This is a genomic window from uncultured Chloroflexus sp. (assembly GCF_937951745.1).
Taxonomy (GTDB): domain Bacteria; phylum Chloroflexota; class Chloroflexia; order Chloroflexales; family Chloroflexaceae; genus Chloroflexus.
Genome location: NZ_CALFBQ010000010.1, coordinates 57,672 through 109,778, shown reverse-complemented (window position 1 = coordinate 109,778; position 52,107 = coordinate 57,672). Strand labels below are relative to the sequence as shown.

The 52,107-nt window shown below is 58.3% G+C and carries 42 protein-coding genes and 1 pseudogene; 21 read left to right on the top strand and 22 right to left on the bottom strand.

The window, feature by feature from the left end; all coding sequences use genetic code 11:
* On the top strand, positions 1-3,092 hold a 3,092-nt coding region (locus Q1A59_RS04100), incomplete at its 5' end, for an O-antigen ligase family protein (RefSeq protein WP_298407286.1).
* 90 nt (positions 3,093-3,182) lie between these two features.
* Here the strand turns inward: Q1A59_RS04100 and Q1A59_RS04095 are convergent.
* Positions 3,183-3,665: pseudogene (locus tag Q1A59_RS04095) on the bottom strand (winged helix-turn-helix domain-containing protein); the annotation flags it as partial.
* Between the two features lie 442 nt (positions 3,666-4,107).
* Here Q1A59_RS04095 and radA point away from each other — a divergent pair.
* The 9 genes from radA (at position 4,108) to murI (ending at position 13,360) form a co-directional block, all read left to right on the top strand.
* Positions 4,108-5,499 (top strand): DNA repair protein RadA, encoded by a 1,392-nt coding sequence (radA, locus tag Q1A59_RS04090; protein ID WP_298407283.1) that lies wholly within the window; start codon positions 4,108-4,110, stop codon positions 5,497-5,499.
* A 9-nt stretch (positions 5,500-5,508) separates the two neighbouring features.
* Entirely contained in the window at positions 5,509-6,600 is a 1,092-nt protein-coding gene (locus Q1A59_RS04085; RefSeq protein WP_299643985.1) for a PIN/TRAM domain-containing protein, read from the top strand.
* Positions 6,600-7,067 (top strand): D-aminoacyl-tRNA deacylase, encoded by a 468-nt coding sequence (dtd, locus tag Q1A59_RS04080; protein WP_299643982.1) that lies wholly within the window; start codon positions 6,600-6,602, stop codon positions 7,065-7,067. Before Q1A59_RS04085 ends, dtd begins: the two co-directional genes overlap by 1 nt.
* A gap of 46 nt (positions 7,068-7,113) precedes the next feature.
* Positions 7,114-7,524, top strand: a complete 411-nt coding sequence (locus tag Q1A59_RS04075; protein ID WP_298407274.1) for an anti-sigma regulatory factor — start codon at positions 7,114-7,116, stop codon at positions 7,522-7,524.
* 9 nt (positions 7,525-7,533) lie between these two features.
* Positions 7,534-8,112, top strand: a complete 579-nt coding sequence (locus tag Q1A59_RS04070) for a SpoIIE family protein phosphatase (protein ID WP_298407271.1) — start codon at positions 7,534-7,536, stop codon at positions 8,110-8,112.
* 21 nt (positions 8,113-8,133) lie between these two features.
* Positions 8,134-10,791: a GAF domain-containing protein gene (locus Q1A59_RS04065; RefSeq protein ID WP_299643978.1), complete on the top strand. Its 2,658-nt coding sequence runs from the start codon at positions 8,134-8,136 to the stop codon at positions 10,789-10,791.
* 142 nt (positions 10,792-10,933) lie between these two features.
* Complete coding sequence (locus tag Q1A59_RS04060; protein WP_298407265.1) at positions 10,934-11,686, top strand: gamma-glutamyl-gamma-aminobutyrate hydrolase family protein; 753 nt, start codon at positions 10,934-10,936, stop codon at positions 11,684-11,686.
* Between the two features lie 23 nt (positions 11,687-11,709).
* The gene (locus tag Q1A59_RS04055) at positions 11,710-12,450 is read left to right on the top strand and encodes a gamma-glutamyl-gamma-aminobutyrate hydrolase family protein (RefSeq protein WP_298407262.1); all 741 of its coding nucleotides are present in this window, start codon (positions 11,710-11,712) and stop codon (positions 12,448-12,450) included.
* A 139-nt stretch (positions 12,451-12,589) separates the two neighbouring features.
* The gene (gene murI / locus Q1A59_RS04050; RefSeq protein WP_298407259.1) at positions 12,590-13,360 is read left to right on the top strand and encodes a glutamate racemase; all 771 of its coding nucleotides are present in this window, start codon (positions 12,590-12,592) and stop codon (positions 13,358-13,360) included.
* 25 nt (positions 13,361-13,385) lie between these two features.
* On the opposite strand, the gene Q1A59_RS04045 is transcribed toward murI, so the two are convergent.
* The gene (locus Q1A59_RS04045) at positions 13,386-15,422 is read right to left on the bottom strand and encodes a VanW family protein (protein ID WP_299643975.1); all 2,037 of its coding nucleotides are present in this window, start codon (positions 15,420-15,422) and stop codon (positions 13,386-13,388) included.
* A 102-nt stretch (positions 15,423-15,524) separates the two neighbouring features.
* On the bottom strand, positions 15,525-18,092 hold the full coding sequence (locus Q1A59_RS04040) for a GAF domain-containing protein (protein WP_298407253.1): 2,568 nt from the start codon (positions 18,090-18,092) through the stop codon (positions 15,525-15,527).
* Positions 18,093-18,240: 148 nt separating this feature from the next.
* Here Q1A59_RS04040 and Q1A59_RS04035 point away from each other — a divergent pair, with 148 nt between their 5' ends.
* On the top strand, positions 18,241-18,801 hold the full coding sequence (locus Q1A59_RS04035) for a disulfide oxidoreductase (protein WP_299643973.1): 561 nt from the start codon (positions 18,241-18,243) through the stop codon (positions 18,799-18,801).
* 481 nt (positions 18,802-19,282) lie between these two features.
* The gene (glmS, locus tag Q1A59_RS04030; RefSeq protein WP_298405498.1) at positions 19,283-21,145 is read left to right on the top strand and encodes a glutamine--fructose-6-phosphate transaminase (isomerizing); all 1,863 of its coding nucleotides are present in this window, start codon (positions 19,283-19,285) and stop codon (positions 21,143-21,145) included.
* 34 nt (positions 21,146-21,179) lie between these two features.
* Here the strand turns inward: glmS and Q1A59_RS04025 are convergent, their stop codons facing one another.
* The 8 genes from Q1A59_RS04025 to Q1A59_RS03990 all read right to left on the bottom strand — a co-directional run bounded on the left by Q1A59_RS04025 (position 21,180) and on the right by Q1A59_RS03990 (position 29,645).
* Entirely contained in the window at positions 21,180-22,523 is a 1,344-nt protein-coding gene (locus Q1A59_RS04025; protein WP_299643970.1) for a DUF4129 domain-containing protein, read from the bottom strand.
* A 100-nt stretch (positions 22,524-22,623) separates the two neighbouring features.
* Positions 22,624-22,788 (bottom strand): 50S ribosomal protein L33, encoded by a 165-nt coding sequence (gene rpmG / locus Q1A59_RS04020; protein WP_066788233.1) that lies wholly within the window; start codon positions 22,786-22,788, stop codon positions 22,624-22,626.
* Between the two features lie 135 nt (positions 22,789-22,923).
* Complete coding sequence (locus tag Q1A59_RS04015; protein WP_298405506.1) at positions 22,924-24,096, bottom strand: ArsA family ATPase; 1,173 nt, start codon at positions 24,094-24,096, stop codon at positions 22,924-22,926.
* 71 nt (positions 24,097-24,167) lie between these two features.
* The gene (locus Q1A59_RS04010) at positions 24,168-24,551 is read right to left on the bottom strand and encodes a zinc ribbon domain-containing protein (protein ID WP_298405508.1); all 384 of its coding nucleotides are present in this window, start codon (positions 24,549-24,551) and stop codon (positions 24,168-24,170) included.
* Between the two features lie 270 nt (positions 24,552-24,821).
* Positions 24,822-26,126 carry a pyrimidine-nucleoside phosphorylase gene (locus tag Q1A59_RS04005; protein ID WP_366144858.1) on the bottom strand — a complete coding sequence of 435 codons (1,305 nt, stop codon included), beginning with the start codon at positions 26,124-26,126 and terminating at the stop codon, positions 24,822-24,824.
* A gap of 33 nt (positions 26,127-26,159) precedes the next feature.
* On the bottom strand, positions 26,160-27,788 hold the full coding sequence (locus Q1A59_RS04000; protein WP_298405513.1) for an NAD(P)H-hydrate dehydratase: 1,629 nt from the start codon (positions 27,786-27,788) through the stop codon (positions 26,160-26,162).
* Between the two features lie 35 nt (positions 27,789-27,823).
* Complete coding sequence (acpS, locus tag Q1A59_RS03995; RefSeq protein WP_298405590.1) at positions 27,824-28,237, bottom strand: holo-ACP synthase; 414 nt, start codon at positions 28,235-28,237, stop codon at positions 27,824-27,826.
* A 10-nt stretch (positions 28,238-28,247) separates the two neighbouring features.
* On the bottom strand, positions 28,248-29,645 hold the full coding sequence (locus tag Q1A59_RS03990) for a hypothetical protein (protein ID WP_298405516.1): 1,398 nt from the start codon (positions 29,643-29,645) through the stop codon (positions 28,248-28,250).
* Between the two features lie 195 nt (positions 29,646-29,840).
* On the opposite strand from Q1A59_RS03990, the gene lexA reads away from it, so the two are divergent.
* Positions 29,841-30,491, top strand: coding sequence for a transcriptional repressor LexA (gene lexA / locus Q1A59_RS03985; RefSeq protein ID WP_366144857.1), 651 nt, complete (start codon positions 29,841-29,843; stop codon positions 30,489-30,491).
* Between the two features lie 273 nt (positions 30,492-30,764).
* Here lexA and Q1A59_RS03980 read toward each other — a convergent pair whose 3' ends face one another.
* The 4 genes from Q1A59_RS03980 to Q1A59_RS03965 all read right to left on the bottom strand — a co-directional run bounded on the left by Q1A59_RS03980 (position 30,765) and on the right by Q1A59_RS03965 (position 35,539).
* A complete protein-coding gene (locus Q1A59_RS03980) occupies positions 30,765-31,847 on the bottom strand; it encodes an ABC transporter permease (RefSeq protein WP_298405521.1) in 1,083 nt (360 codons plus the stop codon).
* A gap of 106 nt (positions 31,848-31,953) precedes the next feature.
* Positions 31,954-32,916 (bottom strand): ABC transporter ATP-binding protein, encoded by a 963-nt coding sequence (locus tag Q1A59_RS03975; protein ID WP_298490375.1) that lies wholly within the window; start codon positions 32,914-32,916, stop codon positions 31,954-31,956.
* On the bottom strand, positions 32,913-35,255 hold the full coding sequence (locus tag Q1A59_RS03970) for a hypothetical protein (RefSeq protein WP_298405527.1): 2,343 nt from the start codon (positions 35,253-35,255) through the stop codon (positions 32,913-32,915). The genes Q1A59_RS03975 and Q1A59_RS03970 overlap by 4 nt, the downstream gene beginning before the upstream one ends.
* 149 nt (positions 35,256-35,404) lie before the next feature.
* Positions 35,405-35,539 carry a hypothetical protein gene (locus Q1A59_RS03965; RefSeq protein WP_298405530.1) on the bottom strand — a complete coding sequence of 45 codons (135 nt, stop codon included), beginning with the start codon at positions 35,537-35,539 and terminating at the stop codon, positions 35,405-35,407.
* Between the two features lie 156 nt (positions 35,540-35,695).
* On the opposite strand from Q1A59_RS03965, the gene Q1A59_RS03960 reads away from it, so the two are divergent.
* The 3 genes from Q1A59_RS03960 (at position 35,696) to murJ (ending at position 39,510) form a co-directional block, all read left to right on the top strand.
* Complete coding sequence (locus Q1A59_RS03960; protein ID WP_298405533.1) at positions 35,696-36,502, top strand: biotin--[acetyl-CoA-carboxylase] ligase; 807 nt, start codon at positions 35,696-35,698, stop codon at positions 36,500-36,502.
* Between the two features lie 317 nt (positions 36,503-36,819).
* Positions 36,820-37,941 carry an LCP family protein gene (locus Q1A59_RS03955; protein WP_298405536.1) on the top strand — a complete coding sequence of 374 codons (1,122 nt, stop codon included), beginning with the start codon at positions 36,820-36,822 and terminating at the stop codon, positions 37,939-37,941.
* A gap of 9 nt (positions 37,942-37,950) precedes the next feature.
* The gene (murJ, locus tag Q1A59_RS03950; RefSeq protein ID WP_299643959.1) at positions 37,951-39,510 is read left to right on the top strand and encodes a murein biosynthesis integral membrane protein MurJ; all 1,560 of its coding nucleotides are present in this window, start codon (positions 37,951-37,953) and stop codon (positions 39,508-39,510) included.
* A gap of 18 nt (positions 39,511-39,528) precedes the next feature.
* On the opposite strand, the gene Q1A59_RS03945 is transcribed toward murJ, so the two are convergent.
* Positions 39,529-40,494, bottom strand: coding sequence for a nucleoside hydrolase (locus tag Q1A59_RS03945; protein WP_298405542.1), 966 nt, complete (start codon positions 40,492-40,494; stop codon positions 39,529-39,531).
* A 129-nt stretch (positions 40,495-40,623) separates the two neighbouring features.
* Between Q1A59_RS03945 and Q1A59_RS03940 the strand changes: the two genes are divergently transcribed.
* Both Q1A59_RS03940 and pknB read left to right on the top strand, forming a co-directional pair.
* Positions 40,624-41,130: a ribonuclease H-like domain-containing protein gene (locus Q1A59_RS03940; RefSeq protein ID WP_298405545.1), complete on the top strand. Its 507-nt coding sequence runs from the start codon at positions 40,624-40,626 to the stop codon at positions 41,128-41,130.
* 40 nt (positions 41,131-41,170) lie between these two features.
* Positions 41,171-42,970: a Stk1 family PASTA domain-containing Ser/Thr kinase gene (pknB, locus tag Q1A59_RS03935; RefSeq protein ID WP_298405548.1), complete on the top strand. Its 1,800-nt coding sequence runs from the start codon at positions 41,171-41,173 to the stop codon at positions 42,968-42,970.
* Positions 42,971-43,082: 112 nt separating this feature from the next.
* On the opposite strand, the gene Q1A59_RS03930 is transcribed toward pknB, so the two are convergent.
* From Q1A59_RS03930 to rdgB, 5 genes are all read right to left on the bottom strand, one after another.
* Positions 43,083-43,280 (bottom strand): hypothetical protein, encoded by a 198-nt coding sequence (locus Q1A59_RS03930; protein ID WP_298405550.1) that lies wholly within the window; start codon positions 43,278-43,280, stop codon positions 43,083-43,085.
* A 131-nt stretch (positions 43,281-43,411) separates the two neighbouring features.
* Positions 43,412-44,119, bottom strand: a complete 708-nt coding sequence (locus Q1A59_RS03925) for an ABC transporter ATP-binding protein (protein WP_366144856.1) — start codon at positions 44,117-44,119, stop codon at positions 43,412-43,414.
* Positions 44,120-44,433: 314 nt separating this feature from the next.
* Entirely contained in the window at positions 44,434-45,354 is a 921-nt protein-coding gene (locus Q1A59_RS03920; RefSeq protein WP_298405556.1) for a branched-chain amino acid transaminase, read from the bottom strand.
* A gap of 31 nt (positions 45,355-45,385) precedes the next feature.
* Positions 45,386-46,219, bottom strand: coding sequence for an MBL fold metallo-hydrolase (locus Q1A59_RS03915; protein ID WP_299643954.1), 834 nt, complete (start codon positions 46,217-46,219; stop codon positions 45,386-45,388).
* 84 nt (positions 46,220-46,303) lie between these two features.
* Entirely contained in the window at positions 46,304-46,903 is a 600-nt protein-coding gene (rdgB, locus tag Q1A59_RS03910; protein ID WP_298405561.1) for an RdgB/HAM1 family non-canonical purine NTP pyrophosphatase, read from the bottom strand.
* A 283-nt stretch (positions 46,904-47,186) separates the two neighbouring features.
* Here rdgB and Q1A59_RS03905 point away from each other — a divergent pair, with 283 nt between their 5' ends.
* From Q1A59_RS03905 to Q1A59_RS03895, 3 genes are read left to right on the top strand one after another with little or no spacing between them, the layout of a single operon-like run.
* Positions 47,187-48,140 carry a decaprenyl-phosphate phosphoribosyltransferase gene (locus Q1A59_RS03905; protein ID WP_299643951.1) on the top strand — a complete coding sequence of 318 codons (954 nt, stop codon included), beginning with the start codon at positions 47,187-47,189 and terminating at the stop codon, positions 48,138-48,140.
* Between the two features lie 5 nt (positions 48,141-48,145).
* Positions 48,146-48,952: an isopentenyl phosphate kinase gene (locus Q1A59_RS03900; RefSeq protein WP_298405567.1), complete on the top strand. Its 807-nt coding sequence runs from the start codon at positions 48,146-48,148 to the stop codon at positions 48,950-48,952.
* Positions 48,949-49,908, top strand: a complete 960-nt coding sequence (locus tag Q1A59_RS03895) for a stage II sporulation protein M (protein ID WP_298405570.1) — start codon at positions 48,949-48,951, stop codon at positions 49,906-49,908. Before Q1A59_RS03900 ends, Q1A59_RS03895 begins: the two co-directional genes overlap by 4 nt.
* A gap of 37 nt (positions 49,909-49,945) precedes the next feature.
* On the opposite strand, the gene Q1A59_RS03890 is transcribed toward Q1A59_RS03895, so the two are convergent.
* Positions 49,946-51,928 carry a glycosyltransferase family 39 protein gene (locus Q1A59_RS03890; protein WP_299643946.1) on the bottom strand — a complete coding sequence of 661 codons (1,983 nt, stop codon included), beginning with the start codon at positions 51,926-51,928 and terminating at the stop codon, positions 49,946-49,948.
* Positions 51,929-52,107 lie beyond the last annotated feature (179 nt).

The window sequence follows — 52,107 nt, the reverse complement described above, 5'->3', positions numbered from 1 at the left end:
CCTCCCTTGACACCACCACGCCACCGGTCTATACTCTCAGCGTTATGCGCAATACGCTGATCCGCTTGCTATCGCTCGCCTTCCTCAATGCGCTGCTAATCGCCACGCTTGGCGTTGCGGTCTGGCTCGACAACGCCGCTTTCCGTGGCATAGCCGAGCGCTCGCCGATTAATCAGCCCTTCCCTTACAGTGATGGTCCGGCGCTTGGCGTCAATGTGTTCAATCTCCATCTCGAGCCTGACCCAGACGCGGTTGACCGTACCTTCGCGCTTGCCCGCGATCTCGGCGCGCGTTACGCTCGCATGCAAGTGCCATGGGATGACATCGAGATCCACGGCCGGGGTGATTTTCGCGACCGGCGAAATGTCGCAACGATTGGCGAGATTTCGAGTTGGGCAAAATATGACCGCATCGTCGCTGCGGCAGTAGCGCATGGAATTGAATTGATTATGCGGGTTGACCGACCACCGCTGTGGGCGTGCGAACGTGGCTGTACGACACCGGAATTTCAGGCCGGCTTGGCGATTGATGGCAATTCGATGGCGCCGCCCGATGATTTGGCCGATTATGGCCGTTTTCTCGCCGTATTAGCTGAACGCTATCGCGGTCAGGTGCGCTTTTTCCAGATTTGGAACGAACCGAACCTAAAGAATGAATGGGGATGGCAAGACCCGAAGCCGGCCGATTTTCTCGCCTTGCTGCGCGTGGGCTATGAAGCGGTGAAGCGGGCTAATCCCGATGCGGTGGTGCTCTTCCCCGGCTTGGCGCCGACCGATGGTCTTGATCCGCGTGCGCCGATGACCGAGCTGGAGTTTCTCGATGCGATGTACTCCCTCGGCGGTGCTGCCTATTTCGATATTATGTCGGCCCAGAACTACGGCCTCGGCCAGCCGCCCACCGAGCATCGCTACGTCTTTTTGCGCGGGCGCGATAATTGGCGTTGGGATCGGCCAATCGATACTCGCAACGATGTGAGTCGGGTGGTGCTGCTGCGCGAGGTGATGGAGCGCCACGGCGATCTGGCGACGCCGGTCTGGGTGACTGAGTTTGGCTACAATGCTGCACCGGATACCATCCCGCCTGAACGCCGATTCGTTTGGGGGCCGCCAGTCGATGAAGTGACCAAGGGGACGTATTTGGCAGCGCAGATCGAGCGCGCCCGCCACGAGTGGCCATGGATGGGCGTGATGAATGTGTGGATGCTGCGCTACGGTGGCTATGCCGAGCCACATCCTGATGATCCCACCCCGTACTTTGCGCTGGTCGGTCGCGATTGGCAGCCGTTGCCTTCGTATGACATTCTACGCGATTATGTCACATCTCCGCCAATTGCCCACGTCGGCGTGCATCGCTGGGATCACCCTGCCGTAATGAGCACGGCCGATGGTTGGCAAGTGCGGTTTGCCGGTACCGAGATCGTGTTGCGCGGCGGCACACCGGCGACTGCGTTGCTCGATGGCGCACCTGTGACGCTGAACGACAACGCGCTGCGCGGTCTGCCTGATGCCGTGCATACCCTCGACCTACACGGCGGTGTGCCACCATCTGAATTTGTGGTGGCGCGTCGTTTGCCATGGCGGACGCTCGGTGATTATGGGCCATTAGCGCTTGTGATTTTACTAGCAGCAGTCGGCGCCTTGACGATGCGTACCGCGCTGTCGTTGCTCGATTATCTGCTGCAACGTTGGTACCAATGGGATGCTCGTTCTCGCGAGTGGGTCATCTTCACTCTCCAAGGCATCACACTTGCTATCGCCTATCGCGCCTCGGCCCAACTGCCGCTGACACTGTTCGGGCTGTTGCCCTTTATCGGCCTTGCCATCGCCCGGCCTGATCTCGCTGTCCGTTTGGTTGCGATTACTGTGCCGCTCTATTTTTTACCCAAAGGCTTGTTCGATGCTCGCTTCGGCATTCGCGAGAGCGGCATTTACCTACCATTGCACGAGGTAGTGTTGCTGATTGCCGCCTGTGCAACTCTGATCCGTGACTGGCGATGGCTACCGCAATCGTTGCGCTTGCACGCCTCGACAGTGATCGCCCTCGCCCCCCCTGCATTGGTTTTGCTTGGCGGCATCTGGGGCGTATTGATCGCCGAAGCGCGTGGCCCGGCCTTGCGTGAGCTACGCTGGATGATCGTCGAGCCGCTGCTGTTCGCTGCTCTCCTGTGGTGGCACGAGCGGCAAGGTCGCCCCACGCTGATGCCAACGCTGATCGGTTGGTTGGTTGCTGGCGCTGTCTCGGCCATCGTGGCGTTAGCTCAAGCTGGCGGCTTCAACCTCGTGCCGCTGTTTGGCGTTAAGAGCGGGCATGGTGAAGATTTAGTCGTAACGGAAGGCGTCGTGCGAGTAACCGGCGTCTACGGCCATCCTAACAATCTAGGGCTAGCGATGGGGCGGGTCTGGCCGTTGGCAGCAGCGCTGGCTTGGGCCGCGTGGCAAGCACAACGCCGTAGCATCGCTCTTGCGTTTGCGGTGTGTGCAGGGTTGGCATTAGCAGCCTTAGGAGTCTCATTTTCGCGCGGAGCATACCTCGGCGCGCTAGCCGCCGCTGGCGTTTTGCTCTTCTTCACCGTCACTCCCCGCTATCGCCGACTACTACTCATCGGTGGCGGCGTGGCTGTGACGTTGATCGCCATCGCAATCACTGTGCTCGGCATCGAGCGGCTGAGCTTACTCACCGGGAGCAGTGCCATCAGAGTAGCGACGTGGCGCGCAGCGCTAGCGATGCTCGTCGATCACCCGCTCGGTATCGGCCTCGATCAGTTTCTGATTGTCTATCAGCGGTATATCGATCCGGCACTCCGCGACACCAATGAAATCTACACGGCCCATCCCCACAACGTGATCCTCGATCTGTGGCTACGCGGCGGGCCATTGTTGCTGCTCGGCTTGGGCTGGGTAACATGGCGCATCGTGCGCACGCCATCGGCGCAACCAACGTCTGCCGTGGCGATCGGCGCTGCTGCTACGATAGCCGGTGCGCTGATACATGGATTGGTCGACGCCTTCTACTTTTGGCCCGACATAGCCATCGCATTCTGGTTGTTGGCAGCATGTGCCGGCTACCGCCTGCCCAATGGCCAGCCCCAATAGTTGCTCGCCGCCTATTGGTAAAGCCACAGCGGGGATCATCTGGGCATTCGTTTCTTGGATGAGCGTCACTGCGGAACAGAGCATAAAGCCATATCCACGGATACTACAAATAATCCTCGGTAAGTCTAGTTCTCGTTCAATCTTCTGGCGTAGCCGGTGAATCCGCATTTTGAGTAATTCACGCGCCTCTGCCTGAGAGAAATCTTGTTCGTAGAGCGCGCCTGCTAACTCTTTGAATGAAGCCATCTGTTGCGGCGATTGAATAAGATGCTGCAATAACTTCATTTCACCTACACTCAATTTGATCAACCGTCCTTCGATAATGACTTGACGGTGATTTGTATCAACCAGTATTGATGGTGAAACCGGTGATACAAGCGTTGTTGGCTTCCGTATGCGCCGGCGGTTGATTACGAATGGCACTCGTCGATAACGCCTCCTCGCCTGATGAAGCGCATGCTGGACGCTTAATAATGCCCGTAACCGCGTGTTATTTTCAGCAGCGCCCGAATGAACAGTTAAAACATTAAAATTTGCACCGTATAAAACCACTAAAGAGTTTACATTCTGCATCAAAATATCAACCACTGTACCAGTATTGAACAAGAATAAAAAGTCAAAGCTTAATATCAACACATCAAAGACCGCCTGTTCGCGACAGTTATAGGCGGCGCTCATATCACCGACAGCGATAACTGCCCAATGATAGGCATTCAATGCTCTCATCAACACACTACGACGATATGGATTACCTTCTACAAGTAAAGCAATACCGGCTACCATGACTAAAACCTTCGCAATGAATCAAGAAAATGTACGGCGAGTATAGAAGGCTGCAATTCGGCTTTGCAACTGCCAGCACTTCCTAGACGCCATTAGTACTGTTTACCTACTCGTTTATAGATTATCAGATAGTGTTTATATTACCATATACCTACTATCAATTTTAGTTAACAATTATTCTTTCAAAGACTCCACAATTCATCGGCTACGGTGGCAGTGGTATAATGCAGCTATGGCAAAAACACGCACTCTTTTCGTCTGCCAACAATGTGGCGCCCAACAGAGCCGCTGGATGGGGAAATGTCCTGAGTGTGGTGCATGGGATAGTTTAGTCGAGCAACTCATTGCTCCTGCCCGCACCTCCAGCGCCAGCCGGCCTGCCGCGCTCAGCCCAAACCAGCCAGTCCGCTTGCGCGATGTGCCGCTGGCCGATTTCCAGCGGCTGCCGGTCTATGCCGAGGAATTTTCCCGCGTGCTTGGCGGCGGCCTCGTCCCCGGTTCCGTGGTACTGATCGGCGGCGATCCCGGCGTCGGCAAATCAACGTTGCTCGGCCAAGTGGCAGCTCATTTTGCCGCTAGCGTTGGCCCAGCCCTCTACGTCAGCGCCGAAGAGTCGGCCCAACAGATCCGTTTGCGCGCCGAACGGCTTGGCCTCACCGCTGATGATCTGTTTGTGCTCGCTGAAACATCGCTTGACCTGATTATCGAGCACATTCGCCACCTGCACCCGCGTTTGGTCATCGTCGATTCGATCCAGACGGTCTATCTGCCCGAATTAACCAGCGCCGCCGGCAGCGTCTCTCAAGTGCGCGAGGGTGCGCTCCGGCTAATGCAATTGGCCAAAGAAACGGCTATCCCGATCGTGCTGGTCGGTCACGTCACCAAAGAAGGCGCTATCGCTGGCCCCCGTGTGCTCGAACATATTGTCGATGTGGTGCTTTACCTCGAGGGTGACCGCTTTCACCAGTTTCGCCTGCTGCGCGGGGTGAAAAACCGCTTCGGCAGCACTAACGAAGTCGGCGTGTTTGAAATGGCTGGCGACGGGTTGCGTGAAGTGCGGAATCCGTCACAGGTCTTCCTTGCCGAACGCAACACCCACAGCCCCGGTTCGACCGTCGCCGTGACTCTCGAAGGCACCCGCCCACTGCTGGTTGAAGTGCAGGCCCTCACTTCGCATACCGGTAACGCCCAACCGCGCCGCACCACCAACGGGTTTGACCTCAACCGGTTGTTGATGCTGACCGCGGTGCTGTCGAAACGGGTTGGATTGCCCCTGTTTAATCAAGACTTGTACGTTAATATCGTAGGCGGGTTGCGCATCGGCGAGCCGGCCGTTGATCTGGCCGTCGCACTAGCTATTGCTTCATCCTACCGCAATCAGCGCATCGCGCCTGATGTGGTCTGCCTCGGCGAAATTGGCCTGTCGGGCGAATTGCGCAGCGTAAGCCAGCTCGACCGGCGCTTGAGCGAAGCGGCAAAGTTGGGATTTCGCCAAGCGGTGATCCCGGCCCATACGACCCCCGAAACGCCACCCAACTTGACCGTTACGCCGGTGCGTTCGCTGGCGGAAGCAGTTGAACTCCTCACCCGCAATGTGCGATCATCACCGTCTGACATCGAATAAGGGTGAGACATGAGACTAGGTCTCGATTTTATCGTGCGCCTCATCGGCTTTGGCTGGATGGCTTATCTCGGCTTATGGCTAGGTCGTTCCCTATCAGGGCCAAATCCGACGCCTGATCAAGTCCTTGCCACAGCGTTACTCATGCTCGCTGGCGGCGGCCTCGGTCTCATCCTTGCACCACGCTTGATTGTCGATCCGTTACACTCGCTCTTTCGGCAGGCACGGATCATCCCGCTCAGCGATGTGATGTTAGCGGCAATTGGGATCCTCATCGGTCTCGTTGCCGGCGTGCTGCTCACGGTGCCGCTAGCGATGCTGCCGGCGCCCTACGGCAATCTGCTCCCAATTATTGCGACGGCTATTTTGGTCTACTTTAGCGCATCGATCTTGTATCTGCGTAAACGCGATCTGATCGAATTGATTAACCTGTGGCGCCAACAACGCGCGCAACTTGCACAACCTTCTCCGCCAACCGGCGAGTCATCCCCCGCGCCTGCAAGCGGTCGCCGCTATTTGATCGATACGAGCGCCATTATCGATGGCCGGATCGCGGCTGTTGTCCGCACCGGTTTTATGGAAGGAACACTGCTTATCCCTTCCTTTGTGCTGGCTGAATTGCAAATGCTGGCCGATTCAAACGATGATTTGCGCCGCCAAAAGGGCCGGCGCGGCCTCGAACTACTCAATCAGATGCAACAGTCGTCACCGTTACCGATCGAGATTCTCAATCACGATCTACCGGATGTGTTGCGGGTTGATGATAAACTGATCGAACTAGCTCGCCAGCATCATTGCCCGATCATTACCAATGATTACAATCTCAATCGGGTCGCTGGGTTACAGGGCATTACCGTGCTCAGCATCAATCAGCTCAGCGATGCCCTGCGCCCGCCGGTGATGCAGGATCAGCGGTTGAACATTTTGATCCGCAACGAAGGGAATACCCGCCAACAAGGCGTGGGGTATCTCGATGACGGCACGCCAGTGATCGTCGAGAACGCCCGCCATCTCATCGGGCAAACCATTGAAGTAGTCGTGACTCGCATTCACCAGACCCAAACCGGTCGCTTGATCTTTGCCATTCCAGTCGAGGAGGCGTAATGCGAGCAGTGATTCAGCGTGTCAGCGAAGCGTCCGTCACCGTCAACGGGTCGGTCGTTGGCGCCATTGGCCACGGCTTGTTGATTTTGCTTGGTGTTACCCAAACCGACACTCTTGCCGATGTTGATCTGCTGGCCGAGAAGATCGCCCACCTCCGCATTTTCGGCGACCACGAAGGCAAATTCAACCTCTCATTGATCGACGTTGGCGGCGCTGCGTTGGTGGTCTCGCAATTTACGCTCTATGCTGACACCCGCAAAGGCCGCCGCCCTAGCTTTACTGCCGCCGCGCGCCCTGAGATCGCCAAGCCGCTAGTTGACGCCTTCGCCGATGCGCTCCGTGCCCGTGCCATCCCCGTCGCCACCGGCGTCTTTGGCGCAATGATGCATGTGGCGCTGATTAATGATGGCCCGGTGACAATCGTAATTGATAGCGCTGAATTGCGCTTGCCGCGCCGTTCAAACTAGCCGAACGGTCGCACTTCGCTAATCCCCTTCAGGTATAATACAAGGTATGGAAGCGACTATTGTACGCATTCAGCGTGAAGCCGATATTTATGTCGCTCTTAGCACCGGTCGCCGGTTGGCCGGTGAATTGCAGTTTGCTGAAACGGATCGCACGCGCATTGAGATCTGTATCCTTGAATTGGGCCATAATCTGATCCGGCATGCGGGTGGTGGCGAGATCGAAATTAGCCCCGTTCATCATCCAGAGGGCATGGCTGGTTTGGCTATTGAAGCCCGCGATTGTGGCCCCGGCATTCCTGATGTCGAATTAGCTCTGCGCGATGGGTACAGCACAACTCATTCGCTTGGCGCCGGTTTACCCGGTGTGCGCCGGCTGATGGATGAGTTCCATATTCATTCCATCCCCGGCGTGGGAACGACGGTGCGCGCCGTGAAGTGGCGTACTATCCGCAGATAACGAGGCAGTATGAAGCTTGTGTGGGGAGCGGCGCTACGGCCCAAGTTTGGCCAGAGTGTCAGTGGTGATGCCTACCTAGCATTGCCATACGATGATGATCATTTGTTGGCCGCGGTGATTGATGGTCTCGGCGGTGGTGATGCCGCAGCCGAAGCCGCCCGCCGTGCGGTTGCCATCCTCGAAAGCGATCCGGCTGCCGATCTGACAGACTTGATGCGCCGCGCCGACCGCGCGCTCGTCGGCAGCCGCGGCGCAGTGATGGCCTTGCTTCGCCTTGATGCCCGGGCACGCACTGCTGAGTTCGTCGGCGTTGGCAATATCGGCGCGCAAGTGTATAGCGATCTGCTCATCAAACCGATCTCGAAAAATGGCATCGTCGGGTATCGGTTACCGCAACTCTTGCGCCTTGCCTATACCTACAATTCTGGCGATACCTTCGTTTTATACAGTGACGGTATTTCGAGCCGGTTCACGACTGAACCGCCGCCCGATCTGCGCCGTTCGCCCCAGCAGATTGCTGATGAGATTTTAGCTCGCTTCGGCAAAGATAACGATGACGCGACGGTCGTAGTCGTGCGTAGTGAATAAAGAAAGCCGCCGATCGCCTGTATGAAGCCTGTGTTGAGCCATTGGCTGCAAACCCAGCAGGCCACCCTGCTGCAACAGTGGAATGATTTGCGCGACACAACCACGGGATCGGTGGCGACCCAAGCTCAGCTCGATCTGCAACGCTTCGCGCTCGCACTAGCTGCTGCGGCTAACGGTGACGATCAACCGCTACGTGAGCTGTTAAGCGAATTGGCCACTGCTGAATCCGGCGCCGATCTGCCCGCACTGGTGCGCAATATCAATCAGATGCATCGCGCAACCCGCGCTGCTTTGCTCCACGATACACCTGATGTCGCCCTGATCGATACGTTGGCTGAATTGTTCGATCAGGTTATTGCGACGTTAGTTGATATTTGGGCCGAACACACCAACCAGTTGATCCACGAGCGCGAATTTATTGCTGCTAGTCTTGATGCCGCCTCGGCGGCAGCCGATCAACGCGCGCTGCAACTGAAGGCGCTCAATGATATTTCGCAACGCCTTTCAGCAACCCTCGACCGCAATGAGCTGCTGGAAATTGTGATTGATAGTTTGCATCGCCTTACCGACACCCACCACGTTGCGGTCTGGTTGACAGATTCCAACCACCAGCTTCGCGTCACCGCTAGCCGGGGCAGTGTCGACGGCCCATCGTCCGGTTATCGCTTGCCGCCTACGAACCCTGTTATTCAGACGGCATTTACCTGCGCTGGCGGCACCTTTTGGCCGGTAGCTCCGGTTGATCCCGACCACGACTGGCTGATTGCCGGGTGCAGCGTGATGATCATCCCTATGATCGGCGGTGAACGTCTGATTGGCGCCGTGACGCTGCAAGAGCGCAATAATCCGCTCGATCTTCGCTTTATGCAAGATCTAGCCCAGAGCATCGTCAGCCAAGCGACGATTGCTTTGCAAAATGCAGACCTGTATCATACGATTCGTTCCCTTAACGCAGAACTCGAACAACGGGTGATTGAACGCACCCGCGAGTTGGAAGAAGAGAAAGATCGGCTCGCCACCCTGCATGCCATCGCCTCACAGGTCAATCAGACGCTTGATCTCGATCAGATTCTTAACAACTCGCTTGAGATGCTGGCGCGGATTATTCAAGCTGAGCATGCCTCAATCTTGCTCGCCGAGGAAGATAACCCTAGTCTCCTCGTGACCCGAGCGATTTTAGGCAAGAAGGTCACGCCTGAAAATATGATCCGCTTTGCAATTGGCCAAGGCATCGCCGGTTGGGCGGCCCAGCACGGCCAAACCGTGTTGGTCAATGATGTTGCGCAAGATGAGCGTTGGGTGTCGATCCCCGACAGCACCCGCAAGCGCGAAGGTTCGATGATCTCGGTGCCGCTCTTTGTGCAAGGCGAGGTGATCGGGGTCATGACCCTTTCGCATTCGCGCACCCATTTCTTCCACGAAGGCCATGTCCGCCTGCTCAATGCCTGTGCCGGTGCAATCGCGATTGGCATCAATAATGCGAATCTGTTCCGCATGATTAGCGCTGAAGCCGAACGGCGCTACGAATTGCTCGATCGCCAACAGAAAGAGACGAGCCAAATTGCTGCCATTTTGCAAAGTCTGCTTGACGGTGTGATCGTTTGCGATCTCTACGGTAGTGTGTTGAGCGTCAATCAGGCCGCAAGCCGCATTTTGCACCGCCCTGCCGAAGAACTCGTACTCTGGAATCTCCACGATATCATTCAGCGGCATCTGAGCAACCATGCTGCCGAATTGCCGCTCGATGATCTACTCCGCCGTCCGCTTAGCGTTACCGGTGAAGCACGTACATTTTCGACCACAGCCGTGATCAGTGGTCGCACGATCAATGTTTCTCTTAGCCCTGTGCTTAAAGAAGATGTCAACGAAGACGACGGTGAATTGCTCGGTGCCTTGTTGGTGTTGCGCGATATTACCCGCGAAGTGGAAGCCGATCGCATGAAGAATGAGTTTATCGGCACCATGTCGCATGAGTTGCGTACCCCGATGACTGCGATCAAGGGTTTTACCCAATTGCTGGCGATGGGGGGGTTGGGGCAATTGAACGATACCCAGCGTGAGTTCGTCAATACCATCTACAGCAATACTGAGCGCATGATTAATCTCATTAACGATGTGCTCGAAATTACCAAGATCGAGTCAGGCAGCATTGATCTCGAATGGCGCTCGCTCCATCTCGCCGAGGCCCTCAGCGGCGTGATCGCCGAACTGCAACCACAAATCGCTCAACGCCGGCATCAATTGACGATCTCGATCCCGCCCGGCCTGCCGTTGATCCGGGCTGATGCGATGCGCTTGCACCAGATCCTCTATCACGTGCTGCTCAACGCGATTAAGTATACTCCGCCCGGCGGCAAAATTACGATTGCCGCTCGCGAGACCCTCAATGTCGATCTGCCCGAACCGGTGCGCAGCACGTTGAGCGATAGTCGCCGCTATCTGCTGCTCAGCATAAGCGATACCGGCGTTGGTATTCGGCCCGAAGATTTGCCCCGCATCTTCGACCGCTTCTTCCGCACCGATAATCCGCTCAAGGTTGAAGCGGGCGGCACCGGCCTCGGTTTGTCGATCGTGAAGCCGCTGGTCGAATTGCTCGGCGGGCGAATCTGGGTTGATAGCATCGTCGGCGAAGGCAGTACCTTCTCCATCGCCCTGCCAGTTGCGACCGAACGCGGATAACCTTTAGCATAACATACGGGTAAACCGCCTCACGACGCTAAGTACTCCCGTGCAATCATTCCCGCGACTGATGATTCGCTAGGATAGTATGTTATAATGCGCACTCATAATATCGGCATTACCGACCATGGAGGAAGCGCGCATGACGCCTCTGATCGGAATCTCCTGCGGCACCTTCCGCGACCGCGATTGGTGTCCGCCTTCATATGGCCATCGCCAAACTTATGTTGACGCTGTGCTGCGGGCCGGCGGCGCGCCGCTGCTGATCCCGCCCCTGCTCGACGCTCCTGCGCTGCGCGCGATTTACGACCAGCTCGACGGCTTAGTGCTCGCCGGCGGCGGCGATATTTCACCCAGCCACTACGGCGATCAACCCCACGAGCGCCTTGGCATGATTGACCCGCCGCGCGATATGGCCGAATTGCGCCTTGCCCGCTGGGCTGCCGCCGACGGCAAACCGCTGCTCGGCATTTGCCGCGGCGTGCAGATGATTAATGTCGCTCTCGGCGGCTCGCTTTACCAAGATATTCCCTCTCAGCTTGGCTCGCCGATCGATCATAACGCTTCTTATGCTCGCGAAGATTGGACGTTCCTTGCCCATCCGATCACCATCGCGCCCGACTCGCGCTTGGCCCGCTCCCTTGGCACGACTGACCTCATGATCAATTCGTTGCATCACCAAGCGGTACGCCGCGTGGCTCCCGGCTTGCGCGCCGTGGCATGGGCGCCCGATGGCGTGATCGAAGCGCTCGAAAGCGAGGATCACACCTTTATTGTGGGCGTCCAATGCCATCCTGAAGCGTTGCAGGAGGTAGCCGATCCTCGTTGGCAAGGTCTTTTTGCCGCGTTTATCCAGAGTTGCCGCGACACACGCCGCCAGAGCCGTGCCGCTTAGCCTACCGTAATATTGAACCTACTATGACTGATCACGCTCGTCCCCTAATCGGTATCACGGTTATGCACAGCGGCGCCAGCGCCGATGGCCGCAAATTGCAAGCAGTGCGGCCTACCTACCTGCGCGCCATCGAAGCTGCCGGCGGTATCCCGCTGATCATCTCCTTGACCGATGATCTCAGCGCCGTGCGCGTGCTGTATGACCTGTGCGCCGGTATCCTCTTGCCCGGTGGTGGTGATGTCGATCCAGCCTATTACGGCGAAGTGCCGCATCCACAGCTCGGACCGGTCGATCCGCAACGCGATGCAGTTGAGATAGCATTAGCACGCTGGGCTGCCGCTGATGGCAAACCGCTGCTCGGTATTTGTCGCGGGTTGCAGGTGATAAACGTCGCCCTTGGCGGGTCGCTCTATCAGGATATTCCTGCCCAATTCGAGACGACTATTGACCATCGCGCCAATACCCGCACCCGCGCTTGGACGGACCTGACCCATCCGCTGACAATCACCACCAGTTCAAGGTTAGCGACGGTCTTATCGGTTGAACAGATCGGGTGCAACACGATGCACCATCAGGCGATTAAAACGCTCGCCCCCGGCCTGCGCCCAGTAGCTTACGCCCCCGATGGTATTATCGAGGCGGTTGAGACAACCGGCGATCACTACCTGTTGGCCGTGCAATGCCACCCCGAACATCTCTGGGATAGTAGCGAACCGCGCTGGCAGGCGCTGTTCGCCGATTTTATTGCCGCGTGCCGGCTATAGCAGGAGCAGAGCGGCGCTCTGCCTGTCGCTCCTCTCTCTACAGAGCGGACAGAGCGGCGCTCTGCGCCTGCCATGCGATTCCTGTACCAACTGTTTGCGGTGACATTGTTCGCTATTACACAGATAACCCAACCTTGTTATGATTGGCATTTTCGATTCCGGATTGGGCGGTCTGACAGTCACGCGCGCCATCCGTGACCGTATGCCCCACGCTGATCTGGTCTACCTTGCTGATAGCGCCTATTGCCCTTACGGCCCGCGACCGGTTGACGAGATCCGCGCGCGCGCATTGGCCTGCGGGCGTTGGCTGGTTGATCAAGGCGTGCGCATCGTCGTGGTCGCGTGCAACACCGCGACGGCTGCCGCGATTGAATTGCTGCGCCATGAATTGCCGGTACCAGTCGTGGGCATGGAACCGGGGGTGAAGCCGGCGGTAGCAGCTACTCGCCGCGGTAAAGTGGCAGTGATGGCGACCAGCGGTACACTCGCGAGCGATCGCTTCCGCGCACTCGTTACTGCCTACGCCGCTGATGTTGAAGTTTATGCGTTAGCTTGCCCCGATTTAGTCGAGCAAGTGGAAGCCGGCGCCACCAGTGATGAGCAAACCCGTACACTTATTGCCGGCCATCTCGCCGCCGTACCCGATGCCGATGTGATTGTGCTTGGATGTACCCATTTTCCGCCCCTCACCCCGCTCATCAGCGCCTGCGCCGGGCCAGAAGTGACAATTATCGATACCGGGCCGGCGGTTGCGGCCCAAACTGCGCGCATCGCCGAACGAATCGGGTTGCCGAAGGGGAGTGGTATGCTCCGCTGCTATACCACTGGCGAGCCGCAAGCCGTTGCGCCCGCCTTTGCCAATATATGGGGAGAGGTCTTGCCGTTGATTGGGATTGATCTCCCTTCGTAAGGGCAACCCCAACGTCGCCCTTACCTTACCCCGTCGCATCCTGCACCGGTTCAGCCGGTGCCGGTTCAGCCGGTGCCGGTTCAGCCGGCGGCGTGGGCGTTGGCAGCGGCTTGCCATCGGGACCGAGGTCAGCCGGATTATACTCAAAGATATCAGGCCATGGCTTGAAGCGCGTGACAAACTCGCGCCGTTCGATCTCTTTTCCATCAGGGCCTAGCACAATCCGGGTAAAGAGAATATCCATCCCGCCACGAGCCTTATCGCTCTGGCGCGGCTGGCCGACGGGCCGATCAGGCACTGCCACATAGACCGGCTCGGTCGGGGCTGGCGTGCGGTTGGTGATCACTGGCCCTTCCAACAACACCTTCCGGCCGGTATCGGGGCCGTAAAGCCGGACTTCAGCCAAATTACGCTGGGTATCCACCAACGTCTGCATCAAAATCCAGCCACCGGTATCGTTGAGGAATTTCAAATCAGGACCGCCGGTAAAGATCGTTGCATCCATCCCCGGCCCGTCGCCATAAGGACCAAAGCCGTAACGATCGTACCAGTTAATGTAAAACGAATGCCCCCAGCGTTCGGTGATCGGCAAGCCAGCCCAGAACGCAGCACGGAAAACCGTTGTGCTATCTTGACAAATACCGCCGCCCCACTCCAACTGGGTGCGATTCTGAATGATCGCGTATCCCTCAACGAAGCCGTTTGAGCCATCAATCCGGCCAATGGTCTGATTGAAGGAAAACTCTTCGCCGGGCGCGATAAGCACACCGTGCAGCAAGCGCATGCCAGCTTGAATATTAGTCACACGGTATGGCGCCGAGCCGGTAAAGTCGCTCCGCCCAACCCCGATTAGGGTCGTAATGCCCAATTGGTCGAGGTTCGCTGCACTGATCGGCGGCGGAATCTCGCGGAAGCTGACTGCTATAGTCCGCTGGTCAGCCGGTTTGGTCAAGGCTGCCAACACCTCAGCAAGCGCCTGCGCTTCATCAATCCGTCGCCCCGGTTTGCCCTCTTGGAAAATTTCCAGTCGGCCATCATTCCAATTCAAGCGCGGATAGGTGCCTTTCACCTCGGTTGAGTCACCGAGCGCGATCAATTTGTCCATGACCATCTCGCGATCGATGCTCACCACCAACCGGTCACCAGCCGGATCGGCCACTCGCTCGACCCGGATCATGCGGGCCAATTCATCAAGCGACCACACAAATGACCGGTTATCAACCAGTAGGGTAATCGGCCCGGCCAGCATTGCTGCGATTTGATCTTGGGCCACAAACGCCGCATCATCGCGTAGCGCCGGTTCGAGCGCGCGCGTGCGCAAGGCTACCGTATCCGGGTTTAAATCTTGAATCGCGGCCAGAATCTCGTGGAGCGTTTCAATCACCAACACTTGGCGGCCAACCGCGCTTGGTTCAACCTGCACCGTGGTGCCATTCAGCACTAGCCGAGCGTCAACCGCTGGCCGCTCGACTTCGGCCACCCGCGCCAGCAAGTAACGCTGCATGGCCTCTTGATCAATCGAAAGCCTGAGCGGCAACTCAACCCCATACTGCCAAACGGCCCCGATCTGTTGCAAATTGGTAAAGAGATCATTGCCCCGGCCAACAGTCAACGCGGCATCCAGCGCTTCGTCAATCTCGAGCGTCACCCCCAACTCAGCAAGGGTCGGCGTCCACGAACGACCACTGTACGTCAAGACCACCGGTTGGGCCAGAAAGGGGGCAAACGTCGCCTCGATCGCAGCGCGGGCATCGTCACGGGTCAGATTGCCAACGGGCACGCCGCGCACGCTGACATTGGGCAAAATACGGCCCGCATAGCTCTGTTCCAGATAGACGAGCGCGCCGGCAACCAGACCAACGCTGGTAAGCAGCATCACCAATAGCCACCACCATCCAAGCCGCGACCTGCGCCGTGCTCGCCGAACCGAACTACGCTGCGCTGCTGGCTGTGGCCCAGTTTGATCTGGCCAATCAACTGCGCCGGGTAACGACGGCGTAAATGTATCATCTACCGGGCGATCGTGAGCTGGATTGAAAGGCTGCGAATGCTGGGCCGACACCAGAACCTCCTCACCATCACATAATTTTGTCTGACAATTTACTATACCGTTGCCGGCAAGGCATGTCAATAAATGAAAGCTGACAAATAGCTGGCGTTTGATTCAAGACAACGACGTCTCACGCATTCGGATCAGCCGTTGTACCAACTCGAGCAGCGCCTCGGCTCGGAAAGGCTTTTGCAGTGTGGCCACCACCGGCCCATCTCCTAAATGGCTCGCATCAACTGGGTAGCCGCTGATCAGGGCTAGTGGAACACGTCCATCACGCGCGGCGATCCGGCGACAGATGTCATACCCATTGGTATCGGCCAGCGTAAGATCAACCAGCGCGCATGCAATCTCGCTATCGGGATCCACGAGTTCGAGCGCTTCACCGCCGCTGGCCACCGCTTTCACCCGATACCCGGCGTGGATTAGCATCCGTTCGATCAACGAGCGCACTTCATCGTTGTCATCAATCACCAGCACCAACGGCCCGGCGTCGCTTTCGGCAGGGAACGGAGAGCGTTCTCTTGCCGCAGCCGGCTGTGGCGCAAGCCAAACGGTAAAGACGCTACCGCTGCCGAGCTGGCTTTCAACTTCTAATGCACCGCCGTGCCGGCGGACAATGTTGAGCACACCCGCTAGGCCGAGGCCATGGCCATGCGTTTTGGTGGTGAAGAAGGGGTCAAAAATGCGCTGGCGAATCGCTGGATCAATGCCAATCCCGTTATCACGTACCGACATCACCACATACTCGCCGGGCAATAACTGGTGCGGCGGCAGTAAGCGATGTAACGTATCGGTGTCGAGGATGCGCTGGCGAGTCTGAATACTAATGCAGCCGCTGCGCTCCGGCAATGCTTCGTAGGCATTGATCACCAGATTCATCAACACCTGCCGGAGTTGCACTGGATCAGCTATGACTTCCGGCAACTCCGGTGCCAGATCAAGCCGCACGTCTACCTGTGATCCTAGTGACAACTGCAACATTGGCAAGGTTTCGTCAATCAATTGATTGAGTTGCAAACGCTCTACCTGTAGGCAATCTTCTCCGGCAAAATTCAGCAGTTGATGCGCTAGATCACCGGCTTGATGGGCAGCGCTTAACAGATGGCGCAGACTCTGCTGGGCGAACGGTTCGATCGTGGATGCCGTCTGCAACAGATGAGCATTACCAATAATAATGTTGATCAGATTGTTAAAATCGTGGGCAATCCCGCCCGCCATCACCCCCATACTCTCTAACCGTTCGAGCGCTTGTAACCGCCGCTCGTAGTTCAGTAACTCCAACGACTTTTCGCGCTGTTCGGTCAGATCTTGACAAACCAGCAACAGTTCGGCAACGTCACCATTCAACTGCCGCCGGCACGTGATCGTCCAGAATAACCAGCGCTTATGCCCCTGCATCACCGACGTCGTTTCAAACGAACGGCTATTGCCGCTGCTCATCACCTCGCGCACGAGTGCCGCAAACAATGGCTGTTCCGCTTCTGATAGCAACGCAGACGGATAATCAGCTCCGATCATCTCACCGCGAGTGCGGCCAAAGACCTGTTCGGCCATGCGGTTGAATTCGGTGATGCGCAAGTTGGGAGTGAGACAGATAATCACGTTGCCGGCCAATTCGATCAATGAACGAAACCGCTCGAAGGTTTCCAGCATGCGGGCAAAGAGAAACGAGTTTAATAATGCGACACTAACTTGATCGGCGAGTAGCGATAACAAAAAGAAATCTTCATCGTCAAGCGGAGGATTGCCGGTTGACTCAACAATAATCACGCCAGCCGGCGTGCCTTCAGCGTAACGGAGGGGCACAACAATGCACTGGGTCGTGCCCGGCCGCACCTCGATGAAATCGGGATCAAGGCTGGCATCGCGCACAAACTCGGCCTTGCCGGTGCGCATAACTCTCCCGGATACGCCTTCGTCCAATTGTATGACCGGCAATACTTGATCATAACCAACGACTGCTTGCAAACGCAATGCGCCATCATGCAATAAATAAATGCTGACCAACTGATAGCCGAACACTGAATGTAATTGGCGCACCACGAGTTGGCAGAGCATTTCGGTTTGTAACGCCGAATTGACCAACCCGGCCACCCGCTGCACCAACAACAACTGGTTGAGCCGGCGTTGCATTGAGCGATACAGAATGACATTTTCTACCGCCAGCGCCATGCGTTGAGCCAGTTCCGTCGCAAAGTCAATATCGTTTTGCGTAAAGCGGCGGCCCGAAGCATCGGTGAAATTCAAGACCAACACTCCATTGACCTGATCGCGAGCGCGCATTGGCACGCAGAGCAGGTGGCGGGGCCGGACTTGCAGCATAATTGCGCGGTACGCCAGCGAAAACGCTGGTTGTTCGCTGTAGTTGTCGGGAAGATCGGCCAGCAACACAAGTTGCCCGCTCCGCAGCACTTGGGCCGGGGCAGAGGCAGGATCCACCAATGGATCGGCTTGGACAAGCTGATCGGCTAGCGGCTGTTGGCGGGGATCGGCGCATGCCATCGCAACTCGGCGCGCCTGCTGATGTTCGTCGCGAATGATGATCGCGCACCAATCGCCCAATAATGGCACTAAACGGCGGGCAACGTGCTGAAACGCCTCGAGTTGGTTAAGTGAGACGAACAAGACGCCTACGTCGGCGAGCAAACGGGTTTGTGCGGCGTTCCAGCGTTCATCCACGTGACTACGCCGAGAGGTATCGAAAAGGAAACCACCCGCCCGCCATATCGCAATATTACCTTCTAGTATACACTTGCTTAGATGCCACTTCAAGCAATATCCCATGATACAATGCAAACGCGTTGTATCAATCCAAGCGGAGTACTCTATGGATCGCGCTCAATCAATGACTATTACCACCGCAACCAAGTTCAGCTTGCTTGATTGGCTGAGCCTGAGCTGCCGGCATATCGCCTTGCTCGCTGCGATGATCGCGACTGCCGGCAGCCTGTTTTTTAGCGAAGTCTTGCGCTGGATTCCCTGCGAATTGTGTTGGTATCAGCGGATTTTGATGTATCCGTTGGTGCTTATTCTCTTTGTCGGAATTTGGCGTGATGATCGCAAGGTCTACCTCTATGCGCTACCGCTGGCGCTGGCCGGCATCGCCGTTTCGCTCTACCATTATCTGATGGTGATGCTGATTATTCCGCCTGCCCCTTGCGCTGGCGTGGTGCCCTGCGCGTTCGATTACATCAATATTCCCGGCGCGCTGAGCTTTGTGAAGATTCCGTTTCTGGCGCTGGTAGCCTTTAGCATCATTAGCGTGATGATGGCCAATCTGGCGCTGACCGAAACGCCGCCAGCCTGTGGTCGCACTGCCCGTATCATGGCGACGGTGATCGTCATTGGCACCGCCGCACTCTTTATTGGCTTGGGGATGATGATTTAACCGTTAGTCCCTACATAAGCAAACTGTCATCATCCGACCGCCCGGAGTGTGATATACTACGGGCATCAAGATTGGCCGGCTAGGGCTGTGCGGGGGCGCAGCCGGGAGGGTAGAGCAATAACACGTCTTTAGACAATGAAGCGCATGGGCTTCGCCTACCGGCGAAGTTGACGAGGACGGAGGTTCCCGGCGCGAGCCGGAGCTAACGGGCGCTAGCCGCCCGGAACATCGAGTGATCAGCGGAAGCCTCCCCGGTGCAGGGTGCCACCGGCAAGCTGATGGGGTAACACCTCCCGGTGACGGGCTAGGGCAGAGCCATCGGCAGCGACCCGCCACATAGCATTTCCCCCATCCCAATCTGTCTATCCGGGTAAGCTGTGTCACCGCAGGCTTGGTTTGCTGCGTTCTGCTGCATGAGGTGCAGTGGATTGTCTACGCCTGCCGGTTGATGCTGCCATGAATTTATGTAGGAGTTCGAACTATGTGCGGTATTGTTGGGTATGTTGGACCACGCGAGGCGACTACCGTCGTGATTAATGGCTTGCAACGGCTCGAATATCGCGGCTACGACTCCGCTGGCATCGCGATCTACGATCCCGACCTCGGTTTGCAATTGCGCCGCAGTGTTGGCAAACTGAGCAATTTGCAACAGCGGCTGGTCGCCCAACCAACCCACGGCCAGATCGGGATCGGCCATACCCGTTGGGCAACCCATGGTAGTGTGACCGAGATCAATGCCCATCCGCACCGCGACGCCAGTGGCACGATTGTGGTGATTCAAAATGGCATTGTCGAGAATTATCTCAGTCTTAAAGGACGGTTGCTCGAACTCGGCTACCAGTTTGAGTCGCAAACCGACACCGAGGTGATCGCGAAACTGATCGGTCATTACTACCGCGATAGCCACGATCTGGTCACTGCGGTACGCCAGACTCTTAGCGAGCTGCGCGGCGGCAACGCGATTGTGGCCTTCTCGATCCACGAACCCGATACGCTGGTGGCGGCGCGACTCGGCAATGCCGGCGGCGTGGCGATCGGTCTCGGCGAGGACGAACAGTTTATCGCCTCGGATATTCCGGCCATCCTTGACTACACCCGTACCTTGATCTTCCTCGAAGATCGCGATGTTGCCGTCGTGCGCCGCCATAGTGTCACTATCACCCGCCTTGACGGCACCCCGGTCGAGCGGCCCACCCACACGATTGCGTGGGATCCGGTAGCGGCGGCCAAAGGCGATTATCGCCACTTTATGCAGAAGGAGATTGCCGAGCAGCCGCGCGCGCTGATGGATGCGCTACGGGGCCGGATCGACCAAGAGCGCGGACGGATCGAGCTAGCGGATCTGCGTCTGAGCGATGACGATCTACGCCGGGTGCGCCGGGTTTACGCTACCGCGTGCGGTACGGCGTGGCATGCGGCGCTGGTGGCGAAATTTTTGATTGAGCGTCTTGCCGGGGTGCGGGTTGAAGTCGATTACGCCAGCGAGTTCCGGTATCGCGGGCCAATCTTGCAGAGTGATGGTGAGCGCGATACCTTATTGCTGGCGTTCACCCAAAGCGGCGAGACGGTTGATACGCTGGCGGCGATGGAAGAGGCGCGCGCGCAGGGCGCGCCAAGCGTGGCGATTGTCAACGCGATCGGTAGCCAAGCGGCCCGCGTGGCCGACGGCGGCCCGATCTATCTGCATGCCGGCCCTGAGATCGGGGTCGCTTCGACCAAAGCCTTTACCTCGATGCTGGTGGTCGCTTACCTGTTCGCACTGCGGCTGGCGCAAGCGCGAGGCACCCTCACACCGGCCCAGATCCGCGAGCATATTCAGGCGTTGATCGAGCTGCCCGGTAAGGCGGCGCAGACGATCGAGCTGGCGACGCCGATCTGCATCGAGCTGGCTGAACGCTACCACCGGGTGAGCAACGCGCTCTTCCTTGGCCGCCAGATCAACTATCCAATCGCACTTGAGGGCGCGCTCAAGCTGAAAGAGATTAGCTACATTCACGCCGAGGGCTACCCGGCGGGCGAGATGAAGCATGGCCCGATCGCACTGATCGACGAGAATATGCCGGTGATCTGCATTGCGCCGCGTGACCACATCTACGAAAAGATGATCAGCAACGTCGAGCAGGTGCGTGCCCGCCACGGGCAGGTGATCGCGATTGGTCACGCCGGCGATGCGCTGCTGGCCGAAAAGGCCAATCACATGATCGGTATCCCTGCAACTTTGCCGCTCTTGCAGCCGGTGCTGAACGTGATCCCATTGCAAATCTTCGCCTATCACGTCGCAGTGTTGCGCGGGTGCGATGTCGATCAACCGCGTAACCTCGCTAAAAGCGTGACGGTGGAGTAAAGACGCTGAAGCGGGGGCGCTCGGCTGGGCGCCCCTACTGGCGTACCATCTGGGAGGCTTGCTCGGCGATAGCGGCATCGGCTGGTGCGACGCCGCTAGGTTGGTAACGCGCCCGCTCGTAGATGGCGGTAAGCTCAGCGAGCGGCGCGGGATCGGGCAAGGTTGGCGCTACTGTTGTATACCACTCAGATGGCGTCTGCGCTGGTGGCCGGCGTAAGCCGCGCTCCTCTAACGCCAGCAGCACCTGAATATAGGCACGGCGCACCCGCGTCACCGGATCAGCGCCACGCAAAGCTGCCAGTGCCGCTTGCAACCCGCTCAACCGGCGCTGAAACGGATTGCGCAGCGCCCCAAGTAGATCGCGCACATCGGCCAGCAGACTTTGGCCGACATCGAGCGACTCGCGCTCTTCATCAGTTTCAACCCGGCGCGCGCGCCGCCGCCACCAGATCAGCAAGACCAGCAACACCGCTAGCGGGATCAACGCTAGCCAGAAGGTTGCTTGTTGCGCCAAGGCGATCACCGTCTCGATGGCGGCATCGTCGATCGGCGCCGTATCGGTCACCGGCGGCGGTTCAGGGCGGAGGTTCATCTGGGCCAGCGCCTGCCCCAACAACGCCACGAGGGCGCGAATCAGATCACCAAAGATCACGGTGAACAGATAGACTAGCACCGCCCCAATCAGCGCCAATGGCAAGAGCATAAAACGCAGCAGGTTGACTACGCCGTCGAGCGCCGCCTCACCGCTGAGCAGCGCCGTCAACGCGGCACCGATCGCCAACACGCTGCCAACTACTCCTAGCAAGAGAAGGCTCCAGCGCCCGTCCACCGTCCGATTGGCAGAAGTTTCGATCACATGCGATAGCGCCAACGAACCAAGACCAGTGCCAATCGCTACCGCTACATACGTCAGCAGCGCATCGGCGGGTACAGCAGCGCCAGCGCGCACCAACGGCCCAACTAGCAGCGACGCGATCGCGGCAATCATCCCTCTGCCGGCAAAAGTGAGTATAGTCGCACTATCGTGGCTCTCTAACCCAGCCCCCCGCCACGTCAGAAAAAACGCAACCAGCGCTGCCACGTATGCGAGACCACTTTGGGGTTGGCCCGGCAACAAGGCTGGCCACAACGCCAGCGGATCACCACCAATCGCTAGCCACAGCAAGCCGGTGGCGGCAAGCAGCGGCGCCAACACCAGCGGCAAATAGTGGAATGGATGGCACAGACGACGCGCCGCGCCATCGGCCAGCCAACCGAGCAGCACTGCGCCAAACAATCCCGGCCACGGCAACGCTATCGCTGCGAGCGCTAGCAACGGCAGCGCAACCAGTGTCGTTTCAAAGGCGGCAAGGAGCACAATGCGCAACAAGCGGATCATTATACTTAAACTTAAATGTGTATGGGCAGAGCGCTGCTCTGCCCATGCTGTTGGCAGAGCGCTGCTCTGCCCATGCTGTTGGCAGAACGCTGCTCTGCCCCTACTTGGTCTCGCGGTACACCACGTGACGGCGGACAATCGGATCATACTTGCGCAACTCGAGGCGGCTCGGATCGTTGCGCCGGTTCTTCTCGGTAGTATAGGTATGGCCGCTCTCGGTGCTCTTCAGCTTGATCACGATGCGGTTACCCTTTTTGCTGGCCATAGCGATCCCTCTTCCCAGAACTACACACGAAATTGCGCCCTTGGGGCGCACTGACAGCTAGTATACCATACCAACGGAACGAGAGCAACTTGCCCATTGCGGCAACATAAGAAGAGCAGAGCGTTGCTGCCCCTCCTATGCAGCCGCTTCGCGCCGGAAGATCACCCGTAGCGATGAATCCTCGAAGAAGGCATCTTGGGCACGCAAACGAGCCAACGATTGCGGCAACACAATGCGATGGCGGTGCCAGCCGACCGAAATCAGCAGCTCGTCATCGCTCTGCGCCAGATGAACTTGATCCTCAGAGGCAAACGGTAACGGTACAATCAAATCGTAGCCATCGGGAGTCTTTTCCAGCCGTTGGGTTGGGCCTTGATAGAGGAAAGCCGCCGGATCGTGTTTGCCGAAGAGATGGTCGGCCAATTGGGAAAGCAACTCGACCCCGACAATCTCTTGCGAGAAGTGGGGCACGCGCAAAATCGGCAACGGCTCAAACATCTCCTCGACCATCGGCGCATATCGCTGCTGCATTGCCCGCCATTGGCCAAAGTGAGCGTCAACTTCGGGCGGCAGAATCCGGTTGACGATGATCGCATCAACTGCGTAGCCGAACAGACTAAGATAGGTCAGCGAACGTTGCGCCTCGCGGATCACCATCTTCTCGAGGTTCATCACGATCCGCGCCGTACAAATCTGGTGGTCGGTCAACAACTGGCGCACATCGATCAACGCATCGATCGCCTGCTGCGCCGACGCCAGCACATCGTCATCGGCGATCGGCATATCAGTCACCCGCCGCGCCACCGGACGCACCACCCGCAACAAAGTCCGCGCAATCGGGAAGAGGCGGGCAATCCACCACCGCATCACATCGGGCAATGACAGCAAGCGCAGCGTCTCGCCGGTGGGAGCGGCATCAACCACAATCACGTCATACTTGCCTTCGTCGTAATGGCGCTTGATCTGGAGCAGGCTGAAGAGTTCTTCGGTGCCGGGAATGACCGACAGCTCACCTTGGGCGATCGTTTCAACCCCTTGCCACGCCAACAGATCGGCTAAATAACGTGATACCACCCCCCAGCTCGACTCAAGCTCGTGGAGGGCGTTAATCTCTTGCGCCCACAGATTCGGCACCACTTGGATCGGTTCGGCGCGCAAATCTACGCCGAGCGAATCGCCCAGCGAGTGGGCCGCATCGGTCGAGAGCACGATAGTCCGATACCCAAGTTGGGCGCAGCGGAGAGCGCTAGCCGCTGCCACACTGGTTTTACCGACGCCGCCCTTGCCGGTGTAGAAGAGGATGCGCATACTCGACCGTTCATTCTAGAAGCGACTTTGCTTTATAATACCGTTAGATTGTCTTTTATGCAAATAGACGGTCACGCCCAACCGAGATTATCGGGCTTGGCCGACGAGCTACCTTCCTCATCGTCCTGTTTGCCGCTCAGCTCCTCTTCGAGCATCTGATCGACCATCTCATCCCAATCTTCGCCAGCGTCTTCGCCTAACTCTTTACCCAAACGCTTGGCCCAGCGGGCAATCGAACGGGGATCGCTCTCGTCTAGCCCCATAAAGTTGGATGGATCGGCTAACGACTCAATCCGGTCATCTTCCGACTTCAGGGTAGCAAAGCGCGAAATGGCGCGGCGAACCTCGGTATTGCCGCAACGTGGGCAAGCCAAACCGGGCGGATCGCTAAACCCGCGCACTAACTTTTGGAATTGGCCGTTGCAAGCAGGACAGAAGTATTCGTAGATCGGCATAGCTAGCCTCACGATCGATGATTTCTACGTGATTGCGCACCGCTTTCCGCCTGTCATTGCAAGCCGCGCGTAGAGGCAATGTGGTGCATTGCCTGCGCAGCGACGCAATTTCCCGCACCAGCGAGATAGCCTCCCGCCTGAGCGGAAGATTGCTGTCGGGTGGCGCCCCCACAATGACATCAAAGATCATTGCTCACCGAAACGTTGCTCGACAAACTGCTAGAATTATACCCTGTACTGGTTCAAAACATCTGTTGCTAAGCCATCACCTTAGCGAATAATCTCTTCAACCAACGGCAGCGGCGGTGGCAGCGCGTCATGAATAGTATAGGCGGTGCGCAACTGCTCGGCAACTGCCTCAACATCGCTCTGGCGCGCCGCATGGATGGTGAGGAGCGGATCGCCGGCAGCAACGCGCATCCCAACCTTCGCCCGCAAGACCAACCCAACCGCGTGATCAATCGTGTCTTCTTTTCGTGACCGGCCACCGCCAAGCGCATTCACTGCCAAACCCAACGCCTGCCCATCAATCGCGGTAACGAATCCGGTCCGTGGCGCCGGCAGCTCGACCTGCACCGGCGCCGCAGGCAACCGCTCCGGTTCGTCAATCACTGCCGGATCGCCACCCTGATTGACGACCATAGCCCGAAACTTCGCCCACGCCGCGCCACTGCGCAACGCTTCGACGAGCATTGGCCGCGCTGAATCGGCATCGGCCCGCACCCCAGCCATTCGCACCAGCTCACTGCCCAATACCAGACACAACTCGACCAAATCGTCCGGCCCCGTCCCGCGCAGGGCCGCGACGGCTTCGCGCACTTCGAGCGCATTGCCGATCGCGAAGCCGAGCGGTTGCTGCATACTGCTGAGCACAGCGGCCACCTTGCGCCCAGCGTGGCGGCCAATCGCCACCATCGTTCGGGCCAGCCGGCGCGCATCGTCGATCGTGCGCATAAATGCGCCTTGCCCGTATTTAACGTCAAGCACGATACAATCAGCCCCCGCCGCCAGCTTCTTGCTCATCACGCTAGCGGCAATCAGCGGGATCGACTCAACCGTGGCAGTCACGTCGCGCAAGGCGTAGAGTTTTTTATCCGCTGGTGCTAGATCGCCGCTCTGCGCAGCAACGACCACACCCAACTCACGCACGGCGCGGCGAAACTCTTCGGCGCTCAGGCTGGTGCGAAAACCGGGAATGCTCTCCAGTTTATCAATCGTACCGCCGCTAAACCCTAGGCCGCGACCGCTCATCTTGGCCATCGGCAAGCCAACTGCCGACACCAACGGCGCCAGCACCAGCGTAGTCTTATCGCCGACGCCGCCGGTCGAATGCTTATCGACGGTCAGCGGAGCAATATCGTGCAGATCGAGCATATCGCCGCTACGGGCCATGGCCATGGTTAGATCAGCCGTCTCGCGATCGTCCATGCCGCGCAGCACAATCGCCATCGCTAGCGCCGCCATCTGATAGTCGGGAATCTCACCGGCAGCATATCCTTTGACAACCCAATCAATTTCAGCCGTCGTCAATGCTCTGCCGTCACGTTTGGCGGCAATAATATCAACCATGCGCATCACGGCCATTCCTTTCCCACCTTGCACAGCGCTTCAGCCTGCGCGCAATTCACGGATCGCTTGTGGCACGAATGGTAACAGATCGCCGGCCACCACGCCAGCATCACCCATTGCTGCGCGAGCCTTGGCCCCGGCAGCGCCGTGCAGGTAGACACCTAACGCCGCAGCGGCGAACGGCGCGCACCCTTGCGCCATCAACCCGGCGATGATACCGGCTAGCACGTCACCCGAACCGGCGGTCGCCAAGGCCGGATTAGCGCCATCGTGGATCAGGGTGTGGCCATCGGGTGCTGCTATCACCGTCGTCGCCCCCTTAAGCACCACCGTCTGCCGCCAGCGCTGGGCCGCCTCCGCTGCCGTCGCCACCGCGTCCGGCGGCAATTCGGTCACCCCGAGCAAACGGCGCATCTCGCCGGGGTGCGGCGTCAACACACAACGTTCGGGTGACAACCGCTCGAACCAGCCGCTGGCGCTCGCCAATAAATTGAGGCCATCGGCATCGATCACCGTGGGCGGCAATTCAACCGTTTTCTGTGGCAAATGAGCTATCGACTCCCCCACCGCGACAAACCCCACTCGCGCCCGGCTACGCACCTGATCAAGGCCAAATAAACGCAGCACCAATTGGCGGGTCGCCTCAGCTTGGCCTAACCCCGGCCCGATCAACAACGCTTGGTAACGAGGCAAATCTTCGGCTAGCTCATCAATCGCTACCGGCCCGATCGCACCCCAATCGCCTTCGGCCACTGGTAGCAAGGTCACTTCCGGCGGAACCTTGGCCAGCGCCAACACATTACGCCCAGTCGCTAAGGTGACTAAACCGGCGCCCGCACGTTGTGCGCCGGCGCACGCTAGCACTGCGGCGCCGGGGTAATTGATCGAACCGGCTAGCACCAGCACCTTACCAAATACACCCTTGTGCGCATCGGCCGGACGCGCCGGCAGAAATGAGCGGGCTTGGGTTGCCGTCAACAATTCACTCATTGTCACTGCCTCATCTAATAAGCCTAAACCAATCGGTGCTACCACTATCGTACCGGCATAGCCTCGTCCGGGCCAGAGCAATAACCCCCGCTTGAGCAAACCGGTCGCCACCGTCAGATCGGCACGGATGGCAACGGTCGCCACCTGACCATCATCGGCCGCAACGCCGCTCGGCAGATCGATCGCCACAACGCGTAGATCGACGCGCTGCGCGCGAGCAGCGTTGACAGCGGTAATGATCGCAGCCAGATCAGATGCTGGCGGGCGGGCGCCGGTGCCGAGCAGACCATCAACCACTAACGTTGCTTCGGCGAGCGCAGCCGTAAGCAGCGCCCCATCCACATCATCAGCCGCGTGCAATTCACGGATGCCGCGCGCGCGGCATGCCAGCAAGTTATCATCAACCCGGTTGCGCCGCCAGCAGTAGAGTGTCACCTGCGCACCGGCATCGGCCAAATGGCGAGCAGTGACCAGCGCATCGCCACCATTGTTGCCGGGGCCAACTAGCGCCAGCACCGTGCGCCCGGCCAACGGTGTGAGATAAGCGAGCGCAGCTTGCGCCACCCCAGTACCGGCGCGCTCCATTAACACGGCCCAATCGCTGCCGGCGGCCACCGCCGCTTCTTCGGCGGCGCGCATCTGGGCCGCTGTCACCACGAACGGCAAAGCAGATTCCATGCGCCACTCCACCACATAGATCTGGGTAAAGGAACCTACAATCCCCATGCCACGACGCTAGCCAGCGCCAGATCAGCGGTATGCGACAGACTCACCGCCAGCGTTTCAATCCGCAAGGCAGCCGCCGTCTGCGCCGCGATCCCCGCCAGCCGCAACACAGGCCGGCCCGCCGCATCACGCACGACCTCAATCTCAAGAAGCCCGGCGCGCGGACGATCAGCAACAGCTAGCGCGCCCAAGCCACGCAACCCGATTCCTAGGGCCTTGGCACACGCTTCCTTAGCTGCCCACCGCGCCGCCAACGCCTCGAAACGCAGCATACCGTCAGCGGATACGCAATCAGCCTGCTCGGCGGCAGTATAGACCCGAGCAAGAAAGCGCTGGCCATAGCGCAGCGCCGTGTGACGGATTCGGGCCACTTCAACCACATCAACGCCATGATAGAGCATCATCTTGCCGTTATTGCGTCCCGACCAACGACACATCCACTACCCGCGCATCGTAATCGTGCCCATTGGCATAAATTTCAACGCTGCGCAAATAGCGGTAATCGGGCAACCACCCCTTATCGCGCAGATCAACTTGAAAGCGCGTCCACGTTTCTGGATCAACCCGCTGATAAAAGATCCCATCGGCGCGCACCCGCAAATCCTGATCGCTGGCTGCCGTATAAAGACACACCACCCGCTCTTCGTCAGGATCGGCGGGACTACTGCGGCGGGCCACAATCCGGATCATAATCGGGCATTCAGTGCCACGATCGCCAGCGGCCAATAATGACTGATAATCGATCCTACCCCAGAGTGAAAAGACCAGCGAGCGGAACTCGGACACATCAACACCGGCGCCATTCACCCCTAACAACTGGCGAATACTGGTCACAAAGCCGTTGACTTGCCCGCCCGTTCGGTAAAACCACGCCGCAGTACGCCGGTCTTCCGGCGGGCAGCTCAATGTTGGATTTGGCGGACGGCAAATCATGGCCAATCGGAAGAAGCCCCGTTCGGGCAGCGGCAAATTCGGCGTCCCTGAGACTTGCCATGTTGTCGCGCGCGGCAATGTTGGATCATCGGCGCGGGTGGTATTGTTATATTCCATCTCAGAAAAGAGGGAAAACCCGCCATCACGGATCAACTCCCAGCGTGCCGGCACCGGCAGACCGGGCAATCCGGCCGGATCCACCTCAACGCGCTGGCCGGCGGCCAATCGCACCGGCTGGCCCACGACCCCATTTACAATCGCACTGCCGGCACGCACCGCAATATCGGCGATCAGTGCTGGCCGGCCATCACTGCGGATAACGCGCCGTTCAGGCGGGTACAGGTCAATGCTATAACTGCCGCCGGGAGTAAACTCGACCCGCGCATCGCCAACCAATACGGTAAAGCGCACCGTTTGAAACGGCTGATCGGCGCGTAAATCGTACCGCACATACCCGCTGGTCTGTTCCAGTGTGACCTGCAAAGCGCCACTATACCAGCGGGTGGTGCGAAGTTCGGTCAAGCGCAATTCAGCGCCAGCCCACAAATCGAGCTGGCTGCCTTCAAAAAGGCGCAAAGAGGCCACTTGCCCATATCCAGCGTTCGGCAAAGCGCGCAACACATCGCCTTCGCCCAGCTCTTGCTGATCGCGCGTACCCTGAAAGATCGTCCGGCCTGCCGGCTGCCAGACGATACTCTCATTGAGACTCCGCACAACCAATGTCGCCTTCTGCGTATCAGTCGCGGCAAGATACCACTGCCGCGCACTCAGTGCTACCAGCGTGACGAGGGCCAAAAACAACCCTAAAAACGCAAACAGCGTCAGCCACGCAATGCGGAGGGTGCGACGTTGAGCAGCTAATCGATCATTTGGCACAGCTATTGTTCCCATACCGTGCATTATACTCGAAGCAACCTGCCTACCGGCAAGCCTCCTCATACTAGCCGATCACAAAAACTTGAACAAACGTACTTGACAAAACAAGTGTTCGGCAGCTATAATTGCGACATCAGTTCTAGTTTTGTCTGCCGCAGTCCGCCGGGGCCGCGGCCTAATGAAAGGATAGCGGCCATGAGAAGACGCGAGATGTCTGATCGACAAGCGGATATTTACGAATACATTGTCAACTACATCAAAGCGCACGGCATCTCGCCATCGATCCGCGATATTCAGCGCGATCTGAACATCTCATCAACCTCGGTCGTTTCCTACAATCTCGACGTGCTCGAACGGTTGGGCAAGATCATCCGCAACGACAAGATTTCGCGCGGGATCAGCATTCCGGGTTTGTCGCCGGCGCTGTTGAGCCAAGAGATCGGGCGCGTGCCCTTACTTGGCACCATTACCGCCGGTTCGCCCCTGCCCGACCCCGAAGAGATTGACCACAGCCGCGCCGAGCAAATCGTGGTCCCGGCCGATGTGGTGCCTCTCACTCGTCTCGACGGGGTCTATGCGCTGAAGGTGCGCGGCCAATCAATGATCGATGCGCTGATCGACGATGGCGATATTGTGTTGCTGCGCTGGCAAGAGACGGCTGAGAACGGCCAGATGGTCGCGGCATGGTTAATCGACGAAAACGCGGTCACGCTCAAGAAGTTTTATCGCGAAGATGGCCGCATTCGCCTCCAACCGGCCAACTCGACGATGCAGCCGATCTATACTTCACCCAACAATGTGCGCATCCAAGGTCGCGTGATTGGCGTGTTGCGTAGTCTGATGTAGCACCGCCCGCCCCCTGATCGCTGCGAGATGCCTCAACACCCTCACCCTCCAACCTCTCTCCCGCGCCAGTGGGAGAGGGGCTGGAGGGTGAGAATGAGCCAGCATATCTTAAAGCCATCAACCATACCTACGCTTATAGGTTCTGTCCAACCTTGAAGGTACATCCAAGCGCGGATCAGGGCCGGATCTGGTCAGCGCGGGTTTGAAACCCGCCCTGACCATCCGCCTTTACGTCATCCTAATCTTGAGATGCCTCCGCCTTGACCACATCCTCTACGGCACCGGCGCTGGATCGATCGGCACTGGCATCGGTTCCATCGGCACCAGCCACGGATCCACCGGTGGCACAATCCACCACCAATCGATCCGCACCCACATCAACAGCGCAATCGCACCTACCACCGCCACAAATCCCAAATCGCTCCAGCGTGGTCGCCAGCGCCGCGCTGGCAAGGCAAGGTGTGAGCTGAGCCAGAGCAAGACAAAGGTGCCCAGCCAGAAGCCTAACAAGGTGGCCCGATAGACTGGCATGAGCACTGGCCCCTCCGGCGCATACCGGACGATGCCGACACTAAACTGCGATAAGAAGGGCACAAGCATAAAGGGATCGTTCACACCGAAAAACGGCATGTCGGGTTGAAAAGCAGTTGGAGTGACGGTTGTCACCGCGACAATCGCGCTAAACGGATTGAGATAGAGCAGCCATGGCGGCGGGCTTTGCCCCATGGGGTTGCTGAACTGCGGCCAAATTGACGCAACCAGCAATGGCACGCCACTCAAGAGCAGCACGATTGTATAACTAGCAATCGTTGCCGGCGTCGTCCGGCCAAACAGCGATGAACAGAATAGCCCGATCGTGCCAAAAAAGAGCGCGGCGCTGCCTAGCAGCAGAACTACCCAAATCAACGTGCGCAGCTCGACCCCACCGAAGATTAACACCGTGCTGAACACCGGAATTGACGCCACAATCAACAGCAAGAGATAGCTGAGCACGCCGATGAGCTTGCCCGCCAGCATCTGGCCGGGTTTGAGCGGAGTGGCGAGCAACATATCGTAGGTCAACCGTTCTCGCTCACCGCTGATCGCGCCACTGGTGAGGACCGGTGCCACCAAGACGATAAAAAACATCTCGGTGAATGCTAACCCCTTAAAGAGCGCCTGCCCAATATGCGAGCTGAGCACCACCATGCCGGTGCGGGCCTGAAACACCATATACTGATAAATGCCAAACGTACTGAGGATCAGTAGCAATAAAAAGACGGTCAGGATCAGATACGGGCGAAACCCGCGCATGCGTGTGCGCGCTTCACGCACCAGTATCGGATTGAGCAGTGGCCGACGAATGTGGGTTGCCATACGCATTCTCACCGATAGCTTATTATGACAAGCGACCCAAGGGCAGCGATAGTGTTACCGTCCGCCAGCAGCACAGAGTGGCATTGCCGGCATGTTTGCCCCCGCTTCAACCATTGGCTTGGCCCGTGTTTGCCGTCAAGCGCAGGAAGAGTTCTTCCAGATTTTCGCTGCGCGCGCTGAATTCGCTGACCGCAACGCCGGCATTGACCAATTCAGCGAGAATCGCGGCGCATTGCTCTTCATTAAGCGCCTCGCTGAAGTCGATGATCAGCGCCCGTGGATCGGCGGCGGCAGCGCTAGCGGCGCTCACCAGCGGGTGGCGTTGCAGCAGCGCCAACGCCAAGACGACGTCACGCTCGCGCGCAATACGCAGCCGCGCCCGCGCGCTAGCCGCTAACTGCTGCTGCACCTCGGCCAGCGGCCCGCTAATGATCATCCGCCCGTGATCGATAATCCCGATCGCATCGCATACCTCGGCTAATTCGCTAAGTATATGCGAGCTGAGCATAATCGTCTTGCCCATATCGCGCAACGTGCGCAGCAGTTCACGCAACTCCACCCGCGCTCGCGGATCCAGTCCGCTGGCCGGTTCATCGAGTAGCAACACGGGCGGATTATGCACCAGCGCATGGGCCAGACAGAGCCGCTGCTGCATCCCGCGCGATAGGGTCTGCACAAAGGCATCACGTTTACCGGCCAGATCGACTAAATCGAGCAACTCATCAACTACTTGCCGCAGCCGCGCGCCGCGCAACCCGTAACAACGGGCAAAGAAGTCGAGGTATTCCCACACCCGCAGATCGTCATAGACTCCAAAGAAGTCAGGCATATAGCCTACCAGCCGTTGCGCAGCGCGCGTCGTCAACTGCTCGCCCAGCAGACGCACCTCGCCTTTGGTAGGAGACAACAAGCCGGCCAAAATGCGCAGCGTGGTGGTCTTGCCTGCGCCGTTAGGACCAATAAAGCCGTAGATGCAGCCCTGTTCCACCCGTAAATTGAGCTGGTCAAGCGCAACCAGTTTTTTGTTGTAGCGGTGAGTGAGATCAATCGTCTCGATCGCCAGCGTCATGGCATTCGCCCCTGTATGACCGGATCCACATAGACACACGAAAAACTCTGCACTTGATCGAACCGTTGCAGACGAACCCGCATCACACCATTGCCGTTTAGAAAGCGCGCTGGTTGTTCAAAACTAACGGATAGGTTTTGAATTATCGGATCGCTCGACAGCGCCTCCCACTGGCCCTGACTCCAATCGTAGACTTCGATCCGGCCATTCCAGAAGACATCAGAACGCACATCGAACTGCAACCAATTGATCTGTATCTCGTTCAACGATCGCGGCAAGACAAAGCGTATGACTGCTGGTTGCACATCCGGCACTATGCCGATTTTATTATCAGCATAGCACGGACTATTCATATTGCTCAACTGCTCAAACGAGGCGGCAAAGCTGTTGCGCAGCATAACCTCGCCCGAAATGGTGAGCCGGGCAATGCCACGTATCAGGGCAAGCTGCTGCATCATTGCACGTCGATCAACTGGTTCGAGTTGCACTGCTTGGTCGCTGTACCAACCCAGCACCAATGGCTGCGCGCCGCGCGTATTCGTGCCATAGCCGTACAACGCATCAAGGATGCGGCTACGCAGTTGCAACGCTGGCGGTATCGGTTGGCCCACCCGCCCGTGCTCGTCAAATTTCGGGCCATAAATGAGATAGCTCAGCATGATGCCTTCAAAAGCATGCATAGGCCGCTCGAGCTGCACCGTGCGTCGTTCGCCCGGTGCAAGCGTCTCGATCAGCGAGAGATAATCGTTATACACCAAGGCCACATCTGCAAGCGTGTGGTCGCTGTGGTTAATGACAGCACCCTGCACCTGATCGCCATTGACGGTAATCTGCGCCTCAAGGCCGGGTGAAGGCACGATCCGATCAAGTATCACGGATTGCAACGACCATTGCGCCACATTCAACCCTTCCACCACCCGGCCATCAGGCGCTATCTGCACATAGCGACCATTAACTGGTGGCCCCGGACTCCACGGCCCCTGCACGGTGATCGGGCGCACCAACGGCGTTTCACCGACCGCGCGTAACCGGTAGGTCGAGCGATCGGGCGAAAAGATACCAATAAAATCTCGTTCGCGCGCCAACCCCGGCTCAGCGGCATCAATCAATGAGATCTGGCTGACGATCACATCGCCGCCGCGCAAGTTGAAGCCGACGCCATAGGCAATGACTGCAAAGATTACCGTAATCGCCGGCACCACCACCCAACCGAGCGCTAGCCGATCGAGCCGGCGCAAAACGAGGTATGTGACCGGCCCTACCACGATGAGATAGCAGCCGAGCAGCAAGGCAAGCAGGTTAATGGAAGGCAGATCAAGCGCCGGCAAGCTCGTCAATGCGCTCGCCAGATTCTCTTCAACAAACGCCCCATAGAGCTTCGCACCGAGCGCCATCCCTGACGGAATGAACGCCGGCGGCGGCAAGAGGGTTTGCCAAAGCTCGCGCCAGCCGGGCCAATTGCTCAATTCCGGTGTCGCCAGATCGAACGCGAGCACAATGACAGCACCATCACCGTACCACTGGTCAAAGGCTAGCGGCGTTGGGCTATTAAGCAATGGCAGGGTGAGCGGATAAACGCGGTGCTGCGCATCCTTTCGCGGCGTTAGCGCCATTGGCGTGAGCGGCGGATCGCTGATCGGCGGCAAGAGATTGCCCGGCATTACCGGAACTAGCTCAGCCGGCAATAAAGCTAATGTGCGACTGATACCGGCATCACCATTCACAATCAATGTCCCGCCGCGTAAGACCCATGCTTGCAAGGCGCTGCGCTGGGCCGGCGCCAATTCAGCGGCTGCGACATCGGTTAAGATCAGCGCATCAAACGGCGATAAGCCTAACCCCTCCGCCGGAATGTCGGCCAGCGCTAACGGTACACTCGTAACTTTTATCCCATCCGCCAGTTGGGCCGGAAGGCGCACGCCCCGCTCACCAACGACACCTACCAATAATCCTTCACTGACAGGTTGCAAGCGCGCTGACGCCGTGGCGATCTCTTCGCCATTTACCAATACACGCACTCCCAACTGGCGCGGCGTACCCTGTATGTGGAGATAGAGCGTCAAGCCTTTGCGACTCCCGCCGGGTAAATCAATAATGGCGCTGTGAAGCGGCCCATTCGGAGTGCCGGCCACTATTTCCGCCGTGCGATCAACCCCATTGTTGGCCACCTCGATCACAACCGGCAGCCATGTGCTAGCGCGCGCAAAGCCTTGAAATGCGGGCCGCACGGTCAGCGTTACATCGGCATTCTGGGCAGCCGCTGGCGCCAGCCATGCCGGCCCTATCACCACTAAAACCATCGCTACCACGAGCCAACGCCACGCACGCCTTGTCTGCATGCGGCATCCTCCCTCCGGCAACACCTGCACTGACATTCCGGTTCAAGAGACGTTCCCAGTAAGGAAAAAGTTCCCTAAAAACACAACCACGCCAACCCTCAACGCGAGGGGAGGCGCGGCGCGCAAAGCTGCGGTACAATAGGGAACAGTTAGCGGCGCAGACGGCGCGGCAAATTACGATCGCGGACCCGAACCCGGATCGGCTCAGGCTGCACCCGACGCAGCGAAATGAACAATCCTCCGGCAATGAGGATGAATGCCGCCAGTAGGATAAATGTGATCATACGCGAATCCTTTCCGCTGCGAAGAGGTGAGCACCCGCAGGGGTACGTGCATAGCTTCAGTAGTGAGTAGTATAACGAAAAATTGTTACTGCGTCCATACCATTTGGTGGATTTTTAGCGATTTTTCATTTTCGCCATCACGGGCAAGAGAAACGTATGCTTGATGCTAACGCTATTCGCGCCGGTTTAGCACCCGGCGCGACCCTGCCAGTCACCATTCACTGTTACGAACAGGTTGGCTCGACGATGGATCTGGCGCGTACTGCCATCGCAACCCTGCCACCGAGTGCCTTGCCGGTATTGATTGTTGCTGAAGAGCAAACGGCGGGCCGGGGCCGGCTTGGTCGGCGTTGGGTCGCACCGTCGGGCAGCGCGCTGCTCTTTTCGCTCGGCCTCCACCCGCCAACTGCCGTCACGACAACGCCCACCGCCCTAATTTGGCTAGCGGCAGTAGCGTTGCTCGAAACGATCGAAGCAGAAACGCCGCTGCGCGCTGGGTTGAAATGGCCAAATGACGTATTGGTGCAGACACCCGCCGGCTGGGCTAAAACCGCCGGCATCCTGCTCGAAGGCGGCTGGGATAACGGTACGCTAGCGTGGGCCATTATTGGCTGCGGGATCAATGTGAGCGCCGCGCCTGATCCGCAAGCCACTTTATACCCCGCAACAGCCTTGACCATTGCCGGTGCGCCGGACATTGATCGGCTCAGGCTATTGCAGGTATTGCTACGCCAGTATGACTTCTGGTTCCGCCAGTTGCAGCATGGTGATAGCGATCGGTTGTGGGAGGCGTGGCGCAGCCGTTTGCTTACCCTTGGCCAGATGGTCACGATCACGACCGGTAGTGGAACAATCCACGGCGAAGCAATAGATGTCACGCGCAGCGGTGCGTTGCTCGTGCGCGAACCTTCCGGCGCAGTGAGCGTGATTGAGAGCGGCGATGTGGGCTTGATCGGCAGTTAGCAACCCAATTGGCAGCCAAACTGCCATCTTCAAACGAAGCCGGCGGGCTAAAGCCGCAATGCAACCGCAATAAACGCAATACTGCTCTCGATTCGCACTCACATCAGCCATTTTTCAGCTATCCATCATGGTGCCTGATGTTCACGTATTTAGCGTGATATGGTATAGTAACAATCGGTGCGGAAGATTATCACAAAGATGCCCGATCCGCGTCCGATCGCCGCAATGCGCGACAGTGACAAAAAACCGAGGTGGATTCGGTGTTGTCACGTCGCACAGCCAAAGCGAACGGCATCTGAAATTCGGAGCAGGAGGTTATGTTGGCTTTGCGCAGGCGCATTCTAACCAGCGCCGCTTTCATCATAAGTCTGATTGCCGTAGCCATGATGCTGCGGATTGCCTTTGAATGGCGTCAGGCGCTGGCCGATATTGACGCAATGATTGTCACGCCAGTAACGTTGCCTACTGAAGCAAGCGTTGCGCCAACCCCTCAAACGATCACTGCTACCAACGAGCTGTATGGCCCGCCGCCAGCCCCTCCGGCAGCGCAGCCAACCCTAGTGCCACCACCACCGGTTGACAACCCGCCAGCAGCAACGGCAACCGCTGAAGCACTGCGGCTCAGTCGGCCCGAAATGAACATTCTCTTGTTGGGTACCGACGCCCGGCCTGATGATGCCGGCCCCACCCGCACCGATGCGATCGTGGTAGTTCATATCGCCCGCGATACCGGGCGCGTCAGTATGCTGTCGATTCCGCGCGATCTCTGGGTGAGTTATCCCACCGGCGGCGAAGGCCGGATCAATGCCGCCTATGCGATTGGTGAGAATCGCTTCGGCCCCGGCGGCGGCGCGGCGCTTGCCAAATCGACGGTAAGCAAGCTGTTGGGGTTGCCAGTTGACCATTTCATCTTGATCAATTTTGAAGGGTTTAAGAAGATCATCGATCTCATTGGCGGGATTGAGATTGACGTTCCCCGCCCCATCTATGACCCGGCTTACCCCACCGAAGATTACGGCACCATCGAGGTCTCTTTCAATGCCGGGCGCCAATGGATGGATAGCGAGCGCGCGCTGATCTATGCCCGCACTCGCCACGCCGATAGCGATTTTGGCCGCAACCAGCGCCAGCAGCAGGTGTTGATGGCCATTTTCTACCGTATCCGCGACCGGGGGCTGCTCCAGCAATTGACCAGCCTCGATGACTATACCGGCGCACTACGCGGCTACGTCACCACTGATCTCAACCGTCGCACGATGCTCGAACTCGCCAGCTTTGCCCGCACGATTGATAGCGAGAATATCTTGCGCTACGCGATTGATTCGTCATCGATTGTCGAACTTGGCGGCGGCGCAACCTTCCGGGTTCAACCACAAGCATTACGGCGGATTGTTGCCCAGTTCACCGGTGAGGCCGTTTCGACGGCTGGCGGCGAGTAGTACATTCCTGTGACCGAGACTTCCTCTTCGACGAGCGTCTTTCGGAGCATTGCGCTGGCGGCGTTGCTGATTAGTCTAGGCAACGTCGCCAGCCGCGTGTTGGGTTTGGTGCGTGAACCCATTATCGCCGCCTATTTCAGCCGCGGTTTGGAAGTTGATGCCTTTACCTTGGCATGGACGCTACCCAATGCGCTCTACGAGCTGCTGATCAGCGGCGCGGTCAGCGCGGCGCTGGTGCCGGTGTTTAGCGAATATGCCGAACGTGACCGTGACGAGTTCTGGCACGTTGTTTCCACAGTCATCACCCTCGCTTTTACGATGCTGGTCATCGCTAGCGCACTACTGGCATGGCAGGCACCACTCGCAGTGGCGTTGCTTGCTCGCCCAACCGAGTCGGCGTTGCAAGCTGAAGCGGTGGCTTTAGTCGGCTGGCTGCTGCCGGCGGTGACGCTCATGGGTCTTTCGGGGATCGTTACCGCTGTGCTGCATGCCCAGCGCCGGTTTTTACTGCCCGCTTTTGTGGCGGCTGCTTTCAACACCGGAATGATTATCGGGATTGTGACGCTAGCGCCGCTGGTGGGGATCAAGAGTCTGGCTGCCGGCACGTTGTTGGGAGCTAGCGCGCAACTCCTTATCCAGTTGCCGGGCTTGCGCGACGCCAAATTGCGCATCCGGTTCGATCTGCGCCATCCGGCTGTGCGGCGCATTTTGCGCCTTTATGCGCCGGTCACGCTTGGAATCGGTTTTTCATTGATCGGCGCAGTGATCGACCGCTGGCTGGCATCAGGGTTCCTAGCGGCGCTTTCGACCATGCGTTTTGCCACCACTTTGATCCAGTTTCCATTGGGGCTAGTCGCTTCGGCGGTGGCGTTGGCCGTCTTGCCGACCCTTTCACGCCAGAGCGCTGCCGGTGACGAACCGGCGTTTCGAGCCACACTGGCAATGGGGATCAAGATTGTGTTGTTGTTGATCCTGCCGGCCACTGCCGGACTGGCCGCGTTGAACCAACCGATTACCGCCACCCTCTTTGAGCGCGGCGCGTTTGGCGCCGAAGATACGGCCATCACTGCGCTCGCGCTCCTCGGTTATCTGCCGGGATTGCCGGCAGCCGCGATCGATCAGATGTTGTTGTTTGCCTTTTACGCGCGCAAAAATACCCTCACCCCCAACTTGATCCAAGGTGCAGCCATTCTCTGCTATCTGGCAGTTGCCGTGCCGCTCGCTGAATGGACGTCGCTTGGCTTCTTGGGGTTAGTCTTGGGCAATTCGGCTCAATGGATCGGCCATGCGATCATTACCGCATGGCTGTTGCAGCGATCGTTGCCGTTGGGCGGTTTGCGGCTGGGTGAAGCAACGGCGAAAGGCATGATCGCCAGCGGTATCATGGCGCTGGCCGTAAGCGGCATTGCCACGCTGGGCCAGAGCTGGCCGCCACTCGCGCAGGTGGCGGTGGCGGGCAGCACCGGGATCGCGATCTATACGCTCCTTGCTATTGCCCTCCGGCTGGAAGCAGCAACTTTTTTACTCAACATTATCCGAACGCGTTTGGGGCGGACGCCATCGTCATAGGGCACGACCACTCTGTCGCTACGACGCCCCGTACAACCGCTCCTCAAGCGCCTGCATCCGCTCGACGAAGAGCGACAGGAAGCGCGGTGTATCAAACGCTACCACTGCCCGCGCATTCGGTTGGCGGCCATCTTGGAGCATGAAATCGGCCACGGTAAAACCCATCGTCAGTGGGCTGCACGTCTCGACAGTCACATGCACATCGGCATAGGTAGCCAGATCGGGTAGAAAGACCAACGCCAGCGCTGCCGGGTCGTTGATTGCGCAACCGTCATACCCAAAGTATCGGCGGTGAAACTCGATGTAAAAACGGGTCGCATCAGCGATGAAGCGCCCAATTGGCTTGCCGGCCTGCGCCAACCGGTTGATCTCGCTGTCGTGCAGCCGCACTAGCCGGGTGATATCCCACGGCATAATCACCAGCGGCGCACCCGACGAGAAGACAATCTGGGCCGCATGCGGATCGGCATACACATTGAACTCGGCGCGCGGCGTAACATTGCCATCAGCGCGCAGCGCGCCACCCATCATGACAATCGCGCGCAACGCACCGGCTAGCTGTGGCTCTTTGCGCAGCGCCAACGCGACATTGGTCAGCGGCCCGACGGCGACTAACGTCACTTCGCCGGGCGCAGCCATCACGGTGCGAATGATAAAATCGACCGCATGTTCACGCGCCGGCTGTAACTGCGCTGCCGGCAACCGCGCATAGCCTAATCCGCGCTGGCCGTGGGTGTCGTGCGCCGTAGTCAGAGGTCGCAGCAGTGGCCGGTCGCAACCGGCAAACAACGGAACCGACTGGCCGCCGCCCAATTCGAGCACGGCTAAACCATTCGCCACCGCCTCGGCTAAGGTGCAGTTGCCATGCACCACACTCAAGCCGGCCAGTTCGATCTCGGGTGAAGCGAGCGCTAGTAAAATAGCTAACGCATCATCAATACCGGGATCGGTATCAAGAATGATGCGGTGAGGCGAGGTACTCATAGCGACTCCTTATAAGAAACAAATCGCATCATTGAAACGTTGATTACTATAGCATAGGATGTAGCGCACATTGACGCCATGCAAGGGGCGTGCCATAATGAGCGCGAGACGGCTGCAAGAGGAGTTGGCATGCGCGCCTATCTCGATATCGAAACGGCCTACAACGGCGTCATTAGCGTGCTGGGCATCTACCGGCAAGACCGGGGCATCATTCAGTTGGTTGGCGGCGGGATTAGTGATATTGCACTGTATGATGCGTTAGAACGTGTAACGACCATTGTCACTTTTAACGGCAGCAGTTTTGATCTGCCGGTGATCAAGCGCCAGTTGTATGCCGATCTACGCGCCGAATTCGCCCATCGCGATTTGTTGCATGAATGTCGCCGACGTGGGTTGCGTGGCGGGCTGAAGGGCGTTGAAGAGAAACTTGGCATTGCCCGCGCCTCTGCCGGCCTCAACGGGCGCGATGCACTGCGGCTGTGGGATCGCTATGAGCAGTATGCCGATCACGCCGCACTGCAAACCTTGCTGGATTATAACCGCGATGATGTAGTGAACTTGGCGTTGCTGGAAGCCATTCTTGATGCAAATGGCCCGCTGTTGACCAATCCAGCCCGCACGGTGAAATTGCGGTAAATTGTCACTGATTTGGATGTCTGTGCAAGATCGCTTACCAATGCAACCACAACTACTTGACGGTCGCTACCAAATTGAACGACTGCTCGGCGATGGCGGTATGGCTCGCGTCTATCTGGGACGTGATCTGCGGCTGAATCGCCCGGTAGCGATTAAGATTCCCCATCCCCATCTGATGACCGATCCCGACTTTCTGGCCCGGTTTCGCCACGAAGCGCACGCGGCGGCGATGGTGAGCCACCCCAATCTGGTTGATGTCTACGATGTCGGTCAAGATGGCGACCAGCATTATATTGTGATGGAGTATGTCGCAGGGTCAACGCTCAAGCAATTGATCAACCGCGAAGCACCGTTCGCCATCCCGCGCGCGGTGCGGATCGGCGAGCAGATTGCGCGCGGCTTGCACGCCGCCCACCGCGCCGGGTTGATCCACCGCGACATTAAGCCGCAAAATATTATTGTCACCGATGACGGGCAGGTGCGCATTACCGATTTCGGCGTTGCGAAGAGCCATCTTTCCACCGCGATGACCGAGACCGGCATTACGCTCGGTACAGTTGACTATATCGCCCCCGAACAGGCACAGGGCCGCCCGGCGACACCACAATCCGATATCTACGCACTGGGGGTCGTATTGTACGAGATGCTCACTGGCCGGCTGCCCTTCACCGGCGATACGCCAGTCGCGGTGGCGATGAAGCATATTAGCGAACCACCGCCGCCGCCGCGCCGGTACAATCCGCAGATTCCGGCAGCGCTTGAAGCCATTATCCTCCGCGCGCTAGCTAAAGACCCGGCTCTACGCCAGCGCAGCGCGCTTGAATTGGCCGAAGAGTTGCGTTCATATGAACAACTGGTGACGCAAGCCACGGTGATCAACCCCGGCGTCGAGCCGCCGGCGCAAGGACGGCCTGCCGCGCCGCCGCGCCCCACTCAAGTCACAGCAAGCCGTCCGGCGGCCATTCCCAGCCCGCGCCCAACTACTGCCCGCGCCCCGCGGCAAGAAGGCTTGGGATGCGGCGTCTTTCTGGTGGGGATGCTCACACTGGCCGGCGTACTGGCGGTCGTTTTTGTCGTCAGCAGCGGGATGCTGAACAATCTTTTCGGTAATCTCTCACGGCCAACGACCACCCCACCGCCAAATGGCCAGAACACCGAGGTCGTGCCATCACCTACTGAGGTAGCAACCGTCACGGTGCCCGAACTCGTGGGCCTTAGCGATGGCGAAGCGCGCTCGTTGTTGCAGCAAAATAAGCTCATTCCCGTGCCCAGCAGCGAGCATAACCGCAACGTGCCGCAGGGGATAGTCATCACGCAGGCCATCCCGCCCGGCACAAGCGTCGAAGAGAACAGCCCGGTCTCATATACCGTCAGCTTAGGGCCATTATTGGTGGAAGTGCCAAACGTCACTGGTACACGCCAAGATATTGCCCGCAACCAACTGGCTGCCGCCGGTCTGGTGGTGAATGTGGTGGAAGAGCCGAGCCAGCGGGTTGATGAGGGTTTTGTAATCCGCCAATCGCCCAGCGCCACTCTGCGCATTCCGCAAGGCGATACGGTGACAATTTATGTCAGTCTGGGCGATGTCGTGCGCTTTCCTGACGTGATTGGGCGCAGCCGCGCCGAGGCCGAAGCCATCTTAGCTGATACGACGGGATTAACGCTCGTGTTTGTTGATGTGCAAGGCCGTGACCGTTTGCCCAATTTCGATCGTTACGCGCCCAACGAAGTGGTCAGCGCTGCGCGGGTCGTAGGCAACAATCAGGTGATCGGGATCAATAACGGTGACTACATCCCTCGCGGCAGCAGCATCGTGTTAGGCGTGCGCGCCGAAGAGTAGGGGCATAGCGTAGCTATGCCCCTACTCTTCGGCGCGCACCACCTCCTCTCAAACACAACAATGCGGGTGGCAATGGCGCCACCCGCAATCATTGAACGTTGACCCGCGCCGTCTATGCGTAGTCAACAGTCGGTGCGTGTTGAGAATGCAACCGTTCGGCTTCGGCCAACAACTGCTGGCGCTCACTGACGCTTAGTGCCCGATCAGCAAAGCGGCGCCACTCTTCATTCGTGGCCCACGCCCACTGGCCAGCAGCAGTCTTGATCCAGCGCGGCGCCTTTGGGGTTGCATGGTGATTGGGTTGCATCATACTTCGTCCACCTCCTCATTAAACAAGTAAGACATAACTTCTTTATCTTACAGATGCCAGTCACAAATGAATCGTAACACCTTGTTCTTGCGACCGGCTGAATAAAGCGTCACTCACGGCTAACAACCTGCTCATCGCATTGCCGGCATGGTTTCTTCGCTGATCCGGCCATTGCGCAATTGGAAAACCCGATCGGCAACTCCAATCATCTCGCGGCTATGCGTCACCATCAGCAACGTTTTGCCCACCTGCCGGGTGAGCCGGTCGAGCAGATCAAGCACCTGCGCACCGGTATCGCTATCAAGATTACCGGTCGGCTCATCGGCCAACACGAGATCAGGGTTGTGCACCAGCGCGCGCGCAATCGCCACTCGCTGCTGTTCGCCGCCGCTGAGGCGATCAGGATAGGTGTTAGCACGATCGGCTAACCCTACCGCAGCGAGCATCTCTAACGCTGTTGTGCGCGCCGCCAGCCCGCGTTGGCCGTTTAACTCGAGCGGCAACAACACATTTTCTAGCGCCGTCAACGTTGGCGCAAGGTTGTAGAACTGGAACACAAACCCGATTGACCGGCGGCGAAAGAGCGTGCGTTCCCGTTCGCTCAGTTGGTCAAGCCGCTGGCCAGCCACCCAGATTGCGCCCGAACTCGGCGTGTCAATCCCGCTGACCAGATTGAGTAACGTACTCTTGCCACTGCCGCTCTTGCCAAGCAACACCACAAATTCGCCAGCAGTTACTGTGATTGTAATGTCGTGCAACACGGTGCGCTGTTGATCACCCTCAACGTATGATTTCGTGACCCGTTCGCACCGGATGACAGTTTTGTCAAACATTTGCATTGCCTATCGCAACGTTTTGCACAAGTATTGTAGTATTATACGGCATGTTGTCCGGAACACGCAACGCATTGCGTAATAGCGCTGCACTGCCTGAAGGATGAAGTGCGGCAGAGGAACTACCGCACTCCGTAGGTGGCAGGATAAGGGATCGGGTGAACGCAACCGGTATGCCAAGGCCAACAGCGATCACCTTTGTACTCGGAAGAGACGGGATGCTTGGGCAATGTAACACATTGGTCAAACCAGCTCGCGCAACGCTAGGCAAACGATGCGCTGCTGGTGCCAACGCAATCCATTACCAGCACGGCCTCATCCTAGGCGTATTCAAGCCAGCCATAGCGATCTGGCCGCTCGCCTTGCACAATGCCAAAGAAGGCCTCTTGCACAGCAGCCGTGATCGGGCCACGACGACCGGCGCCCACCGGGATGCGATCGACCGAGCGGATTGGCGTCACCTCAGCGGCAGTACCGGTAAAGAAGAGTTCATCGGCAATATAGAGCATCTCGCGCGGTAAGACCTGCTCGCGCACCTCGACCCCCATCTCACGCAAGAGGGTCATCACCGTATCGCGGGTAATCCCGCTGAGGATCGAGGAAGTCAATGGCGGTGTATACACCACCCCATTGCGCACCAAAAACAGGTTTTCGCCGCTGCCTTCGCTCACATGGCCGTCGGCGTCGAGGGCAATGCCTTCGGCGTAGCCGTTTGCTAGCGCCTCCATCTTGATCAACTGCGAGTTCATGTAATTGCCGCCCGCTTTAGCCAACGCCGGCATTGTATTCGGCGCGAAGCGATTCCACGACGAGACGCACACATCAACCCCTTGCTCCATCGCTTCGGCACCAAGGTACTTGCCCCATTCGATCGTGGCAATCGCCACTTCGATCGGGTTATTCTGCGGGTTGACGCCAATTTCGCCATAGCCGCGGAAGACAACCGGCCTAATGTAGCCGGAACGCAACCGGTTGGCACGCACCGTCTCTTTGACCGCCGCCACCAATTGATCGAGGGTGTAGGGGATGGTGGTGCGATAAATCTTCGCCGAGTCGATCAAGCGTCGCATATGCGGGGTCAAGCGAAAGATCGCCGGGCCTTGCGGCGTCTCATAACAGCGGATGCCCTCGAAGAAGCTGGTGCCATAATGAACGACGTGCGACATCACATGGATCGTCGCTTTGTCCCATTCCACCAACTCACCATTGAACCAGATGTAATCCATTTTTTGGATCGGCATTGATCGTCTCCTTTGCTGGCATTCAAGCTCATTATTCATCAAGCGCAAACAGATGCGGTTGCTGCCATCGTTCGTCAGCACGCCAGATCGGAATGCCGCTCGGTATCGGCTGCGCCCGCGCCGGTAGGGGATGTAAGCGCGGGATACGTTGCACACCAGACTGCCGTAACGCCCGCCCCACCCCGGCCACTGCTGCTTGCGGCGTATTGGCATGGCGCGAGAGGTGGGCTAACCAGATATCGCTCGGCGCGCCGGTAGCAACGACATGGGCTAGCAACTGGCCGCATTGCGTGTTATCAAGATGGCCGCGCGGCCCGCTGATTCGCTGGCGTACCGCCGGTGGGTAAGGTGCAGACGGCAATAACTCGCGGTCATGGTTCGCTTCGAGCACGATGAGATCTGCCGCACTAAGCGCGGTTACTGTCGTCGCATCCCAACTGCCCAAGTCAATGGCTACCGCAACCGTCACCCCTGCCGCCTGTATACGATATCCAACCGGATCGGCAGCATCGTGCGGGACGCGAAAACTCTCGACGCTAAATGCGCCGATGGCGCCCCGTTCACCAACGGGCAAAGCCGCGATTGGCGCCGCCGTCGCTGTTTCACCGAGCGCCGCCAATGTCGGCGCATTGGCTACTAACGGAATGCCATACCGGCGCGCAAACGCCACTGCGCTCAGGGCATGATCGTCGTGCTCGTGGGTCAACAGCACTACGCGCACTTGGGTAGGAACAACGCCACGATCGGCAAGCAATCGTTCGAGTGAGCGCAGCGAGATACCGGCATCGATTAGCAACGCCTCATCACCCGCTTGCATCAACAGCGCATTGCCGGCGCTGCCTGAAGCTAACGACGCGACGAACACACAATCCTCCAAACCGCTTTCTCAAGCCGATGCGCCGGCAGCATCACCCTCATCCTTTCCTCCGCTGGGCAGTGAAGGGTCGTACTATAGTGATGCATGCAGCCAGCGCGCCAACACCTCCCGCGCTGCCCGGGCTGCCTGCGCCCGATGGCTAATCTGATTTTTGCGCTCGGCGCTCAGCTCGGCCAGCGTTGCATCTTCATCAAGCACGTAGAAGAGCGGGTCATAGCCAAACCCACCGCTGCCGCGCGGGGCAAATTCGATCACGCCGGGCAATGTGCCTTCAACCAGTTCTGTCGGACGATTGGGATGCGCCAGCGCAATCACGCATACAAAGCGGGCCAGTCGTTGATGCCACGGCACATCACGCATCTGGTCGAGCAGGTATTGTAACTGCGCCGGGCCACTCACGCCGCCGTACCGAGCCGAATGCACCCCCGGCGCGCCACCTAGCGCCGCTACTTCTAAACCGCTATCATCGGCCAAGGTTGGCAACCCGCTGAGCGCGCAGTACCCCTCGGCCTTCAGTCGTGCATTCTCGGCAAAAGTTTGCCCAGTCTCCGCCAACACCATCGTGATTCCGAGATCGGCCAATGAATAAAGGCGCAGGTTGAGATCGGCGAAGATCGCGGCAAATTCACGCAATTTGCCCGGATTGTGGGTAGCGATCAGCAGTTCGTGCATAACGTTTTTTGTCGGGATGCCTACGATAAAGCTGGCAGCCATTGTACACGAATGTAGAGGCGCGGGCAACCACGACCGGGAATAGGCATTTGGGATCAGGGAGATAGGGAGAAGACCCATAACCCGCTGAACCAAGCCAAAACTCGCAGTGAAAGATTAAGATGCTCATTCATCATTCCGCATTACGCATACTATCAACCTACTCATGCTTTCGTTGACGATTGTCGCCCCTGTCGAGTACAATCAAGACAAGTGAATCGTACCAAGGCATTGACAGGCAGGCATGAACAATCTTCCCAGAACCCAATCAATCGAACGCGCCGCGCCACTCAGCGCCCGTTCGTTGCACGCGCTCGTGCGCACTATGCGCCCGCGGCAATGGATCAAAAATGTTTTCGTCTTTGCTGCAATCGCCTTTTCTGAAGGTCGTCTCTGGTATTATGAACCGCTCGAACTCCTGCGTGTGATCGGGGCGTTTGTTGCATTTAGCATGGCAGCTAGTGCTATCTATCTGATCAATGATCTGGTTGATATTGAGAAAGATCGGGCGCATCCGAAAAAACGGCATCGTCCGTTAGCTGCTGGGTTACTTAGCCCCACTGTCGCAGCCGTAACCGCAGCGATTTTGATCGTTTCAGTCTTTCCATTTGCAGTCTGGTTGGACGGTGATCTCGACTTTGCGCTGGTGCTGGCCATCTACGTAGTGGTGCAAGGGTTCCTCTACAGCTATTGGCTCAAGAATATCGTAATCTTCGATATTCTCATTATTGCCGCTGGTTTTATCTTGCGCGCCGTCGCCGGCGCAGCGGTGATCGATGTTGTGATCACACCGTGGCTGATCGTCTGTATGGGGTTGTTGGCGCTCTTCCTTGGCATCGGCAAACGCCGCCATGAGTTGAAACTGCTTGAAGGCGGAGCCGGCAACCACCGGCGCATCCTCGCAGAGTACTCGATCCCCTTGCTCGATCAGATGCAGGCGATCGTTACCGCTAGCATCGTGATGGCGTACAGTATGACGGCCTTCTCGGCGCCGGTTGCGCCCCAAGAGCCGTTTCCAATGCTGATGATCACGATCCCGTTTGTGGTCTATGCCATTTTCCGCTATCTGTACCTGATCTATCAATGCGATGGCGGCGGCGCGCCCGAAGAATTAGTATTGCAAGATCGTCCGCTGGCGCTGAGCATTATCTTGTGGGGTTTGACCGTTTTAGGTGTTTTGATCATTTTTCCGTCGTAAATGCCGTGTATACCTTCGTCAAATTTGGCGGTTCGGTCATTACCGATAAGGCTGGGCGTGAAGCGGCTGATTTGCCCGTGATCGAGGCGCTGGCCGGTGCAGTGGCAGCGGCGCGCGCTGCCGATCCGGCGCTAGCGTTAGTGCTCGGCCATGGCAGCGGCTCGTTTGGTCACCACTACGCGGCACGCTACGGCGTCCATCGCGGGACGCCGCTCGATGCTGACCATACCGGCTTTGCCCTTACTGCTGCTGCGGCGCTGCGTCTTAACCGGATCGTGGTTGACGCCTTGCTTGCCGCTGGCGTGCCGGCAGTCAGCTTGCAACCTTCAGCTTCACTGCTCAGCACTAATGGCCAGATTACCGATTGGGAAACTACGCCGATCAACGAGGCGCTCAAGCGCCGGTTGGTACCGGTCATTCACGGTGATGTCGCCTTTGATACGGCTCAAGGCACCGCTATCATCTCAACTGAAGCACTCCTGAGCTTTCTGGCGCTGCATAGCCCGCTGCAACCGCGCCGGATCGTGCTGGTCGGCGAAGCAGCAGTCTACACCGCCGATCCGCACCGTGACCCGTCGGCCCAGCCGATTCCGTTGATCAATCGTACCAATATTGGGCAGGTGTTGTCTGGTGCCGGCGAATCGCGTGCCGCCGATGTTACCGGCGGTATGCGGAGCAAGCTTGAGGTGATGTGGCGTTTGGTCGAGACCGTGCCCGGCCTAGAAGTCTACCTCATCGGGCCGCAACCCGCCTTGTTGACCGCGGCATTGCTTGGCCAACCGCTCGCCAGTGGCACATGTATTCGGCAATGACTACGCCTGAACACCAGATTCGCCAACGTCATAGGGCATGGCAACGCCTTGAGGAGCTGATCACACTCGCTAACGGCGGGATCAGCCAATTACCGGCAGACGAATTGCGCGAGCTGGGCCAACTGTACCGGCAAGTCTGCACCGATCTCGCCATTGCCCGCCGCGATTATCCCGATCATACCCTTACCCATTATCTCAACCAGCTCGTGACTCGCACTCACGGGGTGATCTACCGCTACAGCGCCGCCGAACCCAATCGGGTGATCACGTTCTTCCGCTACACCTTGCCGCACACCTTCCGCGCCACGTGGCCGATGACGTTGACCGCGGCGCTGGTGTTTCTGTTACCGGCTATCGCCTCATTTATCGCCGCTTTCCGCGATCCCGCCTTGAGCGAAGCCTTCGTGCCCGGCGTTGATTTCATCGTCAATCAGATTCGCAACGGTGAAGAGTGGTGGTTGCGGATCAACGAAGGCCCCGCCGCCGCTTCAGCCGAGATAATGACCAACAATATCACAGTGGCGATCAGAGCGTTTGCCGGCGGGGTTACATTAGGACTGTATACCCTCTACGTGTTACTTATGAACGGTTTGTTGTTGGGGACAATTGCCGGCATTGCCCAACGCTTCGATTTTGCAGCTAACCTCTGGGGCTTTGTCGCCGCGCATGCCACCCTCGAATTCAGCGCCATTTTTATCGCCGGCGGCGCCGGTCTACAATTGGGTTGGGCAATACTCCGGCCCGGCACCCTGAGCCGGCGTGGTGCCTTAGTCGTGGCCGCCCGGCGCGCCGTGGTGTTACTGATCGGTTGCGCCTTGATCTTGGTCGTTGCCGGTCTGATCGAAGCCTTTATTTCACCCACTACTTTCCCTCTTGCTCTGAAACTGTTCGTCTCGATCAGTTCAGGCGCCATCCTCTACGCATATCTCCTACTGAGCGGTCAAGATAAGGAATAGGCAGCAACGCGCCAAGAAGGTGATAAGAGGGTACCCGTCATTGACCGCCTCCTACCGGTCGCCGCACGAGTCGGATTGACTCTACGATCACCGTTCCGCCATCACCGGCGCTGACCGGATCGAAGCGCAACCCACCCACGAGATCAAGCCGATCAGCCAAGGCGGTTACATCAAGCCGGTAAGTAGCTACCGTATTCCCCTGCGTGATGGTAAAGCGGATTGAATATGCTTCGCTGGTCTGGCCGGCTGGATCAAGGAGAAAGAGTTGGGCATCGCGCGCATTGGTTGTCGTTGCTAAGCGCACCTCTATCGCCGTTACATCAGCCAGCGAGAACAGCAACGGCGGACTGATCAGCGCCGGATCGAATGCCGGCGTCAATTGCCAACCGGCAGCGGTCATTGCTTCAGCCACTACTCCGGTGGCGCGCCAACCCCAACGTCCGGCGCGAAAATCCCAGCCATCTGCCCACAATAACGCATTCGCACGCGGGATCATGCGATACGACGGCAGATCGGCGGCCAACGCCACCGGTCGCAACTTAGCCTGCAGTGGGTCGTAGCAGGCTGCTACATGCTCAGCGGTCAAGCCAAATCGCTCAGCCGGTGTTGGCGGTTGGCCGGGTGGGGCAGGCGCCGGACGCTGTGCTTCATCGGCAATCAGCACCGCATAACCACTGGCCAAGGTGGTCTCGATCCGTTGTTGGATCAGAGAGCAAGCCGCCGGCCAATCGCCGCCGCTCGCAATCATCGCCTGATTGAGGCCATAGACGGTATCACGACCCCAGTAATGGGGTAGATAAAGCTCGAGCACGCCATCGGGCACAATGATCAGATCACCGGGTTGGCTAAGCTCAGCTAGGGCTGCTGCAATCCGGCGTTGCAAATCCCGCTTGGCATCACCCCGTTCCACGATCGCCGGCAGATTGAGCGCAAACAACACCACCGCCAGAGCAATACCGGCGACACCTGCCAGCCCTGCGCGCCAACGATCGAGCGGATGGCGGGTAGCTAACGCTGCACTGAACAGCACCGCTAACGGCGGCAGGCTAGCGATCCAGAACTCGATATTATCCGGTTCCCACCAGAGGAAGAACAAGCCATACACCAGCAGCCAGCTCAGCAATCCAGCCAGCAACGAGCGCGGCAACCGGGCAATCCCACGCCACCCAGCTAGCAGCAGCGTGCAGGCCAACACACCGACGATCGCACCGCCGTTCATAGCCAGCGTCTCACTCCAACCTTTCCCCAAACCGACCAATTTCGCGCCATCAATCGCGCCCCCCCAAAACCCGGTGCGGGCATAACCGGTCAACCATGCCCACACCTCATCCCAACGGCGCATCCCGCTCACACCGAGCACCACCCCCAGATACGCGCCACCCACCACGCATCCCAGCGGCAGCAGATAGGCTATGTTCAAGCGTAGGCGGTCACGGTCATTACTCACTGCCAACCTAAGCGTCACCAGCGCCGGAACCACTAATAAAGCATTGGTCTGGTGACCCAGCACCGCTACCCCATGCGCTACCCCTAACCAAAAGGCCGTCTGCCAGCGTGGCTGGCGCGCAATAGCGGCTAGTAGCCACAGCGCAACGGTCAGGGCAACCGCAGCAAGGGTGTAGACCTCTACCTCAACCGCGTAATACCAGTAGGCATAACTCCAGCCAACGCTCAACGCCGCCGCTAGAGCGGCCATCATCGAACCAGTCACAGCGCGCCCCAGCAAAAAGATCAGCACCACGCCGACCGCGCCGGCGAGAGCATTCACTACTTGCAGCCACAGCTCGGCGCTACCCTGCCAACCCAAACCGGTTGCCAGCCACCGGATCAACGCCCCCAGCGGACCGTAGAGGAGGTGATGGGGATGAAACAACTCTGGCCATGGCTTGCGATCAACGTCGAGGATGTACGAGAGGGCATCGTAGGTATGCACCTTGGTTAATGTGAGCAGGTAGAGTGCAATAAAAGCGATACCCAGCAGCAACGCCAGCCAGCGCGAATAAGCTTGGGAATCGTTCATTGGCGACGTTCAAATGAGCTAACTTCGCTATACCAGCAACCGATCATCATGAGCAAAGCCAGAATTTGGAATATGCAGAGTGCGGCAGTTGTACTGCCGCACTCCATAAACGAGAGAGGCCCGTCCAAACGAGTAGGGTCATGTTCCCCGCCACAGCATTGGTCGTCTAGACACCCACC

Excerpts from the sequence above, each read along its gene's own strand:
- radA (WP_298407283.1), top strand. The coding sequence starts at position 4,108 with ATGGCAAAAACACGCACTCTTTTCGTCTGCCAACAATGTGGCGCCCAA.
- Q1A59_RS04085 (WP_299643985.1), top strand. The coding sequence starts at position 5,509 with ATGAGACTAGGTCTCGATTTTATCGTGCGCCTCATCGGCTTTGGCTGG.
- dtd (WP_299643982.1), top strand. The coding sequence starts at position 6,600 with ATGCGAGCAGTGATTCAGCGTGTCAGCGAAGCGTCCGTCACCGTCAAC.
- Q1A59_RS04075 (WP_298407274.1), top strand. The coding sequence starts at position 7,114 with ATGGAAGCGACTATTGTACGCATTCAGCGTGAAGCCGATATTTATGTC.
- Q1A59_RS04070 (WP_298407271.1), top strand. The coding sequence starts at position 7,534 with ATGAAGCTTGTGTGGGGAGCGGCGCTACGGCCCAAGTTTGGCCAGAGT.
- Q1A59_RS04065 (WP_299643978.1), top strand. The coding sequence starts at position 8,134 with ATGAAGCCTGTGTTGAGCCATTGGCTGCAAACCCAGCAGGCCACCCTG.
- Q1A59_RS04060 (WP_298407265.1), top strand. The coding sequence starts at position 10,934 with ATGACGCCTCTGATCGGAATCTCCTGCGGCACCTTCCGCGACCGCGAT.
- Q1A59_RS04055 (WP_298407262.1), top strand. The coding sequence starts at position 11,710 with ATGACTGATCACGCTCGTCCCCTAATCGGTATCACGGTTATGCACAGC.
- murI (WP_298407259.1), top strand. The coding sequence starts at position 12,590 with ATGATTGGCATTTTCGATTCCGGATTGGGCGGTCTGACAGTCACGCGC.
- Q1A59_RS04035 (WP_299643973.1), top strand. The coding sequence starts at position 18,241 with ATGGATCGCGCTCAATCAATGACTATTACCACCGCAACCAAGTTCAGC.
- glmS (WP_298405498.1), top strand. The coding sequence starts at position 19,283 with ATGTGCGGTATTGTTGGGTATGTTGGACCACGCGAGGCGACTACCGTC.
- Q1A59_RS04025 (WP_299643970.1), bottom strand. The coding sequence starts at position 22,523 with ATGATCCGCTTGTTGCGCATTGTGCTCCTTGCCGCCTTTGAAACGACA.
- rpmG (WP_066788233.1), bottom strand. The coding sequence starts at position 22,788 with ATGGCCAGCAAAAAGGGTAACCGCATCGTGATCAAGCTGAAGAGCACC.
- Q1A59_RS04015 (WP_298405506.1), bottom strand. The coding sequence starts at position 24,096 with ATGCGCATCCTCTTCTACACCGGCAAGGGCGGCGTCGGTAAAACCAGT.
- Q1A59_RS04010 (WP_298405508.1), bottom strand. The coding sequence starts at position 24,551 with ATGCCGATCTACGAATACTTCTGTCCTGCTTGCAACGGCCAATTCCAA.
- Q1A59_RS04005 (WP_366144858.1), bottom strand. The coding sequence starts at position 26,126 with ATGCGCATGGTTGATATTATTGCCGCCAAACGTGACGGCAGAGCATTG.
- Q1A59_RS04000 (WP_298405513.1), bottom strand. The coding sequence starts at position 27,788 with ATGGAATCTGCTTTGCCGTTCGTGGTGACAGCGGCCCAGATGCGCGCC.
- acpS (WP_298405590.1), bottom strand. The coding sequence starts at position 28,237 with ATGCTCTATCATGGCGTTGATGTGGTTGAAGTGGCCCGAATCCGTCAC.
- lexA (WP_366144857.1), top strand. The coding sequence starts at position 29,841 with ATGAGAAGACGCGAGATGTCTGATCGACAAGCGGATATTTACGAATAC.
- Q1A59_RS03980 (WP_298405521.1), bottom strand. The coding sequence starts at position 31,847 with ATGGCAACCCACATTCGTCGGCCACTGCTCAATCCGATACTGGTGCGT.
- Q1A59_RS03975 (WP_298490375.1), bottom strand. The coding sequence starts at position 32,916 with ATGACGCTGGCGATCGAGACGATTGATCTCACTCACCGCTACAACAAA.
- Q1A59_RS03970 (WP_298405527.1), bottom strand. The coding sequence starts at position 35,255 with ATGCAGACAAGGCGTGCGTGGCGTTGGCTCGTGGTAGCGATGGTTTTA.
- Q1A59_RS03965 (WP_298405530.1), bottom strand. The coding sequence starts at position 35,539 with ATGATCACATTTATCCTACTGGCGGCATTCATCCTCATTGCCGGAGGA.
- Q1A59_RS03960 (WP_298405533.1), top strand. The coding sequence starts at position 35,696 with ATGCTTGATGCTAACGCTATTCGCGCCGGTTTAGCACCCGGCGCGACC.
- Q1A59_RS03955 (WP_298405536.1), top strand. The coding sequence starts at position 36,820 with ATGTTGGCTTTGCGCAGGCGCATTCTAACCAGCGCCGCTTTCATCATA.
- Q1A59_RS03945 (WP_298405542.1), bottom strand. The coding sequence starts at position 40,494 with ATGAGTACCTCGCCTCACCGCATCATTCTTGATACCGATCCCGGTATT.
- Q1A59_RS03940 (WP_298405545.1), top strand. The coding sequence starts at position 40,624 with ATGCGCGCCTATCTCGATATCGAAACGGCCTACAACGGCGTCATTAGC.
- pknB (WP_298405548.1), top strand. The coding sequence starts at position 41,171 with ATGCAACCACAACTACTTGACGGTCGCTACCAAATTGAACGACTGCTC.
- Q1A59_RS03930 (WP_298405550.1), bottom strand. The coding sequence starts at position 43,280 with ATGATGCAACCCAATCACCATGCAACCCCAAAGGCGCCGCGCTGGATC.
- Q1A59_RS03925 (WP_366144856.1), bottom strand. The coding sequence starts at position 44,119 with ATGCAAATGTTTGACAAAACTGTCATCCGGTGCGAACGGGTCACGAAA.
- Q1A59_RS03920 (WP_298405556.1), bottom strand. The coding sequence starts at position 45,354 with ATGCCGATCCAAAAAATGGATTACATCTGGTTCAATGGTGAGTTGGTG.
- rdgB (WP_298405561.1), bottom strand. The coding sequence starts at position 46,903 with ATGCACGAACTGCTGATCGCTACCCACAATCCGGGCAAATTGCGTGAA.
- Q1A59_RS03905 (WP_299643951.1), top strand. The coding sequence starts at position 47,187 with ATGAACAATCTTCCCAGAACCCAATCAATCGAACGCGCCGCGCCACTC.
- Q1A59_RS03895 (WP_298405570.1), top strand. The coding sequence starts at position 48,949 with ATGACTACGCCTGAACACCAGATTCGCCAACGTCATAGGGCATGGCAA.
- Q1A59_RS03890 (WP_299643946.1), bottom strand. The coding sequence starts at position 51,928 with ATGAACGATTCCCAAGCTTATTCGCGCTGGCTGGCGTTGCTGCTGGGT.